General features: G+C 62.9%; 52 protein-coding genes and 6 pseudogenes (2 of these 58 cut by a window edge). 21 read left to right on the top strand and 37 right to left on the bottom strand.

Annotated elements, in window-relative coordinates:
• Both NKI08_RS16615 and NKI08_RS16610 read right to left on the bottom strand, forming a co-directional pair.
• Positions 1-970, bottom strand: the 5' portion of a protein-coding gene (locus NKI08_RS16615; RefSeq protein WP_352770916.1) for a glycosyltransferase family 2 protein. Its footprint begins 71 nt before the window's first position; only the first 970 of its 1041 coding nucleotides appear in the window; its start codon is at positions 968-970; the stop codon falls past the left edge of the window.
• 232 nt (positions 971-1202) lie between these two features.
• A pseudogene (locus NKI08_RS16610) lies at positions 1203-1316 on the bottom strand (elongation factor P); the annotation flags it as partial.
• Here NKI08_RS16610 and NKI08_RS16605 point away from each other — a divergent pair.
• Positions 1317-1942, top strand: a pseudogene (locus NKI08_RS16605) (OB-fold nucleic acid binding domain-containing protein); the annotation flags it as partial.
• Positions 1943-2013: 71 nt separating this feature from the next.
• Here the strand turns inward: NKI08_RS16605 and NKI08_RS16600 are convergent.
• The 4 genes and pseudogenes from NKI08_RS16600 to NKI08_RS16585 form a co-directional block, all read right to left on the bottom strand.
• Positions 2014-2274 (bottom strand): annotated as a pseudogene (locus NKI08_RS16600) (CopG family transcriptional regulator); the annotation flags it as partial.
• Positions 2275-2284: 10 nt separating this feature from the next.
• Positions 2285-2836: pseudogene (locus NKI08_RS16595) on the bottom strand (type IV secretory system conjugative DNA transfer family protein); the annotation flags it as partial.
• A complete protein-coding gene (locus NKI08_RS16590; RefSeq protein ID WP_352770914.1) occupies positions 2770-3894 on the bottom strand; it encodes an S-adenosylmethionine:tRNA ribosyltransferase-isomerase in 1125 nt (374 codons plus the stop codon). The gene NKI08_RS16590 and the pseudogene NKI08_RS16595, both read right to left, overlap by 67 nt.
• On the bottom strand, positions 3891-4613 hold the full coding sequence (locus NKI08_RS16585; RefSeq protein ID WP_352770912.1) for an SDR family NAD(P)-dependent oxidoreductase: 723 nt from the start codon (positions 4611-4613) through the stop codon (positions 3891-3893). The genes NKI08_RS16590 and NKI08_RS16585 overlap by 4 nt, the downstream gene beginning before the upstream one ends.
• 94 nt (positions 4614-4707) lie before the next feature.
• On the opposite strand from NKI08_RS16585, the gene soxR reads away from it, so the two are divergent.
• The gene (gene soxR, locus NKI08_RS16580; protein ID WP_502899618.1) at positions 4708-5133 is read left to right on the top strand and encodes a redox-sensitive transcriptional activator SoxR; all 426 of its coding nucleotides are present in this window, start codon (positions 4708-4710) and stop codon (positions 5131-5133) included.
• Between the two features lie 353 nt (positions 5134-5486).
• Here the strand turns inward: soxR and NKI08_RS16575 are convergent, their stop codons facing one another.
• Positions 5487-6359 carry a ferritin-like domain-containing protein gene (locus NKI08_RS16575; RefSeq protein ID WP_352472952.1) on the bottom strand — a complete coding sequence of 291 codons (873 nt, stop codon included), beginning with the start codon at positions 6357-6359 and terminating at the stop codon, positions 5487-5489.
• Between the two features lie 522 nt (positions 6360-6881).
• Between NKI08_RS16575 and NKI08_RS16570 the strand changes: the two genes are divergently transcribed.
• Positions 6882-7094 (top strand): cold-shock protein, encoded by a 213-nt coding sequence (locus NKI08_RS16570; RefSeq protein WP_031194806.1) that lies wholly within the window; start codon positions 6882-6884, stop codon positions 7092-7094.
• Positions 7095-7585: 491 nt separating this feature from the next.
• Positions 7586-7849 carry a BrnA antitoxin family protein gene (locus NKI08_RS16565; protein ID WP_352472951.1) on the top strand — a complete coding sequence of 88 codons (264 nt, stop codon included), beginning with the start codon at positions 7586-7588 and terminating at the stop codon, positions 7847-7849.
• A gap of 325 nt (positions 7850-8174) precedes the next feature.
• On the opposite strand, the gene NKI08_RS16560 is transcribed toward NKI08_RS16565, so the two are convergent.
• The 5 genes and pseudogenes from NKI08_RS16560 to NKI08_RS16540 form a co-directional block, all read right to left on the bottom strand.
• Complete coding sequence (locus NKI08_RS16560) at positions 8175-8360, bottom strand: hypothetical protein (RefSeq protein ID WP_352770907.1); 186 nt, start codon at positions 8358-8360, stop codon at positions 8175-8177.
• 369 nt (positions 8361-8729) lie between these two features.
• Positions 8730-9233, bottom strand: a pseudogene (locus tag NKI08_RS16555) (transposase); the annotation flags it as partial.
• A gap of 72 nt (positions 9234-9305) precedes the next feature.
• Positions 9306-9548 carry a colicin immunity domain-containing protein gene (locus NKI08_RS16550; protein ID WP_352770905.1) on the bottom strand — a complete coding sequence of 81 codons (243 nt, stop codon included), beginning with the start codon at positions 9546-9548 and terminating at the stop codon, positions 9306-9308.
• Positions 9541-9834, bottom strand: coding sequence for a colicin D domain-containing protein (locus NKI08_RS16545; protein WP_352770903.1), 294 nt, complete (start codon positions 9832-9834; stop codon positions 9541-9543). The genes NKI08_RS16550 and NKI08_RS16545 overlap by 8 nt, the downstream gene beginning before the upstream one ends.
• 419 nt (positions 9835-10253) lie before the next feature.
• Entirely contained in the window at positions 10254-11276 is a 1023-nt protein-coding gene (locus NKI08_RS16540; protein ID WP_352770901.1) for an IS110 family RNA-guided transposase, read from the bottom strand.
• Between the two features lie 562 nt (positions 11277-11838).
• Between NKI08_RS16540 and mutL the strand changes: the two genes are divergently transcribed.
• Positions 11839-13689 carry a DNA mismatch repair endonuclease MutL gene (gene mutL, locus NKI08_RS16535; protein WP_352770898.1) on the top strand — a complete coding sequence of 617 codons (1851 nt, stop codon included), beginning with the start codon at positions 11839-11841 and terminating at the stop codon, positions 13687-13689.
• A gap of 205 nt (positions 13690-13894) precedes the next feature.
• Here mutL and NKI08_RS16530 read toward each other — a convergent pair whose 3' ends face one another.
• The gene (locus tag NKI08_RS16530; RefSeq protein WP_352474383.1) at positions 13895-14788 is read right to left on the bottom strand and encodes a DMT family transporter; all 894 of its coding nucleotides are present in this window, start codon (positions 14786-14788) and stop codon (positions 13895-13897) included.
• 90 nt (positions 14789-14878) lie between these two features.
• Here NKI08_RS16530 and NKI08_RS16525 point away from each other — a divergent pair, with 90 nt between their 5' ends.
• Both NKI08_RS16525 and NKI08_RS16520 read left to right on the top strand, forming a co-directional pair.
• The gene (locus tag NKI08_RS16525; protein WP_352770896.1) at positions 14879-15805 is read left to right on the top strand and encodes a LysR substrate-binding domain-containing protein; all 927 of its coding nucleotides are present in this window, start codon (positions 14879-14881) and stop codon (positions 15803-15805) included.
• A 223-nt stretch (positions 15806-16028) separates the two neighbouring features.
• The gene (locus NKI08_RS16520; protein ID WP_031211156.1) at positions 16029-16262 is read left to right on the top strand and encodes a DUF2093 domain-containing protein; all 234 of its coding nucleotides are present in this window, start codon (positions 16029-16031) and stop codon (positions 16260-16262) included.
• A gap of 246 nt (positions 16263-16508) precedes the next feature.
• Here the strand turns inward: NKI08_RS16520 and lpxK are convergent, their stop codons facing one another.
• The 7 genes from lpxK to NKI08_RS16485 form a co-directional block, all read right to left on the bottom strand.
• Positions 16509-17537, bottom strand: a complete 1029-nt coding sequence (gene lpxK / locus NKI08_RS16515) for a tetraacyldisaccharide 4'-kinase (protein WP_352685490.1) — start codon at positions 17535-17537, stop codon at positions 16509-16511.
• Between the two features lies 1 nt (position 17538).
• Positions 17539-18855 carry a lipid IV(A) 3-deoxy-D-manno-octulosonic acid transferase gene (gene waaA / locus NKI08_RS16510; RefSeq protein ID WP_352770893.1) on the bottom strand — a complete coding sequence of 439 codons (1317 nt, stop codon included), beginning with the start codon at positions 18853-18855 and terminating at the stop codon, positions 17539-17541.
• Complete coding sequence (locus tag NKI08_RS16505) at positions 18852-19631, bottom strand: lysophospholipid acyltransferase family protein (RefSeq protein WP_352770891.1); 780 nt, start codon at positions 19629-19631, stop codon at positions 18852-18854. The genes waaA and NKI08_RS16505 overlap by 4 nt, the downstream gene beginning before the upstream one ends.
• Positions 19632-19636: 5 nt before the next feature.
• Complete coding sequence (locus NKI08_RS16500) at positions 19637-19882, bottom strand: DUF4170 domain-containing protein (protein WP_023674378.1); 246 nt, start codon at positions 19880-19882, stop codon at positions 19637-19639.
• 74 nt (positions 19883-19956) lie between these two features.
• Positions 19957-20763 (bottom strand): 3'(2'),5'-bisphosphate nucleotidase CysQ, encoded by an 807-nt coding sequence (locus NKI08_RS16495; RefSeq protein ID WP_352770889.1) that lies wholly within the window; start codon positions 20761-20763, stop codon positions 19957-19959.
• Positions 20750-22093, bottom strand: coding sequence for a TldD/PmbA family protein (locus tag NKI08_RS16490; RefSeq protein WP_352457105.1), 1344 nt, complete (start codon positions 22091-22093; stop codon positions 20750-20752). The genes NKI08_RS16495 and NKI08_RS16490 overlap by 14 nt, the downstream gene beginning before the upstream one ends.
• Positions 22094-22346: 253 nt before the next feature.
• Positions 22347-23036 (bottom strand): DUF8692 domain-containing protein, encoded by a 690-nt coding sequence (locus NKI08_RS16485; RefSeq protein WP_352685493.1) that lies wholly within the window; start codon positions 23034-23036, stop codon positions 22347-22349.
• A gap of 89 nt (positions 23037-23125) precedes the next feature.
• On the opposite strand from NKI08_RS16485, the gene NKI08_RS16480 reads away from it, so the two are divergent.
• The gene (locus NKI08_RS16480) at positions 23126-23260 is read left to right on the top strand and encodes a hypothetical protein (RefSeq protein WP_352474393.1); all 135 of its coding nucleotides are present in this window, start codon (positions 23126-23128) and stop codon (positions 23258-23260) included.
• Between the two features lie 126 nt (positions 23261-23386).
• Here NKI08_RS16480 and epmA read toward each other — a convergent pair whose 3' ends face one another.
• Complete coding sequence (gene epmA, locus NKI08_RS16475; RefSeq protein ID WP_352770886.1) at positions 23387-24433, bottom strand: EF-P lysine aminoacylase EpmA; 1047 nt, start codon at positions 24431-24433, stop codon at positions 23387-23389.
• Positions 24434-24547: 114 nt separating this feature from the next.
• Between epmA and efp the strand changes: the two genes are divergently transcribed.
• The gene (gene efp / locus NKI08_RS16470; RefSeq protein WP_023674374.1) at positions 24548-25114 is read left to right on the top strand and encodes an elongation factor P; all 567 of its coding nucleotides are present in this window, start codon (positions 24548-24550) and stop codon (positions 25112-25114) included.
• 131 nt (positions 25115-25245) lie between these two features.
• On the opposite strand, the gene NKI08_RS16465 is transcribed toward efp, so the two are convergent.
• Complete coding sequence (locus tag NKI08_RS16465) at positions 25246-26253, bottom strand: AraC family transcriptional regulator (RefSeq protein WP_352770884.1); 1008 nt, start codon at positions 26251-26253, stop codon at positions 25246-25248.
• A 226-nt stretch (positions 26254-26479) separates the two neighbouring features.
• Here NKI08_RS16465 and NKI08_RS16460 point away from each other — a divergent pair, with 226 nt between their 5' ends.
• The 5 genes from NKI08_RS16460 to NKI08_RS16440 all read left to right on the top strand — a co-directional run bounded on the left by NKI08_RS16460 (position 26480) and on the right by NKI08_RS16440 (position 31687).
• Positions 26480-27862: an FAD-binding oxidoreductase gene (locus NKI08_RS16460; protein ID WP_352541563.1), complete on the top strand. Its 1383-nt coding sequence runs from the start codon at positions 26480-26482 to the stop codon at positions 27860-27862.
• Positions 27863-28523: 661 nt separating this feature from the next.
• Positions 28524-28676 (top strand): hypothetical protein, encoded by a 153-nt coding sequence (locus tag NKI08_RS16455; protein WP_352474399.1) that lies wholly within the window; start codon positions 28524-28526, stop codon positions 28674-28676.
• 142 nt (positions 28677-28818) lie between these two features.
• A complete protein-coding gene (locus tag NKI08_RS16450; RefSeq protein WP_352770881.1) occupies positions 28819-29799 on the top strand; it encodes a hypothetical protein in 981 nt (326 codons plus the stop codon).
• Positions 29799-30833 (top strand): hypothetical protein, encoded by a 1035-nt coding sequence (locus NKI08_RS16445; protein WP_352770879.1) that lies wholly within the window; start codon positions 29799-29801, stop codon positions 30831-30833. Before NKI08_RS16450 ends, NKI08_RS16445 begins: the two co-directional genes overlap by 1 nt.
• A 113-nt stretch (positions 30834-30946) precedes the next feature.
• Positions 30947-31687, top strand: coding sequence for a gamma-glutamylcyclotransferase (locus NKI08_RS16440; RefSeq protein ID WP_352770877.1), 741 nt, complete (start codon positions 30947-30949; stop codon positions 31685-31687).
• A 114-nt stretch (positions 31688-31801) separates the two neighbouring features.
• Here NKI08_RS16440 and NKI08_RS16435 read toward each other — a convergent pair whose 3' ends face one another.
• The 5 genes from NKI08_RS16435 to NKI08_RS16415 form a co-directional block, all read right to left on the bottom strand.
• Positions 31802-32689 (bottom strand): class I SAM-dependent methyltransferase, encoded by an 888-nt coding sequence (locus NKI08_RS16435; RefSeq protein ID WP_352770875.1) that lies wholly within the window; start codon positions 32687-32689, stop codon positions 31802-31804.
• A 189-nt stretch (positions 32690-32878) separates the two neighbouring features.
• Positions 32879-33385, bottom strand: a complete 507-nt coding sequence (locus NKI08_RS16430; protein ID WP_352474406.1) for a hypothetical protein — start codon at positions 33383-33385, stop codon at positions 32879-32881.
• Between the two features lie 14 nt (positions 33386-33399).
• Positions 33400-34449, bottom strand: coding sequence for a methyltransferase (locus NKI08_RS16425; RefSeq protein WP_352770873.1), 1050 nt, complete (start codon positions 34447-34449; stop codon positions 33400-33402).
• A gap of 168 nt (positions 34450-34617) precedes the next feature.
• On the bottom strand, positions 34618-36876 hold the full coding sequence (locus tag NKI08_RS16420; RefSeq protein ID WP_352770871.1) for a DAHL domain-containing protein: 2259 nt from the start codon (positions 36874-36876) through the stop codon (positions 34618-34620).
• Positions 36873-37787: a cytochrome-c peroxidase gene (locus NKI08_RS16415; RefSeq protein ID WP_352770869.1), complete on the bottom strand. Its 915-nt coding sequence runs from the start codon at positions 37785-37787 to the stop codon at positions 36873-36875. The genes NKI08_RS16420 and NKI08_RS16415 overlap by 4 nt, the downstream gene beginning before the upstream one ends.
• Positions 37788-38020: 233 nt before the next feature.
• On the opposite strand from NKI08_RS16415, the gene NKI08_RS16410 reads away from it, so the two are divergent.
• Positions 38021-38800 carry a response regulator gene (locus tag NKI08_RS16410; RefSeq protein ID WP_352770867.1) on the top strand — a complete coding sequence of 260 codons (780 nt, stop codon included), beginning with the start codon at positions 38021-38023 and terminating at the stop codon, positions 38798-38800.
• An 18-nt stretch (positions 38801-38818) separates the two neighbouring features.
• On the opposite strand, the gene NKI08_RS16405 is transcribed toward NKI08_RS16410, so the two are convergent.
• The 7 genes and pseudogenes from NKI08_RS16405 to NKI08_RS16375 all read right to left on the bottom strand — a co-directional run.
• Positions 38819-40804 (bottom strand): glycoside hydrolase family 127 protein, encoded by a 1986-nt coding sequence (locus NKI08_RS16405; protein WP_352770865.1) that lies wholly within the window; start codon positions 40802-40804, stop codon positions 38819-38821.
• A 28-nt stretch (positions 40805-40832) separates the two neighbouring features.
• Positions 40833-41690: a carbohydrate ABC transporter permease gene (locus NKI08_RS16400; RefSeq protein WP_254817449.1), complete on the bottom strand. Its 858-nt coding sequence runs from the start codon at positions 41688-41690 to the stop codon at positions 40833-40835.
• Complete coding sequence (locus NKI08_RS16395; protein WP_352770862.1) at positions 41690-42619, bottom strand: carbohydrate ABC transporter permease; 930 nt, start codon at positions 42617-42619, stop codon at positions 41690-41692. Before NKI08_RS16395 ends, NKI08_RS16400 begins: the two co-directional genes overlap by 1 nt.
• A gap of 484 nt (positions 42620-43103) precedes the next feature.
• Positions 43104-44357: an ABC transporter substrate-binding protein gene (locus NKI08_RS16390; protein WP_352770860.1), complete on the bottom strand. Its 1254-nt coding sequence runs from the start codon at positions 44355-44357 to the stop codon at positions 43104-43106.
• A gap of 83 nt (positions 44358-44440) precedes the next feature.
• Entirely contained in the window at positions 44441-45496 is a 1056-nt protein-coding gene (locus tag NKI08_RS16385; protein ID WP_352770859.1) for a LacI family DNA-binding transcriptional regulator, read from the bottom strand.
• Positions 45497-45812: 316 nt separating this feature from the next.
• On the bottom strand, positions 45813-47222 hold the full coding sequence (locus NKI08_RS16380; RefSeq protein WP_352770857.1) for a DUF6600 domain-containing protein: 1410 nt from the start codon (positions 47220-47222) through the stop codon (positions 45813-45815).
• 214 nt (positions 47223-47436) lie between these two features.
• Positions 47437-47601 (bottom strand): annotated as a pseudogene (locus NKI08_RS16375) (LacI family DNA-binding transcriptional regulator); the annotation flags it as partial.
• A 224-nt stretch (positions 47602-47825) separates the two neighbouring features.
• On the opposite strand from NKI08_RS16375, the gene NKI08_RS16370 reads away from it, so the two are divergent.
• The 4 genes from NKI08_RS16370 to NKI08_RS16355 all read left to right on the top strand — a co-directional run bounded on the left by NKI08_RS16370 (position 47826) and on the right by NKI08_RS16355 (position 50074).
• Positions 47826-48254, top strand: a complete 429-nt coding sequence (locus NKI08_RS16370; protein WP_352452313.1) for a YybH family protein — start codon at positions 47826-47828, stop codon at positions 48252-48254.
• A gap of 330 nt (positions 48255-48584) precedes the next feature.
• Entirely contained in the window at positions 48585-49022 is a 438-nt protein-coding gene (locus NKI08_RS16365) for a curlin (protein WP_352452314.1), read from the top strand.
• Positions 49023-49091: 69 nt separating this feature from the next.
• Positions 49092-49493, top strand: a complete 402-nt coding sequence (gene csgH, locus NKI08_RS16360) for a curli-like amyloid fiber formation chaperone CsgH (RefSeq protein ID WP_352770855.1) — start codon at positions 49092-49094, stop codon at positions 49491-49493.
• A 167-nt stretch (positions 49494-49660) separates the two neighbouring features.
• Positions 49661-50074, top strand: coding sequence for a curlin (locus tag NKI08_RS16355; protein WP_352770996.1), 414 nt, complete (start codon positions 49661-49663; stop codon positions 50072-50074).
• Positions 50075-50487: 413 nt separating this feature from the next.
• Here the strand turns inward: NKI08_RS16355 and NKI08_RS16350 are convergent, their stop codons facing one another.
• Positions 50488-51624 (bottom strand): MFS transporter, encoded by a 1137-nt coding sequence (locus NKI08_RS16350; RefSeq protein ID WP_352770994.1) that lies wholly within the window; start codon positions 51622-51624, stop codon positions 50488-50490.
• 317 nt (positions 51625-51941) lie between these two features.
• The gene (locus NKI08_RS16345) at positions 51942-52841 is read right to left on the bottom strand and encodes an HNH endonuclease (RefSeq protein ID WP_352624317.1); all 900 of its coding nucleotides are present in this window, start codon (positions 52839-52841) and stop codon (positions 51942-51944) included.
• Positions 52842-53297: 456 nt separating this feature from the next.
• Here NKI08_RS16345 and NKI08_RS16340 point away from each other — a divergent pair, with 456 nt between their 5' ends.
• Together NKI08_RS16340 and NKI08_RS16335 are read left to right on the top strand one after the other, a co-directional pair.
• On the top strand, positions 53298-55028 hold the full coding sequence (locus NKI08_RS16340) for an adenylate/guanylate cyclase domain-containing protein (RefSeq protein WP_352770992.1): 1731 nt from the start codon (positions 53298-53300) through the stop codon (positions 55026-55028).
• Between the two features lie 224 nt (positions 55029-55252).
• The gene (locus tag NKI08_RS16335) at positions 55253-55789 is read left to right on the top strand and encodes a dihydrofolate reductase family protein (RefSeq protein WP_352770853.1); all 537 of its coding nucleotides are present in this window, start codon (positions 55253-55255) and stop codon (positions 55787-55789) included.
• A 169-nt stretch (positions 55790-55958) separates the two neighbouring features.
• On the opposite strand, the gene NKI08_RS16330 is transcribed toward NKI08_RS16335, so the two are convergent.
• Positions 55959-56069, bottom strand: the final stretch of a protein-coding gene (locus NKI08_RS16330) for a patatin-like phospholipase family protein (protein WP_352770851.1). Its footprint extends 753 nt past the window's final position; the window shows 111 of its 864 coding nt (coding positions 754-864); the start codon falls outside the window, past its right edge; its stop codon occupies positions 55959-55961.

Genomic DNA, 56069 nt, shown 5'->3' with positions numbered 1-56069 from the left:
CACCAGAGACGGTACGCATCGCCTCGTCGAAGCCGGTGAGCCGATTAATCACATAAAGCGGGCGGCGTTTCACCTCGGCGTGGATGCTGCCAACGTAGAGCCCGACCACACCGGTCATGAAAAGATTGATGCCGCACAGGAGCGACACGATCACCACCATGGATGTCCACCCGGCAATGATGCCGGTTTCAAAAAACGAGGCAAAGATGGCATAGGCGCCAAAGACCACCGCAAGCGCGGAAATGGCCAATCCGCCCCAGAGCGCCAGGCGTAAGGGCTTCTCGGAGAAACTGACGATGCCGTGAACCGCAAGGTGCACCATCTTCCAGAATGGGTATTTGGTCTGGCCCAGGGTTCGCGCGTGGCGCTCAAATGGCACGGTCGTTTGCTTGAAGCCCATCCAGCCGAACATGCCCCTGACGAAGCGGTCATGTTCGGGCATACGCTTGAAGGTTTCCAGCGGCTTGCGGCCGACCAGGCGGAAGTCGCCGACGTCGCGCGGAATATCGACCGACGTCATTTTCTCCAGCAGGCGATAGAAAAGACTTGCCGTAAAGCGCTTGAACCAGGATTCGCCCTCGCGCTTGACCCGGCGGGCATAGACGATCTCGAAGCCTTCCTTCCACTTGGCCACCAGATCGAGAACGACTTCCGGCGGATCCTGCAGGTCGGCATCCATGACGATGACGGCATCGCCCGCAGCGGCGTCCATACCGGCGGTAATCGCCACTTGGTGGCCGAAATTGCGGGAAAATTCGATCAGCCGAAAGCGCGGCTCGGCGGCAACCACTTTTTGGAGGTATTCGACGCTTCCATCGAGGCTTCCATCATCGACGAAGATGGTCTCGGTTTCGCCGTCCAGCCGGTCGATAAGCGAACTGATCCGCTCGATCAGCCGAGGCAGCACCTGTTCTTCATTGTATATGGGCAGGACGAGCGAGTAGCGAGGCGGTGATCTGTTCACCGTCATTCCAGGGCCGTGGACCACAGAGTCTCGCATGCGGTTGAAAATGTAACGAAAGCTACAAAGTTCCAAAGGTGTGCAAGAAACTGCTAATTTAGCTAGTTCTTGATTAAATGCCGGTTCTCAGTGAGAGATGAGCGTCCGCGCCGAGGCGCGAACTCGATAGGTCGCCAGCGAGGTTCGTCTGGTGATACGCCAGCACAAAGCTGTTTGACCGCCCTGAAGATCGCTGCACGCCCTCCTTCGCGCGCTCCACGTAGGCGCCATCGGCAGTCATCACCACGACGCGGGTGCCGGCGCTGATGTATAGCGGTACCAGCGCGCGCACGCCGTTGGACAGCGTTGCCGGTTTCGCGACGAACCTCTGCCGCTGTTGCGGCCGCTGCTTGCCGTAAGAAGAAGACTTTGCCCGAGATCCACCAGCCTGTTGTTGCGCTCAGGCCCATGACGGCCGGCCGCGACGTTGTCGAGGATTATGGCCATGTCGGGCTGACCTTGCGCAGCCATCCGGCGTCGTTTCTGCGTGCCGATCTTCGCCGGCGCAGCATCGTGACCTGTCAGGAGGCCATGCAGGCGCGAGACAGAAGCTGGCTCGAGGCTGCCGGCCTGGTTTTGGTCCGGCAACGGCCAGGCTCGGCCAAAGGCGTCATGTTCCTCACCGTGGAGGATGAGACGGGCGCCGCCAACGTCGTCGTCTGGGTCAAGGTATTCGAGAAGTTCCGTCGCGTGCTTCTTTCGTCGGCCATGCTCGGCGTGCGCGGCCGCATCCAGCGGGAAGGGGAGGTGGTGCATCTCGTCTCCCATCAGTTGATCGAACTGCCGGCCGAGCTGGCCAGTCTGGGAAACCGCGAGACGCCGTTTCCCGTGCCGCATGGCCGCGGTGACGAAGCCCATTACGGCGCGCCGGGTGTCGATCCGCGGAGCCTGCCGAAGGGCCGAAACATCGTCGATCCATACGAGCACATCGACGGCATCTAGGTGAAGACGCGGGATTTCCGATAGAAGCTGCAGCGGATATATCGTCATCATGTGGTAGTCTGGCCCGCATGACGCACGAAAACGGCGAGCATCTCGACCGAGATGCCGACATCGCGCTCCATGAGCGGCATGCGGCGATCGAGCTGGTCGAGGCGCTTGGTCGTCGCGGCCTGTTGTCGCTCGGCGGCGTCCGGCGACAGGAAGGATGCGATGGCCGCCTCTGCAATCAGCGTGCGCGATTGGTCACGTCGTGCCGCGTGGGCCGCGAGCGCCTTCATCACCTCGGGTTCGAGACAGACCGACAGGCGCTGCTTCTTCGACGGATTGGCCACGGGCGCCTCGCAGCTCCATGGCGTCGTTCGGATCGAGCGAGACCTGGCGGGCCATGCCCTGCATAATCTGGTTGCCGCGGCTGATCCGCGCAGTGTCGTCATCGACCTCGTCATCGAAGCCGCCGTCGAAATCGTTCTCGATCGGCGCCCTCTTCTCCACCGGCGCGGCGCGGTTCAGCTCGGGCTGTTGACGCCGTTCCGATCCCGTTGGATCTTCGTCGCCGATGTCTGCGGCGCCGGCTGCGTCGGCCGACACGATGCTCGCCGGCCTGGCCCGAAGCGGCAGCCGGGCTCCAGTCGTCCGGGCCCGGCTGTGCCGGCCTGGTAAGCACCGGCGGCGCCATGATCCGGTCCTTGAAACGGCGATCCTCGTAGCGCGCCTTCTTCGCGCGGATCGGCGGCGTAGCCGCCACCATGACGATCTCGTCGGCGGGCGGGAGCTGCATGATCTCGCCCGGATCAGCAACGGTCTGGCGGTCTCGGAGCGCGACACCATCAGATGGCCAAGCCAGGGCGAGAGCCGATGGCCCGCATAGTTGCGCATGGCGCGCATCTCGGGAGCACCTCGGCGCGGTTCCGCTCGCGCGATAGAAGCAGCGGTTGGCGATTGAGCAGCATGGAATCGCCGAATTCATGCGCGCGGTATCGATACGCGATGAAGGCTGCGGAGGCCTTGGCGAGCAGAGCATCGTCGGCAAAGGCGCGCAGGAGCTCGAAATGGCTTTCGCCGGGCTGGTGGACGCCCGTGAGAACCGCATCGACCACGCGAAGCCGCGTGCCCCGCGCGATGCGCCCTGTCGCAATGCCATTTCCGGCACGCGCATTGCCGCCGGGATTGGCGGCTGCCTCAAGTGCGCGCACTACGCTCGTGCCGATCGCAATGATCCGGCTGCCGCGCAGCTTCGCCCACGCGACCTGCGCCGCGGTGTGCCCAGGGATGCGGTATGGCTCGTCGAAGGGAAGGCGCGAGTCGAGCGCGGGATCGCCGGTAGAAGAGACGCCCGCAGCATGCGTGAGTGTTGCAAAGCCAACGTCGTGCCGACGCCAGGCTTGGAGCGTGCGCCAGTCGAGCGCGAAGCCTGCCGATGGCGCCTCGAACGCGACCGGCCCGGCGGCAATCTTCGTCCAAACATCCCACAGTGCCAACGGCTCGGGAACATGCGCGTATTGGATCGGCCGGCCGTGCTGCGCCAGTCCTGCAAGCACCGCTGCGCGATTGCCTGGGAAGTGCAACTCGAGAAGGCGTGGATGGTCGAGAAGGCGCTCGACGACGGCGTCAAGCGAGCCGAGCCGGAGGCGATCGCCTGGTGACAGCGGAGGTGGAGGCAGCCGGTCTTCCGTGCGCGTGCGGTGATCGCCCGAGCCGAAGGCAATCGCCACGAATCGGGTTGGATCGGGAAATGATAGCCAGCCCGCCAGGCGGATCTCGATCGCCTCACCGCTTGGGACATGCGTGCCGTGCAAGCTGGCAGGCAAGGTCGCGGCGTCATTGGCGACGACCAGATCGCCGGGGTTGAACAGCGTCGCGAGTCCAGCTCGCGGCAGGTCGCGCATCGTGCCGTCCGCCTGGACGACGAACAGCCTGGCGGAGCGCCGATCGGGACGATCGGCGGCAATCATCCATGTGCTCCGGCCAGAAGCGTAGAGCGGACAGGCAACGCGTCGAGCATCTTTTCGATGATCTCGGCAGCTGCCTTCTCGGGGCGCTTCAAGGTCGCCGGATCAGCATCAGGGATCGCGAGCGCGTGCAGTGGGGTGTCCATATCGCCGGGGTCAAGCGCGAGGAGCCGGATGCCGTCTGCCTTCGCCTCCTCGTCCCAAATCGCCGTCAGATGGGCAAGAGCGGCCTTGCTCGCGCCGTATGCTCCCCAGCCGGGATAGGCGTTCACCGCGGCGTCGCTGGAAAGGTTGATCACCAGCGCGCCACGGCCGCCGCGCGCGGACGCCGCAAGCGCACCGAAAAGAGCCTTCGTCAGCCGGAACGCGCCGACCAGGTTGACCGCGAGCGCCGTTTCCAGCTCCTCGCACTCAGTATCGGCGAGGAGCGCCAGAGGGACAGGGCCGAGGCTCGAGGCATTGTTGATCAGGACGTCGAGCCCGCCGAGGCTCGCGGTTACCTGTAGCGCGATCGAGTAAGTGTCCTCTTTCTTGCCGACGTCGCCGACAATGCCGTGCGCGCCCGTCTCGTCAGCGATGCGTGCGACGTTCGCGGCGGTGCGGGCGACGAAGGCGACCCACGCACCCTGTGCGGCAAGCTGCCGCACAAGCGCCAGTCCGAGGCCGGACGTGCCGCCCGTGACCGCCACGCGAAGTCCCTGAAGTTCGATATTCGTCTGCATTGCCAGTGCTCCCTTAATCCGTATGCCTCTTGCTACAAGTTCAAGTTAACTTGAAGTCAAGCGGGAATTGTGCTTTCGTTCATGCATGGATTCCATGTTGACCATCACCGACGTGTCACGGCGCAGCGGCGTCGCCTCATCGGCCCTGCGCTTCTACGAGGAGCGCGGGCTGATCGCGTCCGAGCGGGCCGGCTCGGGACACAGACGCTACCCGCGATCCGTGCTGCGCCGAATCGCCTTCATCGTCTTCGCGCAGCGAATTGGGCTGACGCTTGAGGAGATCGGCGCCGAGCTTGCCAAGTTGCCAGCCGATCGCATGCCGTCGCGTCGGGATTGGTCGCGGTTGTCGGGCCAGTGGACCAAGCGCATAGACCAGCGCATCGCCGAGTTGCAGCGCCTGAGGTCGGGGCTTACCGAGTGCATCGGTTGCGGCTGCCTGTCGATGGACCGGTGTAGCCTTGCGAACCCTGCCGATATGGCAGGACGCAAGGGGCCGGGGCCGAGGTATTGGCTGGGGTGATTTGGCAGCGTGCCTGTCCCTATTGCAGAACTCGGCAGCGCAAGACTTCGCCAAGTGCGAGACGCTGCCAGGTAAGGGCGCGGCGGCCCTGATGTTAATTCAGGAATCGCGCTGAACCGGACAGCTCCTGCTGTCTCAAAATCGCGGTCAACAAGGGGTCAGAACAAGAGCTGCTCCAAATCGACGCGATGGAACGCTCCCGCTCCGCGGGGTTGCATCGTTAGGATGGACAACCGGGAGCGCAAGACTCCTGCGGCGGATTTGATTCGTGATCGTCGCGCAGCCGTACCAGCAGTGCCGCCCGCAGGCCCGCTGCATCTCTTCCGGCGATGCGATCGCCTGTCGCGAGCGACTCAGGTGCTCTTCAGGGTTCCGTTCATCCCTTCCGGATAGAAGCCGCCCTTGCTTACGCCGTCCTTATCGGTGAGATAGACGATCCGCAGCACTTCCTGCGGCGTCCTGGTGAACGCGATCGCGTCGGGCGTCGAGGGAACGAAATTGGCCTTGCCATTCACCTGGATGCCCTGGTCCTTGTCTTCCGGCCCGTCGATCTTGTCTCGTGCGTCCGAGACGGCGTTGGCGGCCTTCCAGGCTTTCTCTCCCTTCCGGTACAGTGTGGAGCGCGCCATTCCCATGTGGTAGGCCTCGACCGCCAATATGCCGGCGGCGGCGGCGAGAAACTCCTTGTTCTTCAGAACCGTCGCGGCACCGGCATAGGCGGTGACGCCGACATCCTCGAACAGCATGCCGCCGAGAACGAAGTTCGTTTCGTTGCCGAAGGGGTCGAAGTCCCGCCCGAGGCCCGCTGCCTCCGCAACCGCCTTGAACCCCGCATCGAAATCGATGGCCGGCCTGTCGACTGCGTTCTTTGCAAGCGTCTTGCGGTAGAACCGGACATGCGCGAGTTCGTTTTCAGCAACCTCTTGCATGAATTCGCCGATGGCGGGTGTCTCGAAGGACACTTTCTTTCCGCCGACGACATCGCCGGGTTTGGAACCGGCATCGGCAGCGTCGATGCCTTTTCCGGTGGTGCCGCGAAGATAATATTCGGCCTCCATGTATTCCAGGTTGAGCGCAAAGCGGAAGATGTCTTCGTCCTGCACTTCCTCCTTGGCATAGGCGCGAGAAACCGGCGCCAGGCCCGTTGTGGCGGCGAGGCTGGCTCCCAGCCCAAATTGCAATGCGCGGCGACGGGAAAGGTGGAGTGAAGGGATGGCACGTATCATGGCTTCCTCCCAAAAGCCCGCCGGCATCATCTGTTGGCGTCCGATCTCCGATCGCGGGCCACGCGCCCAACTCCGCCATAGGCGAAATGTTCCTTTAAAGGTCGGACTTTGCAGGGGTCGTGCTCCGGATCAATGGCTTTTTGGGCGCGTAACGTCGGAGTTGGCATCGACTATTTGTGACCAAGCCTCGACTCTAGACATTGAGGTGACACATTATGAGCCGGATAGTGCCCGCGTCAGCACGGTCGACCAAGAACTCGAAACGCAAGTCGGCAAGCTAAGGGCCGGAGGGAAACGAGCGGGCCGTGATAACCCAGGACAGCAAGGATGACTGGAGGAGCTTCAGGCCGGAAAGGAAAATTCCTGTCGACTTGTGAGACGAGTGGGCCGTCCGAGAGAAGTTGGTATTCTGGTCGATCCATCCGGGCCTTGCGATTTCTCGCTTTTGCTGCGTCTATTTATCAACCGGTCTGGCCTCTTCGTCGATCAAACACGCTGGGAAGTCACAAGGAGTATATGCACATGGCAACTGGAACCGTGAAGTGGTTCAACAGCACTAAAGGGTTTGGGTTTATCCAACCCGACGATGGCGGTCAGGACGTTTTTGTTCACATCTCCGCCGTCGAGCGCGCTGGTTTGTCGAACCTCGTTGAGGGCCAAAAGATCAACTACGACATCGAGCAGGACCGACGTACCGGCAAGTCTTCTGCTGGCAATCTCCGCAAAGCAGGTTGATTTCTCTCGCGCGCCGTGGCGAAAGCCGCAGGAGCGCGGCAAGTCACGAATGTACTGACCCCGCCGTGTAAAAAGCGCGCGAGCTTGGTGTGATGGAGAGACCTGGGCAGTAGATTGCTGCAACGCATCAGAAACGATCGTGTGAACCAGCTTGTCGGGCAACGGAAGGCGGGAAGCCTCCTGCGTTTTTCGCGTTTGCGTCCTCCAGCGTAAGAGTGGGCCACGTGGCGTTGCCCCGCAGAGCACTTTAGCTTGTTGCATCCCACAGCAATGTGATTGGGGATAGCCTGAGTTGGCCCAATGGACATCGCATCGGATTCTCCTGCCATTCGTCCGGCGCGTTCCGCTTTGGAGGTTTAAGCTGCCTTCATACTTGGGCCGGGCTCAACAGTCCGGCCTTTTGCTTTTTGTCGGTGGGCTGCGGTACATGGTTATGATGCGCATTCGCACTGAACCGCTCGACAAGCATTATGACCAGTCAGGATCATCAAATGGCAAATCCTCCACGCCGACCCACAAATCCGATGTCGGCCGCTGAAGCCGCCTTCAAGCCGATCAAAAAGCCGGCGGCGCCGGTTCGCGAACCGTCGGCTCCAAACATCAGAGAGCTTGTTTCGATCAGGATCGATAGGGCCGTGCTGGACCACTTCCAGGAAGATGGACCGGGCTGGCAGGATCGGATCAACGACACCTTGCGGCGCGCTATCTCCAAAGAACCGACCAATGCCGATGACAAACGATCGGACGACTACTGATCGGCAGGGTGCATAGCTGCGACGCAGATGGAGTTGAACGGAAGCATAAGGTTAAGCGGTTGCGAATCTTTTGGACAACCGACAACGCATATCCTGGAATTTTTTCATCGAGCCGCGACCGAACCCCTCAATGCTATTTGCATTGCGAGCATTTAGCCAGCTTGGGAGGACCGGGCGATCTTCTCCTCACTGCAGAGTTGGTCCAAAACGCGTTGGCAAAGGTCCTGATTGGATGGGTATAGACCGGCCCGTTTGAAAGGCATTTAACCCCCCAAGCTTCAGAAGACCGTCGCTGTAGGAGCCGATGGATCAAGTGTAGTGCCCGTCAGGATGCACGAGTCAACGGTGTGTAAAAAGCGAACATGAGGCCGGATATGCAATCCCCAACTCTTGGTTGGAGTGCGGCGGGTTTTTCAATGGTGATCCCGCAGCTTTTCACTGCCTTGGTGAGGGTCTGGCGGTCGTTGCCGATCTTTTTAATCACTTGCTGGTTTGACTTGGTGAAATGCAATTTTCCCGCGCGAAACGTTCCACCTCAAAAACGCATCGATCGAAAGGGGGGCCCGGTCGACGTCGGCTTGGTTGTCTCGTTCTATTTAATTTCCGTCTTCCTGCTCACTCAGCAGCTGCAAATGAGAATCCGCCCGCCACTCCTCGATTTGGCGGGCGGATCCCACCAGCACAGGAAGGGGCCCTAGCTGCGCAGATACAATTTCTGGGACTGTTTGAGCGTCATTTCTGGCTAGGCCATCAGCTCGCGACTATTCCAATCACCAGTTGTGTGCGTCAAGTTCTGCAAAATGGCGTGGCATTGCGGTGACGTCGGCGTGTCCGCCGCGCAGCCCCCGTGTTTAGCGGAGCGGCGGACACATGACGGTGCTCAGGCGGCCAAGGCCCTCAGGCTCTCCTTCTTGTGCTCGCGCAGATGATCCATGTTGAGATAGCGGGTCGCCTCGAGCCAGTTCTCGTGGATCTCCACCGCCAGCGCCCGAACCAGCCGCAGACAACTCCGCGGGTTGGGGAAGATGCGAACGACCAGGGTGCGCCGCTTGATCTCCTGGTTCAGCCGCTCCAGCATGTTCGTCGACTTCATGTGCTTGTGGTGAGCTAGCGGCAGCCGATAGAAGCTCAGCGTCTCCTCGATGTTATCTTCCACCCAGTTGACCAGCTTCGGGTATTTGGCCTGCCATTTGGCGATCCACTGCGCCAGGTCGCGTTTGACCTCGGCAAGGTCGCGCCGGTCGTAGAACCATCTGAGCTCCATCAGGCAATCGTCGTCGACCTTGCGCGGCACGTAGTCGAGCGCGTTTCTGAGGAAGTGCACGTAGCAGCGCTGCCAGACCGCTTCGGGCAGCACTTCGCGGATTGCCGCCCTGAGCCCGCTTGAGCTCTGTCACGAACTCGCGCCGCTGTAGAGCGGGATTGAGATAATTGCTTTCGGTTATCCCGGTAAGCCTCATGGGAGCCGGTCTAGGGCCTCCGCAACTTTTACTCTCAGTTGTGCTTCGTCAACATAGAATCTAGGATTCTCTCTAATCAAGCTGATATCGGAAGTGTATGAGTCAATGTCAGCAAAGATCTCATCTATCACCTTAAACTCCTGCTCTGGGATGGCTCGCGTCTCATCCTTAAATTTCTTTAAGTAAATTTCTACCAACTTAGGAGCATCTATTTCCCTTGCGAGAAAGGTTTCAACCAACGCACGATATTCGCCAGATACGCTGCTCATAGTCCGCCTCCCAGTTTTTTCCGGTCGTCAAGACATATTCTAACTGCTTGGGACTGAGCTTCCATCCAGACAGGAGATTTCCTGAACTATCGCGAATGACATTCAAGCCGGTTTGCGGGTCGACGAAGTGCGTTACTGATTGCCCTTGATAAGCTCCTTGGATGGCCTGCGTCATCTCGGCCTCCAAAGCCTCCTGCACCACAATCTGCAAGACCTTGCGAAAGCCGTCCTCATCCGACGACAGCAACGCTTTCAACTCGCCCTCTGCTCAGTCTAATTTCTCGATTGGTCATGGCACTCCCCTTCCACGGGAATAGGTAGTCGCAACGTCACCACCGTGCCATGGCCGCTCGCCCCTCAGAGCAAGCCCCGTTCTCTCTCCAAAACTTTTTGCAGAACCTTCAGCACATCTGTGGACGCCCCCGTGAGCGCAAGAAGAATCTTCGAAAGGCAGTATAGCGGCGCGTAGTCGGGTGCTGACATCTGTCCGGCCTCTGATGCGGCCTTCCATTTGCCGCCGGCCCGTATGGGAGTTCGCCGATCGGATCCATATCACTACCGCGCGCTCGAAGCGCTCTGTGCTGAACTGGTTTTTCCGATCCGTCTCTCATCGACTGTCGCGCCATACCTCTCCGTGTGACCTTCCTACACCTGCGACGACCTCAGACCGAGCTGCTATGCTGCCACGGCCGGAGCCCTGTAGGTCCCACCTCTTGCCATGAGCGCCCAGACGATGCGGGCCATCTTGTTGGCAAGAGCGACGACCACAAGCATTGGCGGCTTGCGGGCGAGCATGCGCCCAAGCCACGATCCTTCCCGAATGCCTCGCCGACGAGCATGACGCACGACAGCGCTCGCTCCGATGATAAGCAGGCGACGCAAAGTACGCTCGCCCATCTTCGATGTTGCACCGAGCTTCTGTTTACCGCCGGTTGAGCGTTGCAGCGGCGTCAGGCCCAGCCAAGCGGCGAAGTCGCGCCCCTTTCGGAAGATTGCGGCGCAAGGCGCCAGTGCAACCAGAGCCGTTGCCGTTATCGGACCAACGCCGGGGATTGTTGCCAACCGCCGCACGTCTTCATCCTCTCGGGCACGCCGTGCAATCTCGGCATCGAGCTGCTTGATCCTTTCCTCCAGCGATCTCAGCGTATCGACCAGCACGGTGAGGGCCAGGCGGGCTGCTTCTGGCAGATCGCCCTCAGGATCCTCTACCTTTTCCATCAGCTTGGCAGTATGTGAAGGGCCCTGGGCAACGACCAGTCCATATTCTGCAAGATGGCCGCGCAAGGCGTTGATCGTCTGGGTGCGCTGCCGCACCAGCAGATCACGAGCCCGGAATACGGCCGCACTCGCCTGCTCCTCCTCACTCTTCACGGCGACAAAGCGCATGGTCGGCCGCTGCGCGGCCTCGCAGATCGCCTCGGCATCGGCGGCGTCGTTCTTCTGCCGCTTCACGAAAGGCTTCACACAGGATGGCGGGATCAGACGAACGGTGTGCCCGAGCTTGCCGATCTCGCGCGCCCAGTGATGCGCCCCAGAACAGGCCTCCATGGCGACCAAGCAGGCCGGCTGCCCAGCGAGAAACGCAAGCACCTTGTCGCGTCGCAGTTGCTTGCGGAAAACAATGGCGCCCGCCGCATCGGCTCCATGCGCCTGAAACACATTCTTCGCTAGGTCCAATCCGATCGTGTTAACTTCCATTGTGGACGCTCCCTCTCTTACGGTGGCTGTCAAACACCACCATTCTGGCACATCGATGCCGTCGAGGGGGCGTCCACCCCATCACTATCGCGACAGTGCCCCCGAGATCCGCATCGAGGGTGTCCGCGATCAAGCCTGCGGCGGCACCTGCGGCGCAGTGGTAGAAACACGAAACTATATGGTCAGGTTTCGAATATACAGGAGGTAAAATAGAAAAACTGCTAGCAAATCGAAATAACCGTCCAAATAGTAAACCAAATTATTCTCGCAATACGACTCTTTCGACGCTGTATTCATCGAGCGAACTTTACCATCAAGTAATCTAGGATGACGTCCAAATGTCGCCTCCAACGGCCATTCGCTTCGGATTTTGGCCTTCGCCCGACTAATTCTAATAAGTCAATTGGGGGCCAAGCCCATTCACTTCAACAATATTCCTATCTCTATATCGTGGCGGGACAGCACCCCCTCTGGCGGAGCAACGGAGCAGTCTCACTGCCTTGCAACGGTCAACGCTATTCTCCCCCTCCCGCATCGACCACGAATCCGCCTATAGTGCCCCATGCCGATCCGCCAGCTTTCCGAAACGATGATCAACCAGATCGCCGCCGGCGAAGTCATCGAGCGTCCGGCAAGCGTGGTCAAGGAACTGGTCGAGAACGCGCTCGATGCCGGTGCTGCGAGAGTCGAGATCGTCACCGCCGGCGGCGGGCTGAACCTGATCCGCGTCAGCGACGACGGCTCGGGCATTCCGGAAAAGGAACTGGCGCTGGCGATTGCGCGCCATTGCACCTCCAAGCTCGCCGACGACATTCACGACATCCGCTCGCTCGGCTTTCGCGGCGAGGCTTTGCCGTCGATCGGCTCGGTGGCGCGGCTGTCGATCCGCTCGCGCACCGCGTCCAGTGAAAACGCCGCCGAGATCGGCATCGACGGCGGCCGCGTCTCCGCGGTCAGGCCGGCGGCGGCCAATCGCGGAACCACGGTCGAGGTGCGCGACCTGTTCTTCGCCACGCCCGCAAGGCTCAAATTCATGAAGGGCGAGCGCGCCGAAAGCACGGCCATCGGCGACGTGGTCAAGCGCATCGCCATCGCCTTTCCCGCCGTGCGCTTCACCCTGGCCGGCCCGGACCGCTCGACGCTGGAACTGCCGGCGACCGACGACAGCCCGGAAGGCCGGCTGCGCCGGGTGGCGCAGGTGATGGGCGCCGACTTTCCGGACAATGCGATCGCCATCGACGCGATGCGGGACGGCGTGCATCTCGCCGGCCATGTCTCGGTCCCCTCCTTCACCCGCGCCAACGCGCTGCAGCAATACGCCTATGTCAACGGCCGTCCGGTGCGTGACAAACTGATCGCCGGCGCCATTCGTGGCGCCTTCGCCGACGTGCTGCCGCGCGACCGCCATGCCGTCACCGTGCTGTTCCTGACGCTCGATCCGGCGATCGTCGACGTCAACGTCCATCCGGCCAAGGCAGACGTGCGCTTCCGCGACCCGGGGCTGGTGCGCGGGCTGATCGTCGGCGCCATTCGCGAAGCGCTGGCCAATGCCGGCATCCGCCCCGCCACCACAGGGGCCGCCGGCATGATGGCGGCGTTCCGGCCAGGCGCGGCATCCTATGCGCATGGCGGGCCGGCCAACGGTCACCGCAGCTACGAGGCCGCTTACCGGGCCTCAGGCTTTGCCGGGTTCGATCCTGGCCGTTCGCCACAGCGGCCGCTCGAGATGGGCGACGGGTTCGGCGAGGACGAGCAGGCGGCCTTCGACGCCGGGCCGCTGCACAGCGCCGATGCGCGCGCCGGGCAAAACGAAGCGGCGGAAACGCTGCTCGGCACGGCGCTGGGCGCGGCGCGCGCGCAAGTGCACGAGAATTATATCGTCGCCCAGACCAGGGATTCTCTTGTCATCGTCGACCAGCATGCGGCGCATGAGCGGCTGGTCTACGAGGCCTTGAAGAACGCCCTCCACTCACGCGCGGTGCCGTCGCAGATGCTGCTGTTGCCCGAGATTGTCGATCTGTCGGAAGAGGATGCCGAGCGGCTTGCCAGGCATTCCGAGACGCTGGCCCGCTTCGGCCTCGGCATCGAGCGCTTCGGCCCCGGTGCCGTCGCGGTGCGCGAGACGCCGTCGATGCTCGGCGAGACCAACGTCCAGCAGCTGGTGCGCGACCTCGCCGACGAGATCGCCGACAACGATACGGTCGACACGCTGAAGGAGCGGCTGGACAGGATAGCCGCGACCATGGCCTGCCACGGCTCGGTGCGTTCCGGCCGCCTGCTCAAACCGGAAGAGATGAATGCGCTGCTGCGGCAGATGGAGGCGACGCCGGGCTCCGGCACCTGCAACCATGGCCGCCCGACCTACATCGAGCTCAAACTGGCGGATATCGAGCGGTTGTTCGGGCGGCGATAAGAAACTCGCAGGGCGCAGCCCCCACCTGGACCTTCGGTCCGACCTCCCCACAAGGGGGAGGTAGGGAGCCCAGCCGCCGACGCCTCGCGAGGAGCTTACCCTCCCCCTTATGGGGAGGGTCGCTGCGAAGCAGCGGGGTGGGGGTACGAAAAGAGCCGCTGTACAGCGGCTCTTTTCGAGTCAGGCACAGCCCCAAACCCTTTGCTCACCTCTTCAAATTCACCACGATGACGCCGCCCAGCGCCAGCGCGCCGCCGAAGATGCCAAGCAGCGTCGGCACCTCGCCCAGCCAGAAGAAGCCGATCAGCGTCGCCATCGGCGACACCAGATAGAGGAAGTTCGAGGCACGCGCCGCGGGCAGGCGGGAAAGCGCTGTTGCCCAGGCAGCGTAGGCGATCAGGCTGGGTACGATGCCGAGAAAGATGACGGCGCCGAGCCCGGCGGTGTCGGCGACCGCCGCCTGCGCCAGACCGCTCGGCAGGAACGGCGACAGGCAGAGCGCGCCAAGCACCATGTTCGAGGCCGAGATCGTCAGCGGGTGATGGTGGGCAAACAGCGGCTTCTGGACGATGGTGTTGACGGCCGAGCACAGCGCCGAGCCGAGGACAAGCAGCGCACCATTGTTGAAATGCAGCCCTTGCCCCTCGCCCATGGCGATGATCCCGATACCGGCGAAGGACAGGAATGTGCCGGCCCAGGCGAGGCCCGAGAAGCGTTCGCCGAGCAGCGCCATGGCCATGATGGCGGTGAAGATCGGGCTGACATTGATGATGAAGCCGGCCGCACCGGCCGAAACGGTCAGCTCGCCGAAATTGAGCATCACCGTGTAGAGCGCGACGAAGACGGCACCACCGAAGACAAAGCGCCAGAGTTCATCGAGCCTGGGCAGCGCCGGCCGCTTGACCGCGAGGAAGATCGCCGCCGGAACCGCGGCGATGGCAAAGCGCAGCGCGCCAAGTTCCAGCGGCCCGAAAGCGGCAAGGCCGGCGCGGATCGCCGGAAAGGCGGAGGCCCAGCCGACCACCGTCAGCGCCACCGCGATGGCAGCCGTGGCATCCATGCGCTGTGTCGTATTCAACGTGCCGGTGTAAGCGCTCATCTGGGTGTCCTCGCGATCCAATGCCATGAAGTAGAGAAACGCCATTGCGGGTCGGTTGACAAACGAACAAATCGAGGATCACCTGTGACTATGGATCACAGCTTAGACCCGATGCTGCCGCTCGAAACGCTGCGCGCCTTCGACGCCGCGGCTCGGACCGGCAGCTTTTCGGCGGCGGCCGAGAAGCTCAACATCACCCACGGCGCCGTCAGTCGGCAGATCGCCAAGCTCGAGGGCTGGCTTGGGCTGAAAGTCTTCGATCGCGGCGCGCGCGGCGTCTCGCTGACCATCGAGGGCAACCGCCTGCATCTGCGCACCACCGAAGCCTTTGCCCTGATCGCCAGCAATTCGGATCGCTGGGTCGAGCCGCGCGGCACGGCGGTGGTGCGGCTGACCTCGATCCCCTCGGTCAGCGGGCTGTGGCTGATGCCGCGCATGGCGGCGCTGGAGAACCACCCGTCCAAGCTGCGTATCGTGCTCGACGTCGACATCCGCCAAGGCGATCTTGCCGACGAGGGCATCGACCTGTCGATCCGCTGCGGGCGCGGTCGCATTCCGGGCCGGATCTCGGTGCAGCTTTTCGAAGAATATGTGTTCCCGGTCGCCTCGCCGGGACTGGCCAGGGAGATCGGTCGCGGAGATCCCGCCCGACTGCTCGAATTTCCGCTGATCAATGATTCCGACGCTTCAGCCTGGCGCGCCTGGTTTGCGGCGCAGGAGATGGACTATCGGCCGCGGCCGCACGACCGCCGTTTCGAGGACTACAACCTCGTGCTCGACGCCGCCGCGCACGGGCTCGGTATTGCGCTGGCACGTCCGCCGTTGACGGTGGACCAATTGAAATCGGGCCGCATCGTCGCCGTAGACGAGCGCAGTGCGCTAAGCCCGATATCTTACTGGCTCGACCGGCCGCTGGGGCGCCCGCGCGCCGCCGCCGCCGAACTCGCCCGGCGCATCGCGGTCCAGGCCGGGCTGCCAGCGAAGAAGATCGAGCAGTTTATCACCGCCGAGGAATGAGAAGCGCGTCGCGTTCGACCGGCCTCATGCGACGCGCTTCAGGTTCTTGTGTTTATGCATGTCGCGCAAAACCGCTGCACACTTTTGCGCGACATGCATTGGCATCCGCTTTGCCGGCTTGTTCGAGCAAGTGTCACCAGAAACAGAACCAGGCGAGGCCAACCGAGCTTGACCTCGCCGCAATTTGTGGCGATGACATCGTCATGAATTTCGGCACCACCCCATGATGAACCGTTTCGAAGGACCCGGCGGCAAGGAAGCCCGCATCCGCTATCTCGACGGCGACTTCCAGGTGACCAGCCCCGGCGCCTTCGTACGCTGCGCGGTGACCGGCGAGAGCATCCCGCTCGACGAGCTTAAATATTGGAGTGTCGCCAGGCAGGAACCCTATGTGAACGCCGCTGCCTCGCTGCGCCGCGAGATCGAAGCGCATCCGGAACTGCGCCGCCGACGCTAGTCCAGCGCAAATGGAAGCCGCCCCGTTGCGATCCTGCGCCCTCTGCCGCGATGTCAGGCCGGCAACACCGAAACCTTAGAGGCTATCTTGAAGTAAAAAACCCGCCTCGAGGGCGGGTCACCGGCGAATCATCACTATACCCAAATTACTAGCATAGCTGCCGGCACAAAGCAAGAACAAAATACGTTCGACCGGCGGAAAGCTGCAAATTCCAGTCCCGCATTGCCTCGGTGCTCAAGCTTCTGGTCAGCCTTTAAGCCGGCGCTGCCGCCAGGCGTCCAGCGTCTCGTCGATGATGCGTTGCGGCACATGGTCGAGCTCGAAGACGGTGTCGATCTCCAGCACATCGAGCCCGTCGAGGAATTCCGGCGGCGCCGCGCCGTGACGCAGGCGGGCAGCGTCCTTGGCGGTGGTAATGAGGCCAAGCCCGGCTTTACGCGCCGTCGCCGCCAATTCGGCAAGTTCGTCCTCCCCATAGAAATGATGGTCAGGAAACGATTTGGTCAGCGCAAGCTCGCCGCCGGCCTCGCGGACAGTGTCGAAAAACCTGTCGGGATGGCCAATGCCGGCGAACGCCAGGAAACGCCTGCCGGCCAGCGTCACCTTGCTGCTCGGGGCAGTGTGCGCCTCGAAGATCGGCCTGCCGGCGCGCGCTGCCTGGCGCACGACCGTGTCGGCCGCGGTGCCCTCGCCCATCTTCAGCAAGGCGCTGGTGAAGACCAATTGGTCGACGATCTTTGCCCGCAGCGGCCCGCCGGGGATGACGCGGCCATTGCCGATGCCATGTCGCGCGTCGACGACGACGAGCGCATAGTCGATGTGGATGCGCGCGCTCTGAAAACCGTCATCCATGATCAGGAAATCGCAGCCGAGCTTCTCCAGCAGAAGCCTGGCGCCGGCGGCCCGGTTCGGCGTCACCGCGACCGGGGCGTGTTCGGCCAGAAGCAGCGGCTCGTCGCCGACATGCTTGGCGGCATCGTGGTGCGGATCGACGATATGCGGCTGCGCGAAGGAGCCGCCATGGCCGCGCGACAGGAAACCCGGATTAAGCTGCATGCGCCTGGCCTGCTCGGCCAGCGCGATCGCCACCGGCGTCTTGCCGGTGCCGCCGACGGTGAAGTTGCCGACGCAGAGCACCGGCGCCTCGACCTTTTCACGCGGCGCGTGCCGCATGCGGCGACCGGCGACAAGCGCATAGACGGCGGAGAGCGGCGACAGCGCCGTGACCCGCCAGTCCGGCTCTTCCCACCAGAAGGGCGGCGCTTCCGAGGTCACGTCAGCGCCCGTTCGCGCCCTTCAGGCGCGACTTGACGACCAGCGGCTGGATATAGGGCTCGAGTGACCTGAGCGTATGCGCCAGCGCACCGCGCATCTCGTCGACCGTCGCCGCACCCGCCGCCATCATCTCATGGCGGGCCGCCTCGTTGGTCAAAAGGAAATTAACGGCGCCGGCCAGCATATCGCGGTCGCGCACCAGCTTGGCGCCGCCGCTATCGAGCAGGCGCTGATAGGCCTCGCGAAAATTCTGGACGTTGCGGCCGGCAAGCACCGCCGTCTCCAGCATGGCTGGTTCCAGCGGGTTCTGGCCGCCCTCGGAAGTCAGCGAACGGCCGACAAAGGCAATTTCCGTCAGCCTCAGATAAAGCCCCATCTCGCCGATCGTGTCGCCGAGCAGAATATCGGTGTCGGCGGTGATCCTGTCGCCCTTGCTGCGCTGCGCCAGCTTCAGGCCCATGCCGGAAATCTGGGCGGCCAGCTGCCCGGCGCGATCGGGATGGCGCGGCACGATGATCGTTAAAAGCCCGTGGTGGCGCTTGTGCAGCATGGCGTGAACTTCGGCGGCGACCGCCTCTTCGCCGTCATGGGTCGAGATCGCCGCCCAGGTCGGGCGGCCGCCGATCTGGCGTTTCAGCGCCGCCAGTGCCCGCTCGTCGGCCGGCGGCGGCGCGGTGTCGACCTTGAGATTACCGGATACAGTGACCGGCCGGGCGCCGAGCGAAAGGAAGCGCTCGCCATCGAGGTCCGACTGGGCGACGACATGGGCGAGATTGTCGAACAATGCTTCGGCAATGTTGGCGCGCTTCTTCCAGGACTTGAAGGAGCGGTCGGACAGCCTGCCGTTGACCAGAACCTGCGGCACGCGGCGGGCGCCGAGTTCCAGGATGGTCATCGGCCAGATCTCCGATTCGGCGATGATCGCCAGGTCCGGCTGCCAATGGTCGAGGAAGCGGCTGACCGCCGGCTTGAGGTCGAGCGGCACATATTGGTGGATGATGCGGTCGCCCAGCCGTTCTTCGGCGACCTGCGCCGAGGTGACCGTGCCCGTCGTCAGCACGATGTTGACGCCGTAATCGAGAATGCTCTCGACCAGCGGCACGACGGCGATGGTCTCGCCGACGCTGGCTGCATGGATCCAGATCACCGGGCCTTCGGGGCGCTCGCGTCCGGCGACGCCGTAGCGTTCGCGCCGGCGAATGCGATCCTCCTTGCCTCTGGAAGTGCGCCAGGCGACATAAGGCCCGGCCAACGGGTAGGCGGCCGCCCCCGCGAAACGGTATGCGGTCAGGAAGGCGCGCGCCCAGCGCACACTCATTTCGAACCGTCCACAAGGCGATAGGCCTCGGCGGTCGCGGCATTGAGCGAGGCCGTAACCTCCTGGCGCTTGCGTTCCATTTCCACGGCGTCGGCGTTGGCCGGCACGAAGACAGGCGTGCCGACGACGATCGAGGAGCGGCCGAAGGGCAGGTTGATCGTCGTCTTGTCCCAGCTGCCCTCGATCACCTTGCGGCGGCTGGTGGCTATCGCGGCAGGCAGGATCGGCCGGCCGGACAGCCGCGCCAGAAGGACGACGCCGAGCCCGGCATCGCGCGGCGTGCCGTGGGGAATATCAGCAATCATGGCGACATTCTTGCCGGTGGCGAGCGACTTTTTGAGGGCGATGAGCGCCTTGGCCCCACCCTTGTCGAGATGCCTTGCGCTTTCGCGCCCGCCAGAGCCGCGCACCGCCTCGATGCCGAATTTCTCGACCATCAGCGCGTTGAGCTCGGCATCGGCGCTGCGCGATACCATGGCAACCAGCGGCCGTCCCTTGGGATAGTAGGCCGGGGTCAGCAGGTGCTGGCCGTGCCAGAGCGCGATGATGCCAGGCTCGAGCTGCGCATAGGCGCCGCCGGAAAACCTGGCCGATCCGTCGACCATGCGGTTGGTCAAGCGGACAAGGCGGACGAAATACGCAAACAGCGCGGCAAGCGCATTCTTGACGAATCGCGACTGCGCCAGCGGTTCGCGGATCTTGCGCCAGAACGTCTTCGGCTTGCGACGTCTGACCGCCGACCGCGGGGCTGATCGCTTGACCGCTTCATGGTTCATCGATGTCAACCGACAGCCTTGTTTTCGGGGTCGAGGAGGCGGTGCAGGTGAACGACGAAATAGCGCATATGGGCATTGTCGACGCTAGCTTGCGCCTTGGCCTTCCAGACGGCGTGCGCCGATTGGTAGTCCGGATAGATGCCGACAATATCGAGCGCGTCGAGATCGCGGAATTCGGTGCCGCCCAGCTTCTTGAGTTCGCCGCCGAACACCAGGTGCAAAAGCTGCTTCTTTCCGTCTTCAGCGGCCATGTCGATCCTTCACATATCGTGAGTTTGGGACAGGTCTAGACCAAAGCCGCCGACTTTGGAACTATTGATAGTGGTCAATTGTCCAGCCCGGCGATGACGCCGGCGAGCACGGCGAGGAGTTCGCCGCTGCCGGCGGCGAGCGGTCCGTGACGGATCACTTCGCCGGCATAGATCGGCGCGCGGCCATGCCGATCGAGCAAGGCGCCGCCTGCCTCGCGCAGGATGAGATCGGCCGCGGCGATGTCCCAGTCATGTGCGTTGGCCTTGACGAAGGTGGCATCGAGCTGGCCGCCGGCGATCATCGCCAGCCGGTAGGCCAGCGAAGGAATATAGGGCACGCGCTTCAGCCGTTTGTGCCATTTCGCCGGCAGCAGGTCGATCATCGCCTTCGGTCCGGCGATTTCGGCCGTTTCCGCCGGCGGACGCACGCTGATGCGCCTGCCGTTCAGGAACGCGCCCTCGCCCGGCAGCGCCCAATAGATTTCGCCCTTCGCCGGGCAGTCGAGTACGCCGGCAAGCGTTCGGCCGTTCTCGACCACAGCGACGCTGACGCACCATGTGGGCAGGCCCTCGAGGAAGCCGCGCGTGCCGTCGATCGGATCGACGACGAAGGTGCGGCGCGCGACAAGCCTTACCGGGTCGTCGACGGTTTCCTCCGACAGCCAGCCATAATCCGGCCGGGCCGCCAGCAAGGTCTCGCGCAGATATTTGTCGGCGGCGTGATCGGCTTCGCTGACCGGCGAGGTGCCGCCCTTCATCCACACTTGCGGATTGTTGTTGAAGTATTGCATGGCGATGAGCCCCGCCTCGCGGGCGGCATCGCGCAACAGCTGCAGGTCTTCAGTAGCGCCGGCCGAGACGGCCGGGTCAAGCTCCGGCAAGGGTCATTCCTTCGATCAAAAGCGTGGGCGCGGCGGTGCCGAAATTGCGGTCGAGATCGCTCGCCGGAACCATGTTGAGGAACATCGTCTTCAGATTGGAGGCGATGGTCACCTCGGCGACGGGATAGGCCAGCTCGCCATTTTCGATCCAGAAGCCGGAAGCGCCGCGGCTATATTCGCCGGTCACCATGTCGACGCCCTGGCCGAACACTTCGGTGACGTAGAAGCCGGTCTTGAGCGACTTGATCAGCTCTTCCGGCGTATTTTCCCCGGGCTCGATGGCGAGATTGGTCGACGACGGCGAGACCGACGAGCCGCTGCGCGAGCCGCGCCCATTGGTGACGAGGCCGAGTTCCCGAGCCGCCGAAGTCGACAGGAACCAGTGGTTGAGCACGCCCTTGTCGACCATGAACAGTTTTTCGCCCTCGACGCCTTCGCCGTCGAACGGGCGCGAGGCCTGTCCACGGCGCCGGAGCGGCTCGTCGGTGACGGTGATTGCGGCCGAAGCCACCTTCTTGCCCATCATGTCGCGGAGAAAGCTGGTCTTGCGCGCCACCGCGGCGCCATTGATGGCACCGGCAAGGTGGCCGGCAATGCCGCGCGCCACACGCGGATCGAACACCACGTCGACAGGCCCGGTCGCCGCCTTGCGCGCGCCAATGCGGCGTACAGCGCGCTCACCGGCCTTGCGGCCGATGTCTTCCGGCGCGTCGAGATCGGAAAAATGCTGGCGCGAGGAGAATTCGTAGTCGCGCTCCATGCCGGTGCCCTCGCCGGCGATCACGCTGGTCGAGCGCGAAAAACGCGAGGCGACGTAGTGGCCGACGAAGCCGTGCGAGGTGGCGAGCACCAGGCCGCCAAGCCCGGCACTGGCGCCACTGCCGGCCGAATTGGTGACGCCCTTGACGGCAAGCGCCGCCGCTTCGGCGGCAAGCGCTGCTTCCTTCAACTGGTCCGCCGACACCTCGGTGGCGTCGAACAGATCGAGGTCGCGCGGTTTCTTGACCAGCAAGGCCGGGTCGGCGAGGCCCTGATAGGGATCCTCGGGGGACACCTTGGCCATGGCGACCGCGCGCTCGGCCAGCATATTGGGGTCGGATGCCGCTGTTGCCGAAACGCTGGCTACCCGCTTGCCGACGAAGACGCGCAGCGAGACGTCCTCGCTCTCGGACGCCTCTGTGCCTTCGACCTTGCCAAGCCGCACCGACACGCCGGTCGAGCGGCCGCGTACCGCAACGGCATCGGCGGCATCGGCGCCGGCCCGTTTGGCAGCCTCGACCAGGGCCGCGACGCGATCGGTCAGTTTCGCTGCGTCGAGCGTATCGGTCATGCGCATGATCCTGTTATTTCCGGCCGGCTGAAGGGCAGCCGCTGCTGCACCATCTATTGTCCCGATGCCGCTTCTGCAATGGGAGAAGCGGACAATCAGGAGGCATCTAGCCCCAGGTCAGCGCGACCGATCCAGAGATGGTGCGTCCTTCCAGACGCACAAAGGACGGCTTAGATCCGAGGTGGCCGTGACCGAAAGCCGCGACGGCGGCACCGCTGCCGGCGACGAGTCGAAGATGCGGCGCGTGCGACCGTCAGCCTGTAGAGTTGGGATCGGCTGGATCCACCCACGGGCGGCCCAACCGTGTCACCATCGCCGCGTACCCGACGGCACCTGCCGCCCAAAGGAAGATGCCAAGCTCTTTGACAGCGTCTTCCGCGATGTCGACCGCCGAACCCGGGCTAGGAAACAGCTCTCCCAGCTGGTCGATCGCTGCTGACATCGCGAGTAAGAAGCCTGCGGCCACAAATACGATCGAGCCGTCGAATGTCTTCCGTCGCAGCCGAAAGAACCAGAACAACCCGGCGACGGCGTAGGCAATCATCGTAACAATCTCTGGTATCGCGACAAACGGCAGCACGTCCTCATGGATCAACAACAGGTCATCGAGGCCCATGACCAAGGTAAGGCCGCCGAGAAACGTGCAATCCCATCGGTGCGTGAGCAGACCGGCAAACAGGGTCGCCGCGCCGGTGCCGATCCACAGTGAAGCACCTAGGGACGAAATCCACCCCGTATAGAAGCCGACATCCGCGGCTGCAGATGGATCTCGATAGAAGATTGTAGCGTCCAGACCAAGAGTTTGCGCGACGAACAGCGCGGCCAAGAGCATCACAACATTAATCGCCACGGCCGCAAGTATGACCAGGCGCCAGGACATTGTCCATTCGCTGCTATGTTTTGCGTTCAGCGCGTTTTTGTCTGGCATTGTGCCGAAGGCCATTCTGAGTACGACGGCCGATAGCTCCGCGGCGCCGAGAACCCCGCCAGCACTATGCCGGCCCACCATGATCGTGGCAACACACGGAACGGTTGCAGCGTCTCGCACATGACGAGGTCGTCGCGGTGCAGTTCCTGGCCAGCGCCAACCAACGCACCATGCCGCTCGAAATGTTCATCGGCTTGCGCGAAAAGCTCTCCCCGGCAATAGCGCCGCCGCCACGCTGATGATGGAGCTGTCGATAATCCTCCTGGTCGTCGCCAATCTTCTGGCTCGACGGAGCCGGCGGCGGCCTGGACCGACCATCTGATCCTGGCTTTCAAGCCCGGCGAGATCGGCTTGCACAACCTTCCTCAGGGACCAGCCACCGGCGTCCAGATCACGTCGTCGATCCTGAGCGCGCCGGTGGCGAGCATCACCAGCCGGTCGAAGCCGAGCGCCGCGCCGCTCGCCTGCGGCATGATGGCGAGCGCGGCGAGGAAATCCTCGTCGATCGGGTAGCGTTCGCCATAGACGCGCTGCTTCTCATCCATTTCGGCGGCAAAGCGCCGGCGCTGCTCGGCCGGATCGGTCAATTCGCCAAAGGCGTTGGCGAGCTCGACGCCGCAGCAATAGAGCTCGAAGCGCTCGGCGGTGCGTGGATCGTCGGCGCTCGGCCTGGCCAGTGCCGCCTCGGAGATCGGATATCCGAAAAGAATGGTAGCGCGCCCCTGCCCCAGCGCTGGCTCGATTTTTTCGACCATCACCCGGCTGAACAGGTCGGCCCAATTGTCGTCGGGCGCGGTCCGCAATCCGGCCTGGACCAGGGCGGCATGCAACCCCGCGCGGTCGGTGCTGCCATCGGCGGCAACCGTCGCCAGCAGATCGATGCCGGCATGGCGCATGAAGGCTTCGGCGACGCTCAACCGTTCCGGCCCGGCGAACGGATCGGCCTCGCGGCCGCGGAAGCTAAAACGCTTCGCTCCGGCCCGTTCGGCCGCCAGCGCTACGAGCTCGGCGCAATCGCGCATCAGGCTCTCATAGGTCTCGCCGACGCGGTACCATTCGAGCATGGTGAACTCAGGATGGTGCAAGGGGCCGCGCTCGCGGTTGCGCCAGACAGCCCCGAGGCTGAAGATGCGCTCCTCGCCGGCGGCAAGCAGCTTCTTGCAGGCGAATTCCGGCGACGTGTGGAGGTAGAGCGGCTGGCGCTGCCCGTCCGGCCCGATCGCCTCGGTGGCAAAGGCCGACAGGTGCGCTTCATTGCCGGGCGAGACCTGCAGGGCCGATGTATCCACCTCGACGAAGTCGCGGCGGGCGAACCAGTCGCGCATCCCGGCGGCAATGGCATTGCGCAGGATCAGCCGCGGCCGGCGGTCGGCGTGGACATGCGGCGTCCACCACGGCGAGGCGGCGGTCATCGGCTTCAGGGGAATTGCACAGAGGGCTGGCGATTGCGGCCAAGATGCGCTAGGCCGCACGCAACGGCCTCTCCAGCCGATTTGCGCCAACAAATTTTATCAGGATGGAAACCCGTGAAGGTCATCGCCAGCTCCTTACGCAAAGGCAACGTCGTCGAAAAGGACGGCAAGCTTTATGTGATCCTCTTTGCCGAAAACATTCATCCTGGCAAGGGTACGCCGGTCACCCAGCTCGACATGCGGCGTATCTCCGACGGGGTAAAGGTTTCCGAGCGTTACCGCACCACCGAGCAGGTCGAGCGCGCCTATGTCGAGGAGCGCGAGCACACGTTCCTCTACCGTGACGGCGAAGGATTTCACTTCATGAATCCGGAGACTTACGACCAGGTCGCGGTGCCGGAAAGCGTGGTCGGCGACATGGCGCCCTATCTGGTGGAAGGCATGCCGGTGCAGATCTCGCAATACAACAACATCGCCATCTCGCTGGTACTGCCGCAGCGCGCCACTTTCGAGGTGGTCGAGACCGAGCCGGTGACCAAGGGCCAGACGGCGTCCTCGTCCTACAAGCCGGCAACGCTGTCCAACGGCGTGCGTACCCTGGTGCCGCCACACATCAGCGCCGGCACCCGCGTGGTGGTGATGACCGCCGATGGCGCCTATGTCGAGCGCGCGAAAGATTAAGGCGCGAAGTCTGACACGCCTCGCCGAAGGCGTCGCGGCGGCCGGTCATCGTCTACCGCTTTGTGCCAGGGGCTTTCGAGCATTGGGACGCTGCACGCGGACCGAAGCGTCAACGCCCTGCCAGTTCTTTCCTATTGCACGACGCCAGCGGGCAATCTCTGAGCCTCGAGCAACGCCGACCGTCCCTTTCGCCAGGTGCCAGGTGGAATGCCGACGAACTTTTTGAAGGCGCGATTGAAGGCGGCTTCCGACTCGTAGCCGACCTCGGCACCCGCTTGCGCGATGCTCATTTCGGGGCGTTCGAGCAAGCGTCCTGCCAGTTGCAGACGCCAGCGAGCAAGATAGTGCATGGGAGAGACCTCGACATAGTGGGTAAAGCGGCTCGCAAACGCCGTGCGCGAGAGCCCTACTTCGCGGGCGAGCCGGTCCAATGTCCATTCCTCCCCGGGGCGAGCGTGGATGAGCCGGAGCGCCTCGCCGACATGTGGATCCCGTAGGCCTGACAGCCAGCCGCGCGAATCGTCGGGCAGGGTCTCGAGATGGCGGCGGATGATCTCGACAAACATCAGCTCGCTCAGCTTGGCGAGTATCGTCTCACAGCCCGCCCGCCCACTGCCACCTTCGGCCAGCGCCAGCCGAAAAAGGTCGATAACCCAGCTGCTTCCATCGGCGGGCTTGCGGGCACACAGGATGGCCGGCAATGCGGCCAGGAGAGGATTGAAGGGACGTGCATCGCAGCCAAGATACCCGCAAATGAACCGGGTCCGCTCGTCTCCGCCGCCACCATGGATCACCGCGAACGGCAGGCTCTCGTCTATCGGCCGATAATACATCGCCATATTGGGTTCGCCCCGCGCCCCCGGCGAGGAGCTCAACACGTTCGGAACACCACCGGGGAAGACAACGACATCACCGGCGTTCACGAGCACCGGGGGCACCGAATCGTCTCCCAGCGCGGCCCAGCACGAGCCCGACATCACGGCATGAAAGGAAATGATGTGCTCTGCCTCCGGCATGATGGCGGCGGCAATGTCGGCCGTGCCCGGCGACTCGCCAACCCAGGGAGAGCTGGCGTCGACGTCGAAATAGATCGCCCCGGTGAGGCGAACGGCTCGGAGCACATCGGAAAGGACATCCATGCACTACACCTCCGGAAACGATCGGCTACTCCCTTTGACAACGAGTTTTTCCGCCAGGCATCTCGAACTATCCGGCAATATGGCCGCCCGAGCAACTATCCATCCGGTCTAATCCTACTCTGAACGATCGGGCAACAGAAATGGACGATGTGACATTTGCGGGAACAGCGGACGGGATTAGCGTTTCATCGGCCGGCCGACAGGTCCAATAACAGGGAGGAATGTCATGAACGATGAAGACATCACCAAATTCGCAGCAAGCCTGCGAGGCGAAGTCATCCGCGCCGGCGACGCCCGCTATGACGAAGCCCGCAAGCTCTACAACGGCATGATCGACAAGCGGCCGCTGATCATCGCCCGCTGTGTCGACGTCGCCGACGTAATCACAGCGGTGAATTTCGGCCGCGACAACAATTTGCTGGTTGCGGTACGTGGCGGCGGCCATAATGGACCAGGATTGGGGAGCTGCGACGACGGTCTGGTGATCGACCTGTCGGCGATGAACGGCGTGCGCGTCGATCCGGATGCCCGCACGGCGCGGGTAGGCCCGGGCTGCACTCAGGGCGACCTCGACCATGCCACCCATGCCTTTGGCCTGGCCGTACCGGCGGGCATCATCTCGACCACCGGGGTCGCCGGACTGACGCTGAGCGGCGGCCATGGCTATCTGACGCGCAAATATGGCCTGACGATCGATAATCTGGTCGAGGCCGATGTCGTGCTTGCCGACGGAAGCTTCGTCACCGCCAGCAAGGAGCGGAACCCCAACCTGTTCTGGGCGCTTCGCGGCGGCGGCGGCAATTTCGGCATCGTCACCAGCTTTGTGTTCAGGCTCCACCGGGTCAGCATGGTCTTTGCGGGGCCGATCGCATGGGATCAGCGCCACGCCCGCACCATCATGCAGCATTATCGCGAGTTCCTGCCGAACGCGCCCGAAGAACTCGGGATCTTTCTCGGGCTCAAGACCGTCCTCTCGAGCGCACCCTTCCCGGAAGAGTTTTGGGGAAAGCGGATGTGTCTGCTGATGTGCTGCTACAACGGCCCGGAGGAAAAGGGCAGAGAGGCGCTGGCCCCGCTGCTCGATGCGCTGCCCGCGCCCTGGTTCAACTGGATGGGAACGATGCCCTATCCCGCGGTGCAGAGCATGTTCGATGGGCTCTACCCGAAGGGAATGCAGTGGTACTGGCGGGGCGATTTCGTCAAGACGCTGTCCGACGAGGCGATCGACGCCCATCTCGAGCAGGCGGCGAAGACGCCGAGCGAGCTATCGCTCATGCATCTCTACCCGATCGATGGTGCGGTCCATCGCGTCGGCAAAGACGAGACACCCTGGAATTACCGTGATGCGACCTGGTCGATGGTCATCGCCGGGATCGATCCGGACCCACAGAAAGCGGGGCCGGTGACGCGCTGGACCAAGGCCTACTGGGAGGCCGTGCATCCGTTCGATCTGGGTGGCGCCTACCTGAACTTCATGATGGATGACGAGGGCGATGCAAGGCTCAAGGCGGCTTATGGCGACAACTATGAGCGCCTCGCTACGCTGAAAAAGAAATACGACCCGAACAACCTCTTCCGGGTGAACCAAAACATTCGACCGGCTGCTTGACGGCGGCTCTCGTCAGGCCGGCAAGCGTACCGGCCGGCCCAGCTAAGGCTCGGCCGGTACGATAGCTTGCCGGTCAGGACGCTCTGATCCAGACCAGCATCTCGCCGGAATCGTGGTGTCCCGGGCGAAATACGGCACGGTGACTTTTGCTGCCTCGACCGCCGGTGATTTTTCAAACGCCTCTTTCCTGTCAACAGCCGACAGCGTGACGCCGCCGGGCACGTTCGAGAGCTGACTACATTTGAAACCAGGCCAGACGACCGCCGAGTGGCGTCCAATGAGCCATGCCGGGCTGCTTTTCAGGCTACCCCGCGCTTCTGATCGTGGTGGGCCGCGTACTGTCCATGCACAAGTCCGGACCTGTTTGGCGACACCATCATTGACTGGATCGTTCGCACATGATCGACAAAATGACCCGGAAATGACCGAGATACAAAGCTTTCCTTCAGTTGTGCATCAATAAGCCGCGACAATTTTTTAGCAATCTTTAGGCAAATTCTCAGGTTTATCGACAAACAGCAGACAATTCGGCAGCAGACAATTCGGCACAACGGTCTTTACTGGATTTATGTGGATGGCAATGCATCCCTACTTGACACCGGGACAAGCTGAAGAGCTATGCTGAACATCGGTCGCAAGTTTGCGCGGAGGGAATCTGTTCATGGATTTCATCGAGAGTTGGTTTGGTATTTCCCCTGACGGCGGCGACGGATCGACCGAAGCTCTCTACATACTTGCCGTTGTCGCAATATTGGCGCTCGCATTCCACAAGCACATCGTGCAATTCGCGCGCGGTTTCTTCGCGCGGAAATAGCCCGCGTACCGTTCGAGCCCAGCTTTATTCGTCTGACCAGAGTACAAATGGCACCAGTCGTCTGACACGCCAATTCACTGTTGCCGCGCGAATCCCGTTGTTATCAGAGCGTTGCCCTGCGTTAGCTTCAGAGGGGAAGTCGATGCGAGGAATAGCGGCAATCCTGCGAGCACTGTTCTCCGCCTGGATTCCGGCACTGATCGAGATGGCTCGCCGTTTCTGTCGCCGGTGGCGGCTAGGGGGCGACCGCCGGGTCGACCAGAAAGGGTCCCGGGCGCATTGCGTACCGATCGATCACCCTGCTTTCTGCCGGCCTGACCCGCTGATCTACGATCAGTATTACCTGATCGGCCTTGGTCTCGCGGTCACCTGGGATAATCCCGATATCGAGCTACGCCAGGGTGGTGTGCCCGTTCCCGCCGGCAGGTTGCAGGCGGACACCGACTACGAGGTGCGGGTTCGCGTCTGGAACGCCTCCCCGGATGCCGTCGTCGTCAAGATGCCGGTCCATCTGTCCTATCTGTCGTTTGGCATCGGAACCGTGTCGAATCCGATCGCCACCAGGCCGGTCTCGGTCGGGGTGATCGGATCCGCCAGCCAGCCTGGGTTCGTCTCCTTCGACTGGCATACGCCGCGGCAAGCAGGTCACTATTGCCTGCAAGTTTTGCTCGACCCGGCCGATGACGCCAACTTCGCCAACAATCTCGGCCAAGAAAATACCGATGTCGGACTGGCCCAGTCGCCAGCAACATTTCAATTCGAGTTGCGCAACGCTACCCGTCGGCCGCATCGGTACCGGTTCACCGTCGATGCCTACACCATTCCGCCGCTCGGCCCCTGTCGCGACGACCGGCAGCCAACGGAAGAGACCGCCAAGGCGGAGCAAAAGCGCCGGCTGGCGGCACACTTGCCGTCGGCTCATCCCCTGCCGCCGGGCTGGAAGGTCGAGATTTCGCCTGACCTGCCGTCGCTGGCGCCGGGCGAACAGGTGACGATCACGGCGGTCGCTACGCCGCCGGACGGCTGGACCGGCCGGCAAGCCCTCAATCTGAATGCGTTTGACGAGGGTGATCGCGCCAGCGGCGGCGTCACCTTGACCGTCCTCAGCAGCTTGGAGCCGTGATGGCCACCGACGACAAATCCTGGACCAAGTGCACGACCGCCGACGAGGTGATTTCGGTCAACCAGTACATCAGTGCGGCGATTACCAGCGGCATATTCGCAGCCGTGATGGTCGTGGTGGTGGTCGCGATGGGCGAGCCGTGGTGCATACCGATCGCGCTGGTGGTGACTGAGATTGTGTGGATTCTCGCTTATTGCGACTGGTGGCTCAACAAACGGCTGGTTTGCCTGGGCGAGCCGGTGAGTATCGTCGGCATGGTCATCAGCATCGAGCCGCCGTCGGAAAAGACCTGGCCAGGAAGCCTGGACTCCGACTACAGCCTCAATTTGCTGCTGCCGAACAACCCGGTGGGCGTCTCCCAGGCCGTTGCCGCCGCCAGTGCCCCGTTCGGCTATCTGATGGCCGAAAACGCAATCACCTCCTCGCACGGCTTTCTGTTCACGGGGAACCCGGCGGAGGACAAGGTGACCGGAGTAAAGTCAGAGGCGCTGCATGTGGAGTTCGAAGGGGCATCGATCCATGACCTGCAGACCGTCAACATCCTCGCCCTAGCCGCGGCATTGATTGCGCTGGCGGTATGCATGTCGGGCGTCGGCGCGGTCGTCGCCTACGTATTGGCGCTTCTCGCCTTGCTCGCTTCGCTGCTCGGCGCGGCCTTCAGCAGTTCGGACACCGCCAGTCCGAGCGATGCCGGCCTGCCGAGCATCGAGACCAACAAGGGCGACGGAACCGGAGCGACAATCCTGGGGGTGACCGGCCGGTGGGTCTATGATGCCGGACACATCCACGACAGCTTTCATGAAGGCCACAACGAACTGCATCCGGTCCAGCAGGCCCAGATTCTGGGACGGCCATGGGACGGCGACTGGCCCGACGATATCGACGAAATCGTTCGGGGCTACCAGGACGGCTACGCGCAGTCTCAGGATCCGCTCACCAAGGCGCAACAGGCCCGGCCCGGCTCCCGGTGGTCGGTCCATCGCTATGTTGACGGCTGCAACGACACCGTCCGGCCAGATCAGCCTCCGCACTAAGCCAGTCAGGCTGTTGGACACGATAGTTCGAATCCCGATACCGCGCTGGTTTACTCGGCCCTTGAGAATCCTTCAGCCTTCGGCAACATGGCGGCGAGGCTGAGAGCATGAGGATGAGCAAGGTCATTTCCACCGCATCACGGCGTTCGCCGCGCAAGACACCGATGGCGCTGACCGAGGCGCTGGTCGCCCGCACCTTGCGTGCGGTCGAGGATGCCGGGCCGACGCCGGGCATGGTCTACATGACCGATGCCGATTACGCGCGCATTCGCGACGAGGTGCTGCCCGGCGCGCCGGGCGGGCCGGTGAAGCTTTTCGCCTATGGCTCGCTTCTGTGGAAGCCGGCCGGCGAGGTCAGGGGTGGCGAACGGGCCGTGGCGACGGGCTGGCACCGTTCGTTCTGTTTTACGGTGCAGCGCTTCAGGGGCACCGTCGAGCAGCCCGGCCTGATGATGGCGCTCGACCGCGGGGGCCAATGTCCGGGCATGGTGTTCGAGGTCGCCGAGCCAGTGGGGGCCAATCTCGAAACGCTGCTGCGCCGCGAGATGACCATCCTGCCGGCCGTCAACGTGCCGCGCTGGCTGCAGGTCAGGACGGGCGACGGCACGGGCCAAGCGCTTGGTTTCGTTGTCGATCCCGCCAATCCGCGCTACGCCGGCAAGCTCGAAAAGCGAGCGATAGCGGCGACCCTGGCCACGGCCGTCGGCCATTGGGGTTCGGGCGCCGAATATCTGTTCGAGACCATTCGCCATCTCGACGCCTGCGGCATCCGCGACCGCAATCTCTGGCAGTTGCAGGAACTTGTGGCCGAGGAGATCGGTCGGGCGCTGCGGTCGGGCTTCATTCGTCCCTGAGCCAGACCAGCATCTCGTCAGGCTCCCAGGCGAAATCGATGTTGTGCAGGTCGACGAGATGTCCCGCGCGCTCGCCGATGGCAGTATCGAGCATCGTGTGTCCTTCCTTCGGTTCTATGCCAGTGTGTTCGCCCATGCGCCGACAAAGGGCGGCAGCATGATGCACGTCTGCTGCTCGACAGCCTCGTTGCGCAGCCGCTCGGCGAGGGTATCGACTTCCACCTCGGCGGCGGTTGCGGTACCGACTGCCTCGGCCATCGGTAACAGGCTGCGCAACGTGCCGGCAATGTAGTCGTAGATCGGCGAGTCGGGTCCGCTGCCGGCGAGGCCGGCGGAGTTCATCCGCGGCGCCGGCAGCCCTGCGCCGGCGAACACCATGGGCAGCCTGCCACCCATGTCGACCTCGAAACCCGCGCGCTCGATCGTGTCGATGATCCAGCCGCGGCATTTGCCGAACAGCGGCGCCTCTGGAAAACTGCGGGTGAGCGGCATCGCCATTTCCTGGACGGCGACGATGCCGCCAGGCCGCAGGAAACCGGCAAGCCTGCGCAGGGTTGCGGCCGGGTCGGGCAGATACATCAGGACAAGCCTGCCGATCACCGCATCGAAGCTCCCGTCGGGCGAGAATGTATCAAGCTCGGCCGTCGTGAAACGTGTCCAGTAACACTGGCCGGATTCAGTGGCGCGCCGCTCGGCAATGTCCACAGCCTCTGCCGAGCGATCGACACCAAGCACGCTTCCCGCCGGTCCGACCAGCCTTCCGGCCAGCAAGGAGACATCGCCTACGCCGCAGCCAATGTCGAGCACGCGCATACCGGGTCCTATGCCCGCACTGCGCAGGACATGCTCGGTAAGGTCGTGAATGAGCGCTCCCTGCAGCTCCAGGCGCTTGAATTCGCTTTGCGTGTAACCCAACGCATAGGGACGCGCATCCATGGGGCTCTGATCACGGTCGGTCTTCGGCGCATGTTCGGCAAGCAGATTGTACATGTTTGACTCCATGATCGATTTATCCGGGATTTGTGACCGCTGGGCAGCCTGATGACCGCCCAGGGCCCGACCGTCACGATCGGAGATCGGTGCTACAACGTGATTTCCGGAATCGGGAATTGCGTTACGACTGAAACAGGCGCCCGTGCCTGGCATACCACGCAAGCGGAGAACCACCCTGCGCCCGGCGTTCGGACGCCACTATGATTTCGGCGCCCGCGGAACGAACACGATATGCGGCGTCTTCGGCGGACGACCGGGCGGCACATAGTCCGGAACCGGCGTATCGTCTGCCGGGAGCGAAAGCACATATCGGTGGATGGCGCGCAGGTCGGGCTCGCTCATGGCACGCAGGTTGAACCATGGCATGGGCGGGCGCGTCTCGATCGTGCGCGCGAACTGTACCCAGTCGTCCTCGTCCATGGTCCGCAAAAATTGGCGAAGATTGGTCGGGTAAGTCGTACCCCACGGCCCGTTGAAGCCGAGCGAATCGCCGATCAGCCATCGATCCTGCGGAACGTTGCCGGCCTTCTCCAGGTACCCTGGCGTGTGGCAGTCATTGCAGCCGCCGATTTTCACCAGGTATCGACCGTGCTCGATCGAAGCGGTCGCGGACGCCGCGCCGACCTCACCCTGGTTGAGCGTTGCGGCGGTGAATGCTGCGGCCAGGCCAAGGGCGGCAATTGCGATGAGAGCTCTTCGTGTCATCAGCTTCTCCGCTGCTATTTGATGCCGACGATCATCGAGTGAGGCCCGGCGAGATGCTCGCAGCGGACCTCCGCAAAGCCCGCCTCCCGCATCCAGCCCATGCCGTCGGCGCGCGTGTAGTCGAACCCGCCATTGGTGTTGACCAGCATGTTGAGGCTCATCAGCAGACCCGCAGCGTTGTCCCGTCGCTCGTCATCGATGATCTGGTCGTAGACGATGAGCACGCCTTGCTTCGGCAGCGCGGAATGGGCCTTTGCCAGCAGCGCGCGCTTCACCTCCAGGTTCCAGTCGTGCAGGATATGACCCATCACCAGCACGTCGGCGGAAGGCAGCGGCTCGGCAAGGAAGTCGCCGGGATAAAACCGAAGCCGGTCTGCAAGTGCGTGCCGCTCCACATAGGCCTCGAACACCGGCCGCATCGGCGGCAGGTCGAAACCGCCGCCGGTGAGATGCGGATGGGCGCGGCCGACCTCGACCGGAAGCCTGCCTTCGGCTGTGCCGATATCGATGAAGGTACAATAGTCCGCCCAGGGAAAATGCCGGGCGAGCGCCTCCGCCACCTGGAGGCTGCCGCCGGTCATCGCCTGCGCGAACATCTTTACCTTGTCCGGGTCCGAAAACAGCATGTCGAACAGATCTTCGCCGTCCTGGGTGCCGTTTTGCGGTTTGCCTGTCCTGAGCGCGTCGGTGAGCGAGCCCCAGTTCGCGTAAAGCAGCTGACCGGCCCTGGCGAGCATCCCGCCAACATAGGTCGACTTGTTGCGGTCAAGGTAGCGGTCAGTCACGGGCGTGTTGCAGTAGACGTTGCCCTCGCGCTCAAGCATGCGCAGCGCAACAAGCGCGTCGAAGAAATCCTGCGCTCCCCGCTCATGCAGTCCGAGCCGGTTTCTCAGTGTTTCCCCTTCGAGGGGTCCGGCCGCCAACTCCGTGAAAAGGTCAAGTTCGACGGCGCTCAGCAACGTCTTCGATGCCCAGAAGCCGAGGCCGAGTTGCATAAGGCTTTCGGGCGACAGTTCTGCGACGTCATTCGCCTGTTTCGTTACCTCGGTGATGGTTGCGTCCATAAGATTTCTCCTTCCTCAAGAGACCATGACCTCCCAAAAAACCGGTTCCCGGTTTTTTGGGATCATGGTCTGGGCGCGGGAGGACCATCGACTGGCCCGGCTACGGGTCGATTTCAGCCAGCTGGGATTTTGGTTACGGTTGTAACGAAGAAATCCGGACGGCCGTGATCAGCCTGAATGCAGATGGCGGGCAAGACATTGTGCGACGGCGGCCGACAGCAGCGGCTTCTTGATGACTTCGCTTATGCCGGCCGCCGTCAGTTGGCGCGACCGCAGCTGACGGCCGTAACCGGTCATCAGCACGACCGGAAGGTCGGGCCGGATCTTGTGCAACCGGCCGGAGAATTCGATCCCTGTCATGTCGGGCATGACCTCGTCCGTCAGCACCAGGTCGAAGCGTTCCGGATCGGTGCGAAATGCGCTGAGAGCCGCGGGGCTGCGGTCGAACCCGACCGGCTCGTAGCCGAGCGCGGCGAGCATTTCCTCCGCAAGTTGCATCAGCGGCGTGTCGTCGTCGACGACGAGGATCGTCTCGCCGTTGCCATGCTTGACCGGCACCTCGGCGGCGTCGCTCTCGTCCTCGTTCTGGGTTGCTTCGGCGGCCTCGATCCGCGGAAAATAGATCTCGAAGGTCGTGCCTTCGCCGGGCTTGCTGTTCACGTCGACCGCGCCTCTGTGCGCTATGACGATGCCGTGCACCGTCGACAGGCCGAGCCCGGTGCCTTGCCCTGCCGGCTTGGTCGTGAAGAACGGCTCGAAGATACGCTCGAGCGTCGCCTGATCCATGCCGCTGCCGGTGTCCCTGACGGCAAGGCGGAGGTAGCGCCCGGCAGGCAGGTTGCCGTGCGACAGCATCCGCGCCTCGACGAATTCCGTCGTGTCGAGACCGATTTCCAATGCGCCGCGGTTGTTCATCGCCTGCGCCGCGTTGGTGCCGAGGTTCATCACCACCTGCTGAAGCTCGGTCGGATCGCCCATCATCGCCGCATCCGCGGCTGCAAGACGCGTCTGCACCGAAAGCGTGGCGGGGAACGAGGCGCGCAGCAGGTCGATCGCTTCGGCAACCACGGCTTCCGCCCGCAGCGCGTGATGCTGCCGCTCGTGACGACGGCCGAAGGCGAGGATCTGCTCGGTGACGTCCTGCGCCCGCCTGCCGGCCTGCATGATCTGCTGGACGTAGCGCCGCGCGCGCGACTCCTTCAGCAGCACCGCCAGCGCCATCTCGCTGTAACCAAGGACGGCACCGAGGATGTTGTTGAACTCGTGCGCTATGCCGCCGGCGAGCGTCCCGATCGCTTCCAGCCGTTGCGACTGATTGAGCCGCGCCTGCAGTGCCTCACGCTCGCGTTCGTTGTGCTCGCGCACGATGGCATTGGCGAAAATCTCGGCTGCGGTGCGCAGCAGTGCAATGTCGTCGTCGGCCCAATGCTTTTCGTGCGTGACGGTATCGAGAGCCAGAAAACCCAACCGCTCGCCGGCATGCCACATCGGTATGCACAGCCACGATCGAAACTGGTGCGCCTGCAGCGATGCCTTCTCCCGCCCCTCGGGAAGCTCGCCGACGCGGGGAACGTCGATGCAGCCCTGCCGCTCGTGGTCGGCCAGCGTCCAGCGTGAAGCCAGCTCGATCATGTCCTTCGACAGATGGGGCGGCCTGCTCCCGCCCGGACGGCGATAGAAGTAGCCGCCGGAAGGATCGGCGATGTGGCTGACGAAAATCTGGGCGCCGTCGAGCCCGGCATGTTCGACCAGGCGCGCGAGGCCCTTGCTGATGCCGGCGCGGATGCGGTCACGCGGCAGATTGATGAACTGCGTGGAGATCGAGGCGATCAGGTCCTCGAATTCCAGCCGCTCGCGCAGGATCCGCGCGTTGCGGCGCAGGCGGGCGAACAGGTAGAGTGCGGCGGTTACTGCTTTTGCCGCATCCGGCTGGGGATCGCTGATAAACCGCGACATTGCGACCATCAGGGCTCCTATCTCGACCGCTCGAAGGCCGTCACCCTCGCTCGTGAGACGACCGCTCATATAGTTGAAAAAGTTCAGCGAGTTCTGCAGCAGCGCGTTATCGGACTTGAACCTCTCGACGAGCGCTTCCTCGTCGCGGATCGCGGCGATGACTTGGGCGATCCGCTTGTCGATATCCGCCCGTGTTTCGCCGCTTGCTACGTCGCGGGCAGCCGGCAGCGTCTGCGTCGCCTCATCCAGGTTCTCGATCGACCGCACAAGCGGATCGTAGCTGCGCAGCAGTCCCGCGCGTGCCCTTAAAACATCGCGTTGGAGTGCGGCGTTATAGAGGATGACCGTCCTGAGCGCATCGAGCGTGCGCTCGTGGCGCGCCGCATCGGGAGCCGTGCCCTGCACCAGGAGGTAGGTCAGGGCGATGAGCAGGCAGGCAACGATCGGCGCCAGGATGCGTAGCGACTTCATTGTTGCAGACGATCGGCTGCGCTGGTCAACGGCCGGCCGCGATACTCGCCCGTCAGTGTCCCGAGGAATTCGACGATGAGATCGGCATCGCGCTGGTCGAGCTCCCGGCCGAGTTGGTTGCGCGCCATGATCTTCACCGCGTCTGCGAGCGATGCGGTGCGGCCATCGTGAAAATACGGCGCTGTCACCGCGACGTTGCGCAGGCTGGGAACACGGAACACATGGCGGTCGCTCTCGGCGCCGGTAACGGCGAAGCGGCCGAGATCCGCCTTGGTCAGGGTCTTCTGGCGAGCGAAGGGATCCTGGAAGATGCCGAATTTCTGAAACAGATTGCCGCCTACGTTGGCGCCCTGGTGGCAGGCGACGCAGCCATAGGCTTTGAACAGTTGATAGCCGTGCTCTTCGTCGGTCGTGATGGCGTCGCGTTCGCCCTTGAGATAGCGGTCGAAACGGGCATCGGGCGTGATCAGCGACCGTTGAAAGACAACAAGCGCATCGAGCACGTTTGTCCGGTCGGGAATGGAGCCGTAGACCCTCGCGAACCGCTGCGAATACTCAGCATTCGAGCGCAGCTTGGTCAGCAATTCCTCCCAACTCGTATTCATCAGCCTGTCATCGAGCAGGGCTGCCTCGTTCTGCTCCTCGAACGTGCGGAAATTGCCGCGCCAGTTCAGCCGAAAATCGAGCGCCGCGTTGAAGACGGTCGGCGTGTTGAAATCGAGCGGCTTGCCATCCGCCGCCACGGAACGGGCCAGACCGTCGTCGCCGCTGAAATCGAGCCTGTGACAGGAACTGCAAGCGACGACATCGCCATGCGACAGGCGGGCATCGTTGAACAGGCTCTCGCCAAGCGCGATCTTCGCCCGGTCGGAGGGGCCGCTGGCCGTGATCGGTGCAATCGGCTCGCCCATCGGCGGGCCCGGCTGATTGCTCTGGGCCAACGCAAAAGGTGCCGCCATTGCCAGGCAAAGCGGAACAAAAAGCCCCGCCCGAACCTTACCAATCTGCTGATGTGCCATCGAGCGAGCCTGTGGCAGGGTGTGCGATCACGTAGATCATCGGCGTTCACCAATAAATCGCCGAAAATCGACGTTTAATAAAGCAACGGCTCGGTCATGAGTTCCATGCTTGCGGACGGTGCGAGATGTCAGCCGAACAAAACATTCGCCACGAACAGCAGTCGAAAGGCAGTATCGAGCAGCCAGCGGCGCCGAAGCATATCCTTGTCGTCGACGACGACCCCGAAATTCGTGATATGCTCACCAATTACCTGGAGAGCCAAAACTTCAGGGTTAGCGCGGTCGCCGACAGCCGGGCCATGTCGCGCGTCCTCAATGAAAAGCCCGTAGACCTGATGATCCTCGACATGCGGCTTGCCGATGAGGACGGGTTCGACATCATGCGGCAACTCGGCAGTCCGCCGGAAGCGCCCATCATCATCATCACCGGCCACAGGTGCGACGAGGTGGATCGCGTCGTCGGCCTGGAACTGGGCGCCGACGACTACATCACCAAGCCCTTCGGCCTCAGGGAGCTGCTGGCGCGCATTCGCGCCGTGCTGCGGCGATCGCGGTCGACGCAGCCGCATCCGCGCGGCAAGAAACCCATACGCTATCGTTTTGCCGGCTGGGAGCTCGACATGCGGATGCGGCGCCTGAGGTCGGCGGCGGGCGAGGCAACGCCGCTGACCGCCGGCGAGTTCAACCTGCTGACGGCGTTGCTGAAATCGCCGCAGCAGATCCTGAGCCGCGAGCAGCTTCTCGCTGCCAGCCGCGTGCACGACGAAGAGGTGTTCGACCGCAGCATCGACGTGCAGATATTGCGGCTGCGCCGCAAGCTCGAGGTCAATCCGAGCGAGCCGAAGCTCATTGTTACGGAGCGTGGCGCCGGCTACATATTCGCGACTGCGGTCGAGGTACTTTGAGCCGCTGCCGCGCCCAGCCTACTCCGCGCTTCTCAGCCAGACCAGCATCTCGCCGGGATCGCGGTTGTCCCAGGCAAAGTACGGCACGGCGGTGATTTTCGCGCCCTCGAGCGCCGGCGGTTCGGTGCGGTAGAGCCCCTCTTCCCAGTTTTCGAAAGCCTCCTTTTTGGCAATCGCCGAAAGTGTCACGACGCTGCCCAGAAGGTTCGGCTGCTGATGCGCCTCGATGTCGGCCGTGCGCGGTAGTGCGATGCGGTGCAGCTGGCTGGAATTGTCGGTCTCCTCGACGCAATAGATCAGCGGGCCGCGCGCCAGTGCGACACGGCCGATATCCTGCCGCACCTGCGGATTGGCGTAGAGGCGGTCGACGGCCATTTCGAGGTCGAGCTCGACGCGGTCGCCCTTGCGCCATTCGCGGCGGATCGCGGCATAGCCGTCGCTGCTGATCGCCTCCAGATCAACATCGGCGCCGTTGACCTTGAGCGCTGCCTTGCGGCACCAGGCCGGCAGGCGCAGGTGCAAAGTGAACTCGGTCGGAGCTTCCGGTTCGACAGAGATCGAGACCGCGCCGTCCCAGGGATAATTGCTCGTTTGGGTGAGCTCTATCTGCGTCCCAGAAATATCGAAACGAGCCGTGCCGTTTCCATAGAGATGGACGGCGAGTGCGTCGTCCGAGAGGCCGTAGAAATAGCTGCCGATCGAGGCGACCATGCGCCCGACATTGGGCGGGCAGCACGGGCAGCGGTGCCATTTCCAGCGGTGGTGGGCGCCGCGGCTTTCGAGCGGATTTTCGTAGAAGAACAGCGAGCCGTCGAGCGACAGGCCCGAGATCGAGCCGTTGTAGAGCGCCCGCTCCATGATGTCGGCGTAGCGCGCATTGGGACCCATGCCGAGCATGCGGCTTGCCCAGAACACCAGGCCGACCGAAGCACAGGTCTCCGCATAGGCGGTGTCGTTGGGCAGGTCGTAATCGGCGGTAAAACCCTCATTGTGCGACGACGGCCCGAGGCCGCCGGTGACGTAGAGGTTCTTGGTCATGAGATCGTCCCACAGCCGGTCGAGCGCGACCCGCAGCGTGTCGTCGCCATATTCGGTGGCGATGTCGGCCATTCCCGAATAGAGATACATCGCCCGCACCGCGTGGCCGACGACCTTGTCCTGCTCGCGCACCGGTTTGTGCGACTGGTTGTATTCGTAAGTCTTGAAATGATAGGCCTTGGGGTCGGCGCCGCGTGCTCGCGCCTCCTCGTCGAAATAATGCGGCTCAAGGCCGCGCTGATCGATGAAATATTTGGCAAGCTCCATGTATTTGCGCTCGCCCGTCACCCGTGCCAGCTTGACCAGCGCCAGTTCGATCTCCTCGTGGCCGCAATAGCCCTTCTTCTTGCCGGGCTCGGGACCGAACGTCTCGGCGATGTGATCGACATAGCGGCACATGATGTCGAGCAGCTTGCGTTTTCCCGTGGCCTGGTAGTAGGCGACGGCGCCTTCGATCAGGTGGCCGGCGCAATAGAGCTCGTGGCAGTCGCGCAGATTGGTCCAGCGCAGGCCGGGCTGGATGCGCTGGTACCAGCTCGACAGATAGCCGTCGGGCTGCTGGAGCCTGCCGTACATGTCGATGACGGCGTCGATCTTCTTCTCCAGCTCGTCGTTGCGGCGCCGGTAGAGCGAATAGGCGGCGGTCTCGATGGTCTTGCCCCAATCGGAGTCCCAGAACATCTGCGTCGTCACCGTCGATCCGGTGAACTCATTGCCGGCGGTGGCCGCCTCGTCCGGCGACGGTGAGTGGAACGGAATGACGACGCCGGGCGACGGCCGGTCCGGGTCGATCTGCTCGAGCATGCGCGCCTCGACGCAGCGGTCGTAGAGGATGCCGGCGGTCTTTGAGGCGACGGCATCGACGCGGTCGCCCCAGAAGCCGCGCACATCGACCTGCGGCACCGGCAGCGGGCGGAAGGCGAGTTTCGGCTTGGCGCCCTGACTGGCGGATTGCGATGCGGTCATCAATTTACTCCCGTTCGATTTCTTGTGGTCACTTCACGGCCCCTGCCATCAGGCCGCGGATGTAGAAGCGCTGCAGCAGCAGGAAGAGCACCAGGCACGGCACCATCATGACGGTGACGCCGGCCTGCACGGCGCCCCAGTCGATGGCGCCGAAGCGGCCGGACTGCAGCGCCGTCATCATGATCGGCAGCGTGAATTTCGACTGGTCTGTCATCAGCACCAGCGCCGCCAGAAACTCGTTCCAGGCGCCGAGGAAGGCGAACAGCGCGATGGTGACGATGCCTGGCCAGACCAGCGGCAGCATCACCCTGAGCAGCATGGTGACGTTGTTGGCGCCGTCCATGCGGGCGGCCTCCTCGATCTCGCGCGGCACCGCGTCGAAGGCGTTGCGCATCATGAAGATCGAGAACGGCAGCTGCAGCGTGACGTAGACGCAGACCAGCCCGGTCAGCGTGTTGTGCAGGCCGATCTTGGTCAGCACCAGGAAGATCGGCGTCAGGATCGACTGGAACGGGATCATGATCGTCGACAGGATGACGACGAAGAGCAGGTTCTTCAGCGGAAAGCGGAAGCGCGAGAAACCGTAGCCGGCGAGCACGCTGACGATCACCGACAGCACCACCGTCATCACCGAGACGTAGATGCTGTTTTGCGCCGGCAGCCACAGGCCGTCGCCGAAGGTGTTGAGCGTCGCGTAGTTCTCGAGCGAGATGCCGCTGGTCGGCCACGGCGGCAGCGGCGGCTGGCGCGCCTCCTGCGCCGGCTTGAAGGCCGAAAGCACCGTCCAGGCGATCGGCGCCAGGAACAGAATGGACGCGATGATGCCGGTCGAGTGCTCGGCGATCTGCATGCCGATGCGGCGTTTGCGGCTCCTTGCCTGCGCCATCAGTCGACCCCTTCCGGATTGCGCAGCAGCCGCAGCTGGATAAGGCTGAGCGCCACCAGGATGACCAGCAGGACCATCGACAGTGCGGCGCCATAGCCGAGCTTGAACGACACGAAGGACTGGTTGAAGATCCAGTAGACGGCGGTCAGCGTCTGATTGCGCGGGCCGCCGCGCAGGATGATGTAGAACTGGTCGAAGGCGAGGATCGAGCCGGCGACCGACAGGATCAGCGCCAGCGCCAGCGTGCGGCGCATCAAGGGCAAGGTAATCGCCCGGAACCGCGCGAATGGCCCTGCCCCGTCGATCATCGCCGCTTCCTGCAGGTCCGGCGGGATCGATTGCAGGCCGGTCATCAGGATGATCATGGTGAAGCCCGCCACCTTCCACACGACCATGGCGATGATCGACCAGAAGGCCGGCTGGAAGGTCGCCAGCAGGTTAAATTTCTTCTCGGTCAGGCCGAGCTCGAAGGCGGCCGGGCTGAACAGGCCGGAATCGACATTGAGCAGCCATGACCACAAAAGGCTCGCCGAGGCGAAGCCGATAACCGCCGGCATGAAGAAGGACGTCCGGTAGAAGCCGGTCAGCTGCCGCGGCCTTTCGATGAACAGCGCCAGCGGAAAGGCGACGGCGAAGATCGCGATCGTCACCACCACCGTGTAGTAGCCGGTGAACTTCAGCGCGTTCCAGAAACGGGTGTCGCGCAGGATCGCCCAGTAATTGTCGAGCCCGATAAAGCTATGCGCGCCCATCAGCGGCCAGTTGTGCAGCGACATCCAGGCGGTCATGCAAAGCGGCACGATGAAGAAGACGACGACCAGGGCGACGGCCGGCGCGACATAGAGCATGCCGATCCACTGCCGGCGGCCGGCGCCGACCAGTTTGTATGCGCGCGCTGGCGCGGCGGTGGTTGCTGTGATGGTGGTCATCGCTGGCCTTCTCCTTCTCCCCTTGTGGGAGAAGGTGGATCGGCGCGAAGCGCCGAGACGGATGAGGGGTGTTGGAAGGAATGCCGTCCGAGCCAAGCTGGAGCACCCCTCATCCGTCGCCTTCGGCGACACCTTCTCCCACAAGGGGAGAAGGGGGAGCCAACGTTGCGACGGCGTACTGTGATGGTGCTCATGCCTGTTGTTCCATTGGCGGGACGTCCCCTCCCCCTTGAGGGGAGGGTCCGGCCGAAGGCCGGGGGTGGGGTCGCCTGCGAAGTGCGCCGACATCAAAAGAGCGTCGAGCACTGCCGCGATGACCCCACCCGGACCTGCGGTCCGACCTCCCCTCAAGGGGGAGGTTAAGGGGCTGCGGGGGTGGGGTCGTCTGCGAAGTGCGCCGACAGAAATGTCGAGCACTGCCGCAACGACCCCACCCGGACCTTTGGTCCGACCTCCCCTCGAGGGGGAGGTGGGCGCCGGCGCTTTACTTCTGCGGCGCCGAATCGATGATCGACTGCATGGTCTCCTGCGCGTTGGCGATGGCGCCGTCGACGTCTTCGCCGAAGAAGACCTCGTTCATCATCTGGTTCCACGGACCGTTGGCCGAGTTGATCAGGTCGTTGAACACCACCGAATAGGGCGTGCGGCCCTTGGCCATGGCTTCGGCGGCGACCTTGTAGCGCGGGTCGAGGTCTTTCAGCGCCTCATTGGCGATGTCGCCGCGCACCGGCAGGCTGCCGTATTTCGCCAATATGGTCTGGCCTTCGAGCGAATAGGCGAAGTCGAGGAACTCCTTCACCACCGCGACCTTGGTGGTGCCCTTGGTGACGACGAAATTGTCGCCGCCGGCAAACGACGACCAGCCGCCATCCTTGCCGGGCAGGAAGGTGATGCCGTAGTCGATATCGGGATATTGCGTGTTCAACGCGCCGATGGCGAAGGCGCCGGACGGCGAGATGCCGATATTGCCGGTGGCGAAGGCAGCAAAGAAGTTGGAGCCGGTGTCGGTCTGCGCGCCTGAAGGCACCAGGTCCTTCTTGACCATCGAACGGTAGAGGTCGATGGCGCCGCGCATTTGCGGCGTGTCCAGCGTCGCCTTGGAGCCGTCCTCGGTGAGGATGTCGCCGCCCGAGGCCCAGATCAGCGGCGTGAAGGTGAAGATGTTGCAGCCGCCGCAATTGCCGGAGAAATAGAAGCCCTTGATATCGCCGCCGAGCGCGTTGACCTTTTCGGCATCGGCTTCGATCTCGGCCCAGTTGGTCGGGCCCTTTTCCGGGTCGAGGCCGGCCTGCTTGAACAGCTTCTTGTTCCAGATCAGCACCGAGGAATCCGCCGAGAACGGCAGCCCATAGATGCGGCCCTTATAGGTGCCGGTCTTGACATGCGCCGGCGACAGGCTGGCGAAATAAGGCAACGATTTCGCCCAGTCGGTGATGTCTTCCAGCTGGCCGGCGGCGGCGAAGGACGGCGTGTAGATCAGGTCGAGCGACAGCGCGTCGGGCGCCGTGCCGCCGGCAGCGGCAGCACCATATTTCGGGATGATCTCGGCATTCGGGATGATGTCGAGCTTGATCTGGTTCTGATGCCCCTTGTTGAAGGCATCGACGACGCGCGGCATGAAGTTCGAGCCGTCGGCGCGAACCCAGATGTTGGCGGTGTCGGCGGCGGCCGAGCCGGCCGTTGCCAGCGTGCCCAAAATGCTCGCGGCGACGGCGAGCCCGGTAATGATGGTTCTCATGCTTCTCCTCCACATGGTTTTAATTTAGCGTCTTAATTTAGCCGCGCCCCCAAGCGGGTGACTATCGACACGGCCCGTTTCGTTCAGCCGTCCGGCGGACGGCCGCATGACTGACGCACCACCAGCCGGCACGGCAGTTTTCTGATGCCCGGCAAAGCGGGTTCGCCGCCGACGAGCGAAAGCAAGGCAAGGCCGGCCTCGCGGCCAAGTGCTGAAAGGTTCATGTCGACCGAGGTCAGCGGCGGGCGCGTTGCCTCGGCGACGATCTGCCAATTGTCGAAGCCGATGACGCCGACCTCGTCCGGCACGCAAATACCGCGCTCGCGCAAGGCGTCGATGACGCCGCGCGCGATCTGGTCGTTGCCGCAGAAGACGGCATCGGGTTTTTCGCCATCGCGTCCCTTGCCGTCGAACAGCGTCTTGACCGCCTCATGGCCCCAGGCCTCCGACCACGGGCCGAGCAGCGGCTCCATGACCGGCAGGCCGTTCTCGGCCAGCACTGCGCGATAGGCCTCGGCCCGCGCATGCACCACGGCAAAGCTCGCGGGACCGCTGACATGGGCGATGCGGCGCCGCCCGAGCCGGCAAAAGTGCTCGACCGCCAGCCGCGCCCCGCCGGCATCGTCGGAGACGAAAGCGATGGCGCCGGGATCGGGCTCGGTGAAGGCGTAGATCGCCGGAATGCCGAGATTGGCAAGGTCGACCGGCAGATGGCGGTCGATGCGCTTGCCGGTGGCGATGATGCCGTCGACGCGCTTGTCGAGCATGGCATCGACATGCAGCTGGGCAAGGCGCGGGTCGTCCTCGACATTGCACAGGAACACCGAGACGCCGGCATCGACCAGCGCATCGGAAACGCCGGCCATCAGCGGCAGCGAAAAGCGGCCATAGGTGTCGTTGGTCAACAGCCCGACGGTAAAGGAGCGCCGCCGCAAAAGGCTCTGCGCCAGGCTGTTCGGGCGAAAGCCAAGCCGCTGCGCCGTCTCGCGAATGCGCGTCCGCGTCTCGGCAGTCATCCGCCCCTGCCCGTTCAGCGCTTTTGAGGCGGTGGCGACGCTGACGCCGGCGAGTGCCGCCACCTCACGGAGGGTGACCGGCTGCTTGGCAGAAACAGGCGTTGGCTGCGCGTCGGACGCCATGATTTGGATATCGATCCTCCCATTTGAGAAAAGCTTTTCTCTTATCGGCCTGCGAGCCGCTGAATGGTGAAGTCAGCGGATGCCGGCAGAGTTGGGAAAAGGTTTTCTCAAAAGGAAGATTAGGGGAAGGATGCAAGGATGGCAAGAGGGAATGGCCTGGTTACAGGCATGCTCGGCAGTCAACTACGACTCGCTGCCCTGGGTCCAGGATCTGCCATGGGGGCTCGAAGGAAAGAGGGCGAGCAGCTTTGGCGTGCATTGCCGTTCAGCGGGCACCGCGACCGAATAATCGCGGTGCCGCAGTCTACCCGCAGAACTAGCAGTTCTCAGTCTGTGGATCGCACGCCTTGTTTTTCTGTTTCTGTGGCTTGGGCTTGACCGCCTGCTCGGGCTCGGCCTGCTGCTGCTCGGCCGCTGGCTGCTCCTTGGCCCTCCGCTTCTCAGGCTTGGCAGCCTGCTCCGGCTCAGCCTGCTGCTGCTCGGCAGCGGGCTGCTTCTTGGCCTTCCGCTTCTCAGGCTTGGCCGTCTGTTCGGGCTCAGCCTGCTGCTGCTCGGCGGCGGGCTGCTTCTTGGTCTTCGGTTTCTCGGGCTTGGCCGCCTGTTCCGGTTCGGCCTGCTGCTGCTCGGCGGCGGGCTGCTTCTTGGTCTTCGGCTTCTCAGGCTTGGCCGCCTGTTCCGGCTCGGCCTGCTGCTGCTTGGCGGCGGGCTGCTCCCCGGCCTTCGGCTTCTCAGGCTTGGCCGCCTTGCCGGGCTCGGCCTGCTGCTGCTCGGTGGCCGGCTGCTCCTTGGCCTTCGGCTTCTCAGGCTTGGCGGTTTCTTCGGGCTTGGCCTGCTCGGTCGTTGCAGCGCCTTCGGTCGGCTTCGATTTCCGGCCAGCCTGAACCTGCTTCACCTCTTCGATGTCTTTGAGCTTAGCTGGTTTGGCCTTAGGGTCGGCTTTCACCTCGCCCTCAAAGACAGCGACCCTATCGTTTTCCAGTTTGCCGGACTTCTCGGGCGCGTCGGTCTTGCTGACCTTGACAGCAGTCACCTTCTGGTTCGTCTCCTTTTCGATCACATCGACATCAATGACTTTGTTGATCACCACGTTGTTCTGGATCGTCACGTCGCCGGCCGGTTCGGCCGCCTCGACAATGCGCACAAACTCCGGCTCATCACGAACAACGACCACAGAAATGTCCGCGGCAAGGAATTCGCGGGTGGGGACCACAACCCAGTAATAATCCGGCGTCGTGTCGAAGGTCACCTCGATTGAAATCAAATCCGGATCGCGGCGGGGCGGCAGCGGCGCCCAAATGATGTGCTCTCTGTCACGACGCCAACTCACCCATGCTGGCGCCCAGCGAGTGCCCGGAACCCAGTACCAGCCGATATCGTCGGCATAGCCCCACCGGCCGTAATGGTACGTCGCCCAGCCGAATGGCTCGTCGGACACCCAGAGCCAGCCATACTGCTCGGTATAGACCCAGTGTCCAAGCGTGTACGGACGCCAATCGTCAGGCACATCAACCGGCACGAAAACGGTCGCTCCGTGATACGAGACCCAATCACCATAGGAAGACAGGTCTTCGTAGAACGTGCTGATCGAAACGGTGGTGGCAGCCCTTGCCTCGGACACAAGCGACAATGGCGCAATTGGGTTGGGAATCTCGACGACCGTGAGCAGGCAGGCGGTTACGCCGCCGAGCATCAGTCGCACCGCATGTTGGGCAAGGACGCGTTTCATCGTAATCTTCCTCCGAAACAGATCGCCCTTCATCGTACAAACCCGCCGGCTGCCGGATTGTTCCACTTTGCTGACGTTACCCGCATCCCCTCCCGTAGCGGCTTGGCATCGCACGATGATATTTGGGATCAGAGTTGCTTCATGAAGGCGGTGACCGTCACAAATGCGCGCCGAAGGCGCGGCGATAAGTCGTTGGTCAAAAGGCCGACGGTATCGGGCGAAAGCCAAGCCGCTGCGCCGTCCCGCCAATCCGGGTCCGCGTCTCGGCCGTCATCCGCCCCTGCCCGTTCAGCGCTTTTGATGCCGTGGCAACGCTGACGCCGGCAATGGCCGCCACCTCACGGAGGGTGACGGGCTGCTTGGCGGGCGTAATTTGGATATCGGTCTTCCCATTTGGGACTGCGGGATGCTGAGTGGTGAGGTCAGCGGGTGCGGGTGGGCCACTAGAGCCCCCGATGATGCGATGTCCGGCACATGAGGGGCTCATCACTCTTGATATCACGATGCAACAGCAGCTAGGACCGGCCCTATTTGTTACGAATGGTATCGATGTCGGATTGATCGCCCCGGCCTCGTCGTTCCAGAAAATGAAGGAGCAACGATATGTCTGAAAAGGAAGTCTTGTCTGTCATCCGGGGCCAGGAAGACGCAACTGCCAAGGGGGACGCCCGCGCCAACGTCGATGCCATGGACCCGGATGTCGTGGTTTTTGATCTGCCGCCGCCGCTTGCCTATCGAGGCGAACAGGCACGCGACATCGAAGGGATAAATGCTTGGTTTGCAACTTGGCGCAACGGCGTCACCGTTCACATGGCTGACCCGCAGCTCATAATCGACGGCGATCTTGCAGTGGCCTTCGGCCTGTCGCGCATGACTGGCATTAAGACCGATGGCACAAAGGTCGACTCCTGGAGCCGGCGAACCATCGTGCTAAGGCGCGTCGCCGGTTCTTGGAAAATCATCCACGAACATGCCAGCTTCCCTATGGCAATGGACGGAAGTGGGCGCGCTGTGACGGATCTCTTGCCGTAGTTCCGGAACGCCTAACCTCCTCAACAGGGATGTCGGCTTTCACGCGGCAAGGGTTCGTAGGTGAACGGTCGATTTGGCGGCCCGTTGCTGACAGTCAGCCTTTCGGCCGGAAGCGGCCAATCGCCAAGTATAGAATGACCCAACACCGGCCGCCCTTGGCGAGTGTGCTCCACCCATTGCCCTAGCGAATAGCGGCCTGACCGCCGCAGCCACGACCCGCGCAAGCCCTCCTGAACCCCAGCTGAACGCCGCCTTCAGCCTTAGTTCGAACGGCATCTCCTAAAAAGAAGCCGTTCAACCGCGGTCCCGTCCGCCAAAGGAGACGCTCTCATGATCCGCAATTCTTTCATCGCAACCGCGCTTGCCGCTCTTGTCGGTATCACTGCCGCCGCTCCGGCCATGGCCAATGACGTGCGCATCGAGCAATATGGCTGGTCGAACTCGGCCGGCGGCGCCCAGAACGGCTTCAAAAACCGTATCCGGGTGTATCAGAACGGCCGCTTCAACAAGGTGATCGGCCAGCAGCGCGGCCGCCACAACCTTTCGGCTATCGGCCAGGACGGGGCCGGCAACTACGGCGCCACCTACCAGAACGGCAACCGCAACGTGGCCGGCGTCGGCCAGTTCGGCTCCAACCACACCACCATTCTGACCCAGGACGGTAACGGCAACATTGCTGCCGGCGTGCAGGTGGGCCACGGCTGCGATGCCAATGTCAGCCAGGGCGGCAGCGGCAATGTCGCAGCTTTCGTCCAGGCCTGCCCATAAACACGGCAACGGCCTGGCGGCCGCGCAAAGATGCCGCGGCCGCCGCTAGCCAAGCCAAGGAGACGAACCATGCCCCGCATCGTCAAGCATTCCCGCCGCGTCATGGCGGCACTCGCCCTGATCCTGGTCCCGGCCGGCGCGCTGGCGACCATGGCCACCGCCGACCAGTCCGTTGGGCCGGTGCGCTGCGAGATCCGCGCCACGCCGGAAGGGGGCATCGTCTTGCTTGAGGCGCTTGCCTATGCCGACAGAAACGTGAGTGGCACCTATTCCTTCCATGTCGAAAGCACCGGTCGCACCGGCGGCACCAACATCGAGCAGGGCGGCGCCTTCAACGCCGCGCCCGGCAAGCCAGCTACGCTCGGCGCTGTCACGCTCGACGCAAAGGGCGGCGTTTACGACGCCAAGCTCGAAGTTGCGGTCGATGGCAAGAGCATCGGCTGCGCCGCGCGGGTCGGCGGCGCGACCTGATCGCACCGGCCAGTTCACGAAAAGGGCGTCGGCGTTCGGCGCCTTTTCTATGTGTGCCGAGCCGGGAAAAATGACTGAACGACAGCTGAACGACGGGTTCCGGGATGGTTCAGCCGCAATTCGGGAAGGTTGGCCATAGGCTGAGGCAGCCGGAAATGAAGACCAAGATGACCCGCAATATGTTCATAACCCTTACTGCCGCTCTCGTTGCCGGCAGCATCGGCCAGGTGGCGCTGTCCGCACCGGCCTACGCAGGAGGCTGGGTGTCGGTGACATTTGCTCCTGCCAACGCCCGCGACGCCGGCGCCCTGGCGACCGGCCTGCGCGTCTATTCGAAGTATCGCGGCCTGCACGGCGCCAGAATCCGTCAGTCCGGACACGGTAATGCTGCTGGCCTCGGCCGGAACGGCCGCGGCAATCTGAGCATCATCCATCAGGAGGGCAACGGCCATTCCGCCATCCTGAGGCAGAACGGCAACGACAACGCCTACGGTATTTTCCAGTTCGGAAGGAACACCGAGGCGAATGTCGTGCAGAACGGCGATGGTGGTGGCGGCGCCATCTTCAGCTACGGCTGGTAACGGCCGATAATCGGGGCGCGAGCGGGACTCGATCCCCTTGCGCGCGACCCAATCATTCGGGCCGAACATCTCGGCAGAGCCGAAGATGACCCCGCGGCTTCCTCCTTGGGAGGTTTTTCAACGCGGGCCGATGTCGACCCAGCCCGCACCCCTCGCGCTGCGGCCCACATCGAAAAACCTTCACCGATGCGGACCTTCTGCAGCGGCTTTTCCACGCATAGCAGACGTTCGACGGAACGGGTGGTCCTGCCCCGGCAAACACCGTTGATGTCAGATAAAGTGCGGCAGACAATGTCACGAGGAAGCGAGGCGACATTTCACGCTCCGCGACAGCCGGAAGTGATCGACAACTTTCCAACGTTTTCCTTCGCGATTGACCCATCCTGGTCAAACACCCCAAACCGGCGGCTGCATCACCGTTCCTCCGGCGGCTTGAGGTGCCGAAACTGCATCAGCAGCAGCAGATCGTAAGCGATCTTCAGTGCACCGCAGATGATCAGGGGCCAAGCCCGGAACGAGGCAGCGAACAGAGCGCCCGCCAGGGCGGGACTGGCTGCGGCAGCCAAACTGCGCGGTACCGATGTGAAGCTCGCGGCGGCTGCCCGCTCCGCCTCCGTGACGACCGCCATGACGTAAGATGAGCGCGTCGGGACGTCCATCTGCGAAAGCGCGGCACGGATCAGCAGCAGGGCGAGCGCCAGAGGGAGCGTCGGCGCAAGCGCCGCCAGCATCAGGGCGATGCTGGACGGAATGTGTGTGAACACCATCGTGTTGATGAGTCCGATGTGCCGCGACAGCCAGGCGGCAACGGGGAATGAGAACGCCGAAAGCACCCCGGACCAGAAGAAGAAAAAGCCCGCTTCCGAAAGCGACAGGTCGAATTTTTCGAAAAGCCACAGGGCAAGCAGCGACTGGACGAGGAAGCCGCCGGCAAAGGCATCAAGGCTAAAAAGGGCCGCAAGCCTGAAAACGATATTCCGCGAGGGGCCAAGCGCGGACGTGCTGCCGGAGTCCGACGTTGGACGGCGCTGCGGGATCTGCGCGTAAAGGAGACCGCCGAGCAGGCCCAGCAACGCATAGAGCACGAACATCGCCTTGATGCCGGTGAGTTGATCGAGGCCGGCTGGAGCCAGAAGATCAGGTGTCGCCGAAGCGAGCGCGCCAACCGCGGCTGCGAGCGCACCCACAAGGCTGTAGCGCGCGAACATCTTGGTCCGCGCGGCGTCGGTGACTTCGCGTGTGAGGACGGCATGCTCTAAGGGCACGAACACGCTGACGCTGCCGGCCGACGGGTTGATGGTGCCTGCGAAGGCGATCACCAAAAGCAGCGCGTAGTCGTGGACCACAGCAAAGGCCGTGCCGACCATCAGACTGGCGGCGGCAAGCAGGAGTTGGCGGTGATCGTGTCGGGCACCAAGGAGTCCGACGGCGATGGTCAAGAGCGCTGAACCGAGCAGCGATCCGGTTGCAATGATGCCGACCTGCAGAGGCGCGAAGCCTAATGCGAGGAGATAGACCGGCAACAGAACGGCCACGAAGCCATCGCCCATGTCGCGCAGGGCTCGGGCCGCAAAAAGAAAAGTCGCCGGGCGGATCTGCTGCACTGGTCTAGCCTGCCCTCATCACCTGCGTTGGCGTCAACGGCTTTGGCAGCGTCGCTCGACAGGGCTGGGACATCATGACGGAGTCGCGTTAGACATTCCAGCGAGACGAAGGCCATGAAGTTCGGGACGTGGGTCAGAATTCCCCGTGGTCTTGCTTTGGTAATGTCCAGGAAGGGGCGCATTGCTGCCATTCGCAACGAGAGAATGAAGGCCTCCGACGAGTCAGAAGTGCCCACCAACACGCTCCCACGCCGACGGTGCTTTCACTGCTTGTAGCAGTGCTCGCGGTGCCATTGTAGGAAATGAGGATGCGGGCGTTCAAAATGTCGACTGGGCGTAAGTGCTCGACCGGTTTTGTTTATGAATCCCTGCACGCTGTCGAGATCGTTGACCTGCCGGGAGATCATGATTTCCAAATCGTCGGATAGGCTGATCAACCCGCGATCGAACATCCAATGCGCGGTGCCGGACAATGCGATCCCATTGTTGATGATATCGGGACCATTGGCTTCAACCGGTCGAACATGCGCGGCGGAGACCTCCGCTCGGCCGCCGCCGTTTATCAACTTGAGTCCCGTGATCGCACAGCGCTCATCATAGGCGCGCAAGACGATGCGGCGAAAAATACGATCCCGCACGATTCGCGACGCAATGTAACTCACGCGATCACGGCTCTGCTCCAACTCAAATGGCGCCTGCTCGTCTTGAAAGCCAAGCGACGTCCCGATCTCATCAACGCGCGGCAGCAACGACTCATTGCTGCCCAGGCCGAGATCGATAATGCGGTTGAAGTCACTTAGACCGATTGGGCGGACGGCAGATTGGGCGCGACCGGAAATCCGTCCTTCCTCGTTGAGTACACTCTTCTCCACGATGCCATTCGCCCCGTTGAACGAAACAGGATTGGCGAAGTCGAGATAGGTCCCGGGCTCAATCAGAGCGAGGTACATGTCAGGCTTCGCAGGATCGGGGATGACCTGTTGGACTTTGGCTACGGCGAAATAGCCGCGGCTCTCTTCTACCTTGCTGGGCTCATAATAGATGATCCAGTCGCCTACGCATGCTTCGACGCGGCGCAGATACTGGCTAGGAAACTGGTATTGCTCAGCGGGGCGGTCGTTGTAGATCGAATCTGACCGGTGAATGAAGACCCCGAATCCCATGATCTTTTTACAGTTCGTTTTTTGGAGATATCTGCCTCAGATACCAATCCGATCTTGGGAGCTTAGTCCAGGTCGGAGAAGTTTTTCCCCACAGTATCGGTCTTTGGGAGCGAATAAGCGAATAGGGAAAGCCCTCCCCTTGAAAATGCGCGGCGCTAGTTGACGGTGCAGTTCGCACAAGACCCGCACGGCCCGTCCCGACAGAAAGGAACCCGCCATGCGAAAACTCATCGTCACCGAATTCATCAGCGTCGACGGATCGCCGAGGTCGAGAAGCTGCCGAGCGTGGCCTGGCGCGCCGAATGGCGTCGCTCTCCCGCGATTGATGCGATCGAGTTCGCAGCCACCAGGCGGAAGGCGCCCTTTCTTGCTGCTGCGGACTTCTTGATTCAGCCACAAGCCCAAATTGCTGGATTTGGCGGCCCAGGAAGTATACGCTTGGTTTTTGGTTCAGCGATGGAACAGAGACTAGCCGCAATTCTGGCTGCCGATATGGCGGGCTACAGTCGGCTAATGGAGGCCGATGAATCCGGCACGCTCGCACGCCTTCGGACCCATCGCATAGAACTGGTCGATCCCGCCATCGCGAAGAACAAGGGCCGGATCATCAAGACCACCGGAGACGGCATGCTCGTTGAGTTCCAGAGCGTGACCGATGCCGTGAAATGCGCCGTGGAAATCCAACAGCGTATGAAACGGCGCAATTCGGATGTGCCGCAAGAACGGCGCATCGAATTCAGGATCGGCATAAATCTCGGCGACATCATTTTCGACGATGAGGATATTTTCGGCGACGGCGTCAATATTGCCTCGCGCATCGAGCAACTCGCCGACGTCGGCGGTATCTGCGTGACCGCAGCGGTGGCGACCCAAATTGCCGACCGTCTCGAAATTGCCATGGAGGACCTGGGCGAGAAGACGTTAAAGAACATCAGCCGCCCGGTTCGCCTCTATCGCGTTGGGTTTGACAGTCCTGCCCTGCCAGAAGTCGAGGCAAAGCGATCCATCTCGAAACCTTCGATAGTGGTGCTGCCATTTACCAACATGAGCGGCGACCCCGAGCAGGAATTTTTCGCGGACGGACTGACCGAGGACATCATCACCGAACTGTCCCGCCACCATGAGCTGTTCGTCATCTCGCGCAATTCTAGCTTCGTCTACAAGAACCGCGCCGTGAACGTGCGCGAGGTGGCCGAGAAACTCACCGTCCAATACCTGGTGGAGGGAAGCGTCCGCAAGATCGGCGACAGGGTGCGCGTGACGGTTCAGCTCATCGACACGGCGAACGACGCTCATATTTGGGCAGACAAATATGACCGGAAGCTGGACGACATATTCGCGATTCAGGATGAGGTGACCGCGGCGATCGCAGCCACGCTGCCCGGTCGTGTCGAGGCGGCTCAGCGGGACCAGCTCGCGCGGGCGAAACCTGCAAACATGGCCGCGTATGAATGTGTGCTTGCTGCCAAGGTGCTGCATCACCGAAGCACGATTGCGGATAATGAACGCGCGCAAACCTTGATAGAAAGGGCCGTCACGCTCGACCCCGATTATGCCCATGCCCATGCCTGGCGGGCCTGCATTCTTGGCCAGGCCTGGGTCCATAACTGGTGCGAAGACAGGGATGCCGTCTGGAACAACATTATGACGGCGCTGGACAGGGCGCTGGCGCTGGACAACAACGATGCCGATGTCCACCGCATTCTCGCCGCAGTGAACGTGAACAACAATGAGCTGACCACTGCGCGCTACCATCAAGAGCGGGCGCTGGCCCTCAATCCCAATTACGACCTCGTGGTGGTGCAGCAAGGCGAGTTATTGACGTGGCTCGGGAGGCCGGAAGAGGGAATTGAATGGATCCGCAAGGCAATGCAGTTGAACCCGCACCACCCGGAGAGGTTCTGGAGCCATCTGGGAAAGGCGCATTTCGCCGCGCGCCAGTATGGCGAGGCGATCGAAGCTTTCATGCATCTGTCAACCATGGACGCGGCTCAGCACGCTTTCGCCGCTGCCTGCTACGGCTGGCTCGGCGACGAAATCGCGGCCGCGGCGCATCTAGGCAAGATCAGAACGCTCGATCCCCAATTCGACCTCGATTCATTCATCGCCACCCTGCACTTTGCCCAGGAGTCTGATGTGCAGCACGTCCGCGAAGGACTGCTGAAAGCCGGTATTGCCAACCTGTAGCCAGCCGGTGACTACGACCCAGATCCAATCGGCAAAAAAGACCGGCTCCCGATGCGGACCTTGTGGCATGACCGAACGACGGGCAGGTCGGAGAAGCTTTTCCCACGGTATCGGTCTTTGGAAGCGAACAGGGAAAACCCTCCCCCTGAAAAAGCGCCGCGCTAGTTGACGGCGCATGTCGCATAAGGCCCGCGCCATTCGGCCCTGCCAGAAAGGAACCCGCCATGAGAAAACTCATCGTTACCGAATTCATCAGCGTCGATGGCATTGCCGAGGTCGAGAAGCTGCCGAGCGTGGCCTGGAACGATGAGATGCAAAAGTTCAAGGACGACGAGCTTGCCGACAGCGGCGCCATGCTGTTAGGGCGCAGGACCTATGAGATCTTTGCCGGCTCGTGGCCCAAGGAGACCGGAGATTTCGCCGACCGGTTCAATGCGCTGCCGAAATATGTCGCCTCGACCAGCTTGCAGGCGCTCGACTGGCAGCCGGCCGAGCTGCTGCAGGGCACGTTGCCGGAAGCGGTCAGAGGGCTGAAGCAAGGCAGCGGCGGCAACATCTATGTGCATGGCAGCCTCAGCGTCGCGCAGGAATTGCTGCGCCATGGCCTTGTCGACCGCATCCGCCTGCTCAGCTACCCCGGTGCCGTCGGCCAGGGCAAGCTGCTGTTCCCGCCCGGCGCGCAATTGCCGCTCGAGCTGATCTCGGCCACGCAATTCAGCAACGGCGTGGTGGCGCTGGAGTATGCGGCTGGGAAGTCGTGATGAGCCAATCTCCCCCCTTGAGGGGGAGATGCCCGGCAGGGCAGAGGGGGGCGGTTCGACCGGGCTCGGCTCCTCTCTTGCGGCAGTGGGGTGGTTGGCGCATTACGCGAGACGACCCCCTTCTGTCGCCTTCGGCGCTCCCCCTCAAGGGGGGAGATTGGCAGCGCCCCTACACCGTCCGCTGCCTGCCCTCGACCGCAGCGTCTTCCCGCGCCTTCAGCGCCTTCTCGATCTCGCGCTTCAGCTCGTCCTTGATCGCCACCGTCTCTGCCATCAGCGC

The sequence above is a fragment of the Mesorhizobium sp. M0768 genome (assembly GCF_040320195.1).
In the GTDB taxonomy this organism is placed as follows: Bacteria; Pseudomonadota; Alphaproteobacteria; order Rhizobiales; family Rhizobiaceae; genus Mesorhizobium.
The sequence above is the reverse complement of the archived record's forward strand: the minus strand, read 5'-3'. Positions and strand labels throughout refer to the sequence as shown.

Coding starts and splice junctions, on each gene's coding strand:
- NKI08_RS16590 (WP_352770914.1), bottom strand. CDS start 3,894: ATGATTGCCGCCGATCGTCCCGATCGGCGCTCCGCCAGGCTGTTCGTC.
- NKI08_RS16585 (WP_352770912.1), bottom strand. CDS start 4,613: ATGCAGACGAATATCGAACTTCAGGGACTTCGCGTGGCGGTCACGGGC.
- soxR (WP_502899618.1), top strand. CDS start 4,708: ATGTTGACCATCACCGACGTGTCACGGCGCAGCGGCGTCGCCTCATCG.
- NKI08_RS16575 (WP_352472952.1), bottom strand. CDS start 6,359: ATGATACGTGCCATCCCTTCACTCCACCTTTCCCGTCGCCGCGCATTG.
- NKI08_RS16570 (WP_031194806.1), top strand. CDS start 6,882: ATGGCAACTGGAACCGTGAAGTGGTTCAACAGCACTAAAGGGTTTGGG.
- NKI08_RS16565 (WP_352472951.1), top strand. CDS start 7,586: ATGGCAAATCCTCCACGCCGACCCACAAATCCGATGTCGGCCGCTGAA.
- NKI08_RS16540 (WP_352770901.1), bottom strand. CDS start 11,276: ATGGAAGTTAACACGATCGGATTGGACCTAGCGAAGAATGTGTTTCAG.
- mutL (WP_352770898.1), top strand. CDS start 11,839: ATGCCGATCCGCCAGCTTTCCGAAACGATGATCAACCAGATCGCCGCC.
- NKI08_RS16530 (WP_352474383.1), bottom strand. CDS start 14,788: ATGAGCGCTTACACCGGCACGTTGAATACGACACAGCGCATGGATGCC.
- NKI08_RS16525 (WP_352770896.1), top strand. CDS start 14,879: ATGGATCACAGCTTAGACCCGATGCTGCCGCTCGAAACGCTGCGCGCC.
- NKI08_RS16520 (WP_031211156.1), top strand. CDS start 16,029: ATGATGAACCGTTTCGAAGGACCCGGCGGCAAGGAAGCCCGCATCCGC.
- waaA (WP_352770893.1), bottom strand. CDS start 18,855: ATGAGTGTGCGCTGGGCGCGCGCCTTCCTGACCGCATACCGTTTCGCG.
- NKI08_RS16505 (WP_352770891.1), bottom strand. CDS start 19,631: ATGAACCATGAAGCGGTCAAGCGATCAGCCCCGCGGTCGGCGGTCAGA.
- NKI08_RS16500 (WP_023674378.1), bottom strand. CDS start 19,882: ATGGCCGCTGAAGACGGAAAGAAGCAGCTTTTGCACCTGGTGTTCGGC.
- NKI08_RS16490 (WP_352457105.1), bottom strand. CDS start 22,093: ATGACCGATACGCTCGACGCAGCGAAACTGACCGATCGCGTCGCGGCC.
- NKI08_RS16485 (WP_352685493.1), bottom strand. CDS start 23,036: ATGGCCTTCGGCACAATGCCAGACAAAAACGCGCTGAACGCAAAACAT.
- epmA (WP_352770886.1), bottom strand. CDS start 24,433: ATGACCGCCGCCTCGCCGTGGTGGACGCCGCATGTCCACGCCGACCGC.
- NKI08_RS16465 (WP_352770884.1), bottom strand. CDS start 26,253: ATGGATGTCCTTTCCGATGTGCTCCGAGCCGTTCGCCTCACCGGGGCG.
- NKI08_RS16460 (WP_352541563.1), top strand. CDS start 26,480: ATGAACGATGAAGACATCACCAAATTCGCAGCAAGCCTGCGAGGCGAA.
- NKI08_RS16455 (WP_352474399.1), top strand. CDS start 28,524: ATGGATTTCATCGAGAGTTGGTTTGGTATTTCCCCTGACGGCGGCGAC.
- NKI08_RS16450 (WP_352770881.1), top strand. CDS start 28,819: ATGCGAGGAATAGCGGCAATCCTGCGAGCACTGTTCTCCGCCTGGATT.
- NKI08_RS16445 (WP_352770879.1), top strand. CDS start 29,799: ATGGCCACCGACGACAAATCCTGGACCAAGTGCACGACCGCCGACGAG.
- NKI08_RS16440 (WP_352770877.1), top strand. CDS start 30,947: ATGAGCAAGGTCATTTCCACCGCATCACGGCGTTCGCCGCGCAAGACA.
- NKI08_RS16435 (WP_352770875.1), bottom strand. CDS start 32,689: ATGGAGTCAAACATGTACAATCTGCTTGCCGAACATGCGCCGAAGACC.
- NKI08_RS16430 (WP_352474406.1), bottom strand. CDS start 33,385: ATGACACGAAGAGCTCTCATCGCAATTGCCGCCCTTGGCCTGGCCGCA.
- NKI08_RS16425 (WP_352770873.1), bottom strand. CDS start 34,449: ATGGACGCAACCATCACCGAGGTAACGAAACAGGCGAATGACGTCGCA.
- NKI08_RS16420 (WP_352770871.1), bottom strand. CDS start 36,876: ATGAAGTCGCTACGCATCCTGGCGCCGATCGTTGCCTGCCTGCTCATC.
- NKI08_RS16415 (WP_352770869.1), bottom strand. CDS start 37,787: ATGGGCGAGCCGATTGCACCGATCACGGCCAGCGGCCCCTCCGACCGG.
- NKI08_RS16410 (WP_352770867.1), top strand. CDS start 38,021: ATGTCAGCCGAACAAAACATTCGCCACGAACAGCAGTCGAAAGGCAGT.
- NKI08_RS16405 (WP_352770865.1), bottom strand. CDS start 40,804: ATGACCGCATCGCAATCCGCCAGTCAGGGCGCCAAGCCGAAACTCGCC.
- NKI08_RS16400 (WP_254817449.1), bottom strand. CDS start 41,690: ATGGCGCAGGCAAGGAGCCGCAAACGCCGCATCGGCATGCAGATCGCC.
- NKI08_RS16395 (WP_352770862.1), bottom strand. CDS start 42,619: ATGACCACCATCACAGCAACCACCGCCGCGCCAGCGCGCGCATACAAA.
- NKI08_RS16390 (WP_352770860.1), bottom strand. CDS start 44,357: ATGAGAACCATCATTACCGGGCTCGCCGTCGCCGCGAGCATTTTGGGC.
- NKI08_RS16385 (WP_352770859.1), bottom strand. CDS start 45,496: ATGGCGTCCGACGCGCAGCCAACGCCTGTTTCTGCCAAGCAGCCGGTC.
- NKI08_RS16380 (WP_352770857.1), bottom strand. CDS start 47,222: ATGAAACGCGTCCTTGCCCAACATGCGGTGCGACTGATGCTCGGCGGC.
- NKI08_RS16370 (WP_352452313.1), top strand. CDS start 47,826: ATGTCTGAAAAGGAAGTCTTGTCTGTCATCCGGGGCCAGGAAGACGCA.
- NKI08_RS16365 (WP_352452314.1), top strand. CDS start 48,585: ATGATCCGCAATTCTTTCATCGCAACCGCGCTTGCCGCTCTTGTCGGT.
- csgH (WP_352770855.1), top strand. CDS start 49,092: ATGCCCCGCATCGTCAAGCATTCCCGCCGCGTCATGGCGGCACTCGCC.
- NKI08_RS16355 (WP_352770996.1), top strand. CDS start 49,661: ATGACCCGCAATATGTTCATAACCCTTACTGCCGCTCTCGTTGCCGGC.
- NKI08_RS16350 (WP_352770994.1), bottom strand. CDS start 51,624: ATGGGCGATGGCTTCGTGGCCGTTCTGTTGCCGGTCTATCTCCTCGCA.
- NKI08_RS16345 (WP_352624317.1), bottom strand. CDS start 52,841: ATGGGATTCGGGGTCTTCATTCACCGGTCAGATTCGATCTACAACGAC.
- NKI08_RS16340 (WP_352770992.1), top strand. CDS start 53,298: ATGGAACAGAGACTAGCCGCAATTCTGGCTGCCGATATGGCGGGCTAC.
- NKI08_RS16335 (WP_352770853.1), top strand. CDS start 55,253: ATGAGAAAACTCATCGTTACCGAATTCATCAGCGTCGATGGCATTGCC.